Origin of the sequence: Roseateles sp. PN1 (assembly GCF_038419725.1) — a bacterium.
Taxonomy (GTDB): domain Bacteria; phylum Pseudomonadota; class Gammaproteobacteria; order Burkholderiales; family Burkholderiaceae_C; genus Paucibacter_A.
The window spans coordinates 55,065-105,693 of record NZ_JBCARA010000016.1; the positions used below are offsets into that span (position 1 = coordinate 55,065).

Genomic DNA, 50,629 nt, shown 5'->3' on the forward strand with positions numbered 1-50,629 from the left:
GCGAAATGGGAGCGCGACTTCCTCCGCGACATCAAGGCCACATACCGGGCAAAGGCTCGGGAACTGGAGAAGCAGCAATGAGCAAACCTCGCGCGCGCGCGCATTTTGGGAGCTGGACATGAACCACCCAACCACCACCCTCAACCGAACCCGCCGCATTGATTGGGCGCGCATCCTGGCCAACCTGCAGACGGCCGGCATGTCCATGCAGCAGATCGCTGACGCTGTGGAGTGCGGCAAGTCGACGCTCTACGGCTATGCCAGCGAAGACCTGACCGCCGAGCCTGCGTACTGGATCGGGCACTGCTTGGTTGCGCTGTGGGCAACGAAGTGCGGGGCGAGCCTGCAGGACGTGCCAATCAAGAAGGTGCAGCTGAGTGTGAGCGCGATGCTCAAGGACATGGCCTAGACGGGATTCCGACCGGCACTGAGGGGGACATTGCGGGCACTTAACCCGGCCATTGCGCCGGTTGCCCGCAAGCAAGGAGTCCCCAGAATGGCCACGAAGCCCCGCGTCCCCGGCACGCCAGCACAAACCCCGAGCGACGAAGCCCCGGCCATTGCGTCGGTTGTTTGTGCTGACGGCGATCTGCCCAACTCCATCGACATCAACCCGCGCGCGATCCGTGGCCCTGTGCTGACCAAGCAAGGATGGGTCGTGCCGGATGAAGACTGGCAGAAGGCCAACCCGGCCGAGTTCAAGGCCTTGCTGGGCTGATTGCCATGTGCGATCCGGTGAGCCTTGTCGTTGGCGCAGTGGGCGGTGCGTTTGCATCCAAAGCCCTGGCGCCCCGCAGCGCGTCCGCTCCAGCTGCTGCAACTGCAGTTGACCCTGCCGTCGAGCGCGCCCAGGCCGAAGCAGAAGCCGCGCAGAAGGCAAACACGCGCATGGCCAACGATCAGCGCCGCCGCCGTGAGCAAGGATCGCTGGTGTCGCGTGGTGCACCGACCTATGCGCTGGGTGACGGTGTTGACGCCATGAACCCGGGAAGCCCGATTTCTTCCCCGCAAGCTGGCCTGACCTCACGCAGCACAGTGGCCAAGCGCGCATCGCTGGTGAGCCAGGGTGGTCCGATGGGTGGTGGTGGCGGTTCGCAGCGCCTCAGCATGGTGGCCGTGTGATCAACGACCGGACAGCAGCCCAAAAGATCATCGCCCGCTTGGGCGCGATGAAGGCCGAACGCGCGCGCCATGAGTCTGTTTGGCGCTCGTGCTTCGATGTGACCTACCCCGAACGCAGCGAAGGCTTCAACGGCAACCAGATCGACGCCAGCAGCGCCCAGCACAAGAAGGCCGAGCTACTGGATAGCACGGGCACAGATGCCGCGCGTCTACTGACCTCTTCGGTGATGTCTGGCATGACCCCGGCCAATGCTGTGTGGTTCGCCATGGATGTAGGTGACGAGAGCGACGACGAGCGCCGCTGGCTGGATCACGCAGCGGAAGTGATGTGGGAGGCAATCCACTCCAGCAACTATGACGCTGCCAAGTTCGAAGCCCTGCTCGACTCGGTGTGCGCCGGCTGGATGGTGCTCTACATCGACGAGGACAAGGACAGCGGCCGGCTGAACTTTCAGCAGTGGCCGCTGGGTCAGTGCTACATCGCAGCGAGCAAGCCAGGCGGCCGGATCGATACCGTGTACCGCTGCTTCCAACTGACCGCCGAGCAGGCCTACGCCGACTATGGCGATGCGTGCTCTGACAAGATCAAGCAGGACTGCGAGAAGAAGCCCGACGCGCCGCATGAGTTCGTGCATGCCATCTTCCCGCGCACCAAGCACAGCCCGGGCGGCAAGCTGCCAAAGAATCTTCCGGTGGCTTCGATTCACATTGAGGTCAGCACGAAGAACGCGGTGCGTGAGTCGGGCTATCACGAGCAGCCTGTGGTTGTTCCTCGCTGGATGCAGCTGCCGAATAGCCCGTATGCCATCGGCCCGGTGTCGAATGCACTTCCGACGATCCGCCAGCTGAATGAGTTGCTGCGCTTGGAGTCTGTGGCCCTGGCCCGGGCTGCTGCCGGCGTCTATGTGGCTGAGGATGATGGCGTGCTGAACCCGCGCACAGTTCGTATTCGCGGTGGATCTGTCATCGTGGCCAATAAGGTTGACTCCATCAAGGAGCTGCCCACCGGCGCCGACTTCAATGTCACGTTCAGCAAGGCAGAACTGATGCGCGCGGAGATTCGCCGCCTGCTGATGGCCGACCAGTTGCAGCCCAAGGATGGGCCAGCGATGACCGCCACCGAAGTGCATGTGCGCGTGGCGCTGATTCGCCAGCTGCTTGGCCCGCTGTACGGCCGCTTCCAGACCGAAGATCTGGCGCCCACCGTTGACCGCGTGTTCGGCCTGATGTATCGCCGCGGCCGGCCTGAGATTGGCGGCGAGCCTGGCCCTGTGTCGATTGATGACGCGCCCGACTCGCTGGCGAATGAGACTTTCCGCGTGCGCTATCAAAGCCCGCTGGCTCGCGCTCAGAAGCTGGAGGATGTGACCGCCATCGAGCGCTTGACGATGCTGGCCGGCACGATGGCTCAGCAAGGCAAGCCCGAGGTCATGGACTTGATTGACGGTGACGAGTCACTGCGCATTGCGGGCGATGGCCTGGGCGTACCAGCCAAAGCGCTTCGTGATGCCAAGAGCCTGGCTGCCTTCCGTCAACAACGCGCCGAGGCTCAGCAGCAAGAGCAGCAGCAGGCCCAGCAGCAGCAACTTCAAACAATGGCCGCCGATGCGTCTTTCAAGCGCGCGGCAGTGGCTTAGGAGCTAGACCATGACCATGATTGGAAATTTCAACGGGCCGGGCCCGTATGTCGTTGATATTCCATCCCCGGTGTCAGGGGCTTGGAAACGCAGCCGCGCTCTGGTTCGCTTCCAGGGCATCTGTAAGAACGGGACGCCGTTTAACATCACCCCTGCGTCGACGCTCGCCTTTACCCATACGGTGAAGCATGAGGCGCCGGCGCCTTTCCTGGGTGTGCAGTTCCTGGCCGACAACGGCGCCCCGAATGCGCAGACCGTCAACCAGTTGGCGTTTGGCGTCACCGAGACCGCAGCATTCACTGCAACCGGCCTGACCGCCAGTCAGAACATGTCTGCCCCGGTGATTGGTGGCGTGGCATACAACACCACTCTTGTGACCTCAGGGAACCTCGGCTATCGGCAAGTGACATTCGGCGCATCTGCTACCTATGGGCTGCCGGCCGGTAATGCTGCGCGCCAGTACGCGCTGTCTGATGTGCTATCGATTGCCTCGGTGCCACGGGCGGATGGCGGCACGCGGCCTCTCTACTTGATGCGCCAAAAGCCTGACCCGGCTGGCTATAACTTCCTCACGGCCCAGGCAGCGATGCGCACGCCCACTGCTGCAAACCGTGGTCGCATCATGCAGGCAAGCTCCTTCGGTGGTGATGGTATCGCCGTGCCGAGTTCTGCTTTCACGATCGGCACGACCTACACAGACACCTATCCAATTTTCAGTTTCCTGACTCCAGTTCTCTCTGTCTGGGCAGTGGGCGACTCGATCATGCAAGGCAACTCGGTTTCGATCATTGCCGATGGGTACAGCAACTATTCTTCAAGGGCCTGCGCCGATCTTCAGGACGCTACCGGTATCCCGGTGGCTTATGCCAACCTTGGATGCAATAGCCAGAACGCGGCCTATTACTGGGCACAAGCAAAGGCGCTTCTGGCGCTTGGTGTGCCAGCACCCAGCGTGCTCGTCATCGGCCCAGCCTCGACAAATGACGGCAGCAGCGCTCCAACACAAGCCACAGTTGATGCGCAGATTGCTCTTGCGTTCGACGTTCTCGCAGTTGCCAAACAGTACGGCATCCCCCACGTGGTATGGGTGCCCTGGCTGGTCAATGAGAACTTGACTAACGTCTCGACGACTTTTTACGACGACAAACGCAAGTTGGCCAACGGAACGCTGAAGAGCCTCGCGGCAGCACAAGGCGTCAGCTGGGTGGATTTTGCTACCCCGATGGGCGACGGCGCCTCGCCGGAGCGTTGGCTGGCCCCATTTAAGTTCGACGAGTTCCACCCGTCCGAGTTCGCGCATGAATCCCCAATGTCCTCGCTGCTGCTGGCCACGCTGCGCAAGATCGTTGGCGCCTAAATCCAAGCCCCTGCCGACGCCCATCATGACCGACTACAACCCGCCCGACGTTGAAGACCTCGCCCACGGCTGCGTGCAGGAAGCGCTTTCCTTTGGCCTTAGCCATGATGTGATCGCCCGATTCGGGCGTGACATCATGAAGCGCACGGAGGAGGCTATGAAAGCTTACGCAGATCAGTCGGCCCTGGCCGTCTGGTATGGCCCCATGCCCGAGACCAACGGCAAGTCGAACTTCACGGCGATTCTGCATCGCGGCGACCTGGCCGATGGCCACACCATCGCCCGGTCTGAGTATCCCGACCGAGTGCGGTTCTACGCGGACAGCGTGCGCCACCTGATCGGCGAACTGTCGGAGCGCCCTGACGTGCTGGCCTACGACGACAAGCTGCACAGCGGCTACGTCGCACCAAAGCCGGCCGCCAGCGCCTACCGAGTCAAGACGAAGGGCGGCAAGAGCTATCTAGTCGACGGCCCGCCGAGTCAGCAGGACTTGGCCCAGATCGCCGACATGGGCGATACGGTCGAACTACTCGTCAACGCCGTCTAACTTTCCAAGCCCCTGCCGGTACCCATTGAAATGGCAACTCCACAGCAATACCAGCACACCTTCGACCTGACAAACGATGGCCAGGCTGTGCTTGATGACCTGATGCAGATTTTCGGCAATGCGCCATTTGTACCGGGAAAGCCCGACCAGACCGCCTACAACTGCGGCGCGCGGGCAGTGATTGAGCACATCCACGCCATGCTGTCCCAATCCGGCCGACCCTGATTTTTTCTGGCGCGCATTGCATGCTCGGCCCGGCGCGCGCCACTGTGACTTGGCCGGCACAAGGATTGCACAATGTATGTTCGCAAAACTTATCACGACGACCTGGCATCGGATGGCTCTTTGGCTGGCGGCGCTTCGTCCACACCAGCACCAAGCCCTGATGCAAGCGCTGCAGCACCAAGTCCCGCGCCTGCGGACAGTGCATCAGCTGCACCAGCTGCGCAACCTGGCAGCCTCTTGGCTCGCGGCGCCGCAGATGCAGCAGATGGATCTGCTACTGCAGCAGCGCCTGCTGGACCTGCTGACGGAGTTTCAGCCATCCCAGAAAAGTACCTTGTCAAGAACGAAGACGGCACGACGAATTGGGAAGCGTCGGCGCTGAAGCAGGCGCAGGGCTATCAGCACCTGTCCCAGCGGCTTGGATCTGATGCGCCGCCGAAGTCCCCCGAGGAATACGCGCCCGAGCTGCCGGCCGGCGTCACGCTGGATGCGCTCAAGTCTGACCCGATGTATGCCGGCTTTCTGAAGGGCGCGCACTCCAAGGGCATGACCAATGCGCAAGTGGGCTATGTCGTGGCAGAGTTTGCCCAGCGCATGCAGCTGGCCGAGCAGATGCGCAACAGCCCCGAGGTGGGCGAAGCAGAACTGCGCAAGGTGTGGCAGACCGATCAGCAGATGCAGCAGGGCCTGGGCCAGTCCTACCGCGCAGCAAAGACCTTCTCGCAGGATGAAGGCCACATGCAGCGCCTGGATGCCAAGTTCGGTAACGACCCAGATTACATCCAGCTGATGGCCCGCATCGGCAAGGAGTTAGGCGAAGACTCGCCGCCCGGTGGCATCACACCGGTGGAGAGCGAGACGCGCGCGCAGCTGATGGCCAGCCCCGCGTATCTGGACAACAAGCACCCCGAGCACAAGGCGACGGTGGCCAAGGTGCGCATGCTTTACGAAAAGCAGCACGCCGGCCAATAGCAGACGGGATTCCGACGGGTGGGTCAGGCGACATTGCGCGCAGACCCGCCCGGTTTGGCAACCGGATACCGGGTGAATGCCCGGCAGCGCGCAAACGCCAAACGCAGTTGCTGAACCAGCGGCCCGCAAGGACACCCGCGACACAGGCGAGACAGAAACCTAAGAGGTCTCGATATGTCCAGTTCTCCTACCATCACCACTGCGTTTCAGCAGCAGTTCCACGATACCTTCATTCATGCCCTGCAGTCCCGCGAGTCGTTCTTCGGCAAAACGGTCGTCAACCGGGGAATGATTGAAGGCTCCAGCTTTACCGTCAACAACATCGGTTCCAGCGCCATGCGCGAGGTCACCGGCCGCTACCAAGACAAATCGGCTCAAGACATTGCGCACAGCACCCGCATCGCGTACATGGCCGACTATGACGCCGGCCCGTACCCGGTTGACTCTTTCGACCTTCCCAAGCTGGTGGCAGACCCGACGTACAAGTATGTTGAGTTGCTGCAGGCTGCGGCCGAACGTCAGAAGGACATCATCATCTATCGCGCCTTGCTCGATGGCTCGCTGACCCGCTCGGCTGAAGGTGGTTCTGTCACGACCACCACGCTCCCTGCAGGCCAGCAAATTGCTTCCGGTGGCACTGGCTTGTCAAAGGCCAAGGTCATTCAAGCCAAGAGCTTGTTCCGCAAAAACAAGGCAGACGGCCGTTATGAGCCGGGCACGAAGCTCTATATCGCCTACAACAGCGACAGCGTGCGCCAGATCCTGAGCGATACCACGCTGACCAGCGCCGACTACATGGCCTCCAAGTTCTTGGAGCAAGGCGAAGTTGGCAACTGGTGCGGTTTCGAGTGGATTCCATACGAAGAACTCGACTCCCCCGCCGCCAACACTTTGCGCACTGTTGCCTGGTCGTCCACTGCCGTCCACTACGGCACGGGCATTGGTGTCAAGACTGACATCGGCGAAAACAAGTCGAAGCGCGGCAACCCGATGGAGGTCTATGGCGTCATGAGCCTGGGCGCCACGCGACAAGACGAAAAGAAGGTCGTCCAGATCGACTTCGCCACCAACGTCTAAGCCACTGAAAGGAAACCATCATGGCTATTCAATCGACTCAATACGCTGGCGTTGTGGGCGTGCCCCGCGTCAAGGTCCGCCCGGCGGATAACGGTAACTCGGAAAAGACGATTTTCGCCACTACGCCGACGACCTACGCGGCGCAAGCGGTGAACGAAATCTTCGACCTGGGCTTCATCCCGGCCGGCTCGCGCATCATGCCCTTCAGCAAGGTGGAGTGCGCCGCTGGCGCAGCCTCCAGCACGCTGAGCATTGGCTTGCGCTCGGCGGCGACTGGCACGGTGATCAGCGCCACGCAGATCGCCTCGGGCGTGAACTTGACCGCGGCCGGCGTCAAAGATGCCAACAACGGCGCGGGCTTTGCTGGCACCGGCTACGTGACGACCGAAGACGTGATCGCCTACGGCACCTTCACCGGCGCCACCAATACGGCGAACCAGGCCATCTCGGTCTATCTGTCCTACGTCCCCGCAAGCGCCTAAGGCGCAACGTTGGCCAACCCCGGCCAGCACACCCAAGAGGGGGCCGCGTGCCCCCTCTATTTGTTGGAGCCTGACACATGAGCGCAACGCCGGTCTCGATTTGCAGCAATGCCCTGCTGATGTTGGGCGACAACCCGATTGCCTCATTTGCTGAGGACTCGGACAAGGCCCGGCTTGCGTCGAATCTGTGGGACACCGCGCGCGACCATGTGCTGCGCCGCCACCCCTGGAACTGCGCGATCAAGCGGGTGATTCTGTCGCCTGACACGACGGCGCCGGCGTTCGACTTCAAGGCTCAGTTTGAATTGCCGGCCGACTGGCTGCGCACGCTTTCAGTGGGGGAAGAAGGCGAGCGCCCGCGCTACCGCATCGAGGGCCGCAAGGTACTGATGCAGGAAAACGTGTGCAAGCTGCGCTACATCTTCCGCAACGAGAACCCGGCCACCTGGGATTCGATGCTGGTTTGGTGCATGACACGCGTCATGCGGATGCTGTTCGCCTACCCGATCACGCAGAGCACCAGCCTTGAACAGCTGATCGAGCAAGAGGTGGCGCTTCTGCTGCGCGAAGCCCGCGCGGTGGATGGCCAGGAAGATGAGCCTGAAGCCTTCGATGAGTCTCCCTTGCTCGCGGCTCGCTTCGTCGGTAGCAGTGGCTATTCGCCATACCGGGGCGCCTGAGCATGGCACGGATAACGCTCGCACAAACGGCCTTTATCGCTGGTGAGCTGTCGCCGCGTGTGCTGGGCCGCACGGACATGGACCGCTATGCGTTCGGCCTGAAGAAGTGCCGCAACGCGCACCCGGTCATCCATGGCGGATTTAAGCGCCGCGGCGGCACGCTCTACGCAGCGACAGCGGCAACCAGCACGGCATCAGCATCAATCCTTGTGCCATTCGTTCAAGGCCGCGCGCTGTCGTGGATGATCGAATTCAGCAACCTCTCGGCCAAGATCTACAACGCAGACGGCGGCTATTCAGGCATAACCCTAGTCACTCCTTACACCACTGCCATGCTGGCCACGCTCGATTGGGCGCAGTCTGACAGCACGTTGTGGCTGTTTAATCCCCTGGTCACTCCGCAGCGCCTGCAGCGCTTGGGCTCCGGCACCTGGGTGATCAGCCCGGCGCCGTTCTCTCAAGTGCCGTTCTATGAGGTTGGCTTCGTTGCCGCTGGCACTGGCACGCTGTCGGCCTCAACTGTTGGGGCTGGCCGCACGCTGACTGATTCGACGGCTGAGTTTCTGGCCTCTGATGTAGGCCGGGCAGTCACCTTTGACGCCGGCATCGCAGTGATCACCGGCTACACCAGCACGACCGTGGTGACTGTCGAGATTACCCGAGCCTTCCCGAGCGTGACCCTAACCGCAGGCCAGTGGACGGTCGACAGCAGCCCGCAAACGACTTGCACGCCGAGCGCCAAAGACCCAGAGGGCGCGGCTATCACGCTGACCCTAGGCGCCGCAGGATGGCGCGCGGCCAACGTTGGGGCAATCGTCAAGATCAATGGTGGTGTGGTGAAGATCACTGGCTACACCAGCCCAACGGTAGTCGATGCAGTCATCATCAAAGAGCTGTCGGCCATTGTGGCGGCGCCAGCTTTGTCGTGGACGCTTGAGCCGCCAATCTGGTCGGCCGCCTATGGTTACCCCCGCACCGGCACGATTCATCAGCAGCGCTTGATCTGCGCAGGGAATGCAAAGTTTCCCCGCACGGTGTGGGGTTCGGTGCTGGGTGAGCAGCTGAACTTCCAGATGGGAACCCTGGATAGTGACGCTTGTGCGTTCACGATTGACGGCGACGATGCCACCCCCATCACCTACGTGACCTCGGGCCAAGACTTGGTGGTTCTCACCGAGTCGTCTGAATACTCGCTCCGCAGCGGTGTAGAGAAGCCCATCACACCCACCAATGTGCGAATCAAGCCAGAGAGCGGCCACGGCACAGCCCAGGTGCGGCCGGCGCAGCTGAACCGCGAGACGCTGTTTGTGCAGCGGGCAGGGCGCAAGGTGCGCGCTTTCGGCTATCGCTACGACTATGACGCCTACAACAGCCCGGACATCGTGGCGCTGGCCGAGCACATCACAAAGAGCGGCATCACTTCGATGGCCTACGCGCAAGAGCCAGAGCAGATCCTATGGGCCGTTCGCGCCGATGGCCAGTTCATCAGCTGCACCATTGACCGTGACCAGCAGCCCAGCGTGATTGCTTGGGCCTTGCATGACACGGTAGGCATGGTCGACAGCCTGGCCGTGATCCCCAATGGCGACCGCGAGCAGGTTTGGCTGATCGTGCGGCGCCTGGTGAATGGGGCCTATCAGCGCTTTATTGAACGCATGGACGACACCTTCACGCCTCACCTCACCGATGACTCGATCATCTACGGCACGACCGTGGACAGCGGCATGGTGTTTGACAACCCCGCCGGGGCGACAAGCTTCAGCGTTCCTCACCTCGCCGGCCAGGTGGTCGACATCGTGGCGGATGGATCGAAGATGCCGCGCGTGACGGTTGCAGCAGATGGCGCCGTGACGATCCCACGCAGTGGCAAGCGGGTATTGATCGGCCTGCCATTTCCCAGTTACGGCACCCTGCTGACGCCTGAAGTCCAAACCGGGTTCGGCAGCGCCCAGGGTCAACCTGCGCGCACTGGCAAGACCAAGATGCGTTTTCTCGACACCATCGGCGCTGTGATCCAGAACAACCAGGGCAACAAGCAGGTTGTGCCGTTCCGCCAGTTCGGCCCAGGAATTCTTGACCAAGCGCCCATGCCGTTCTCCGGCCTGGTCGACATCTCTTTGCTGGGTTGGGAAACCGGGGATTCTGAGGTCACGGTCTACCAAGAAGACCCGCTGCCGATGCACGTCCTCTCTGTGGTGCGCCAGCACACCATCAACGGGTGACGCGATGCTGACCATTGAACTAGCCACCCCTTCGGCCGTCAACGAGCTGGCATCGTCCATCACGGATGAAGACGCGGCAGAGCTGGCCGCCGCCGGCCGCAGCGTTAGCGAAGCCCTGGCTGATGCTGATCTGCAGGCCTTGCGCTGGCATGGCCGGCTTGTGTGCCTGTTCGGTGCGCAGCCATTCCCAGGCCAGCCGAGTGTCGGCGTGCCTTGGATGCTCTGCACCACGGCTCTTGCTGAAGTGCCGCGGCGCGCCATGGCTGATGTGTCGGCCCGCGTGGTGGGCCAGTGGCACGCGCAATTCAAGCACCTCACCAATCTGATCCACCGCCGCAACTCGCGCGCGCTGCGCTTTGTTCGCTGGCTGGGATTCACCGTCAAGGCAGAACCATGCGGCCCGGGCGGTGAGTTCTATATTTTTGAATGGAGAGCGCATGTGTGAACCAGCAACGATCATGATGGCGACCATGGCCACGGTGCAGGCTGTCGGCTCTATTCAGCAGGGCCAGGCCGCAGATCGCGCCGCCCAGACCAATGCCGCCCAAATGGAATACCAGGCGCTGGTCGAGAGGGATAACGCCCAAGCCACTGCGCAGATGATCCGCCGCGATGGCGAGCGTTCGCGCGGTAGCACTGTGGCGGCTGTGGCCATGTCGGGCGCCAAGATTGGCGAGTGGTCGGCCGGTGATGTGGAGCGGCAGGTTCTTCAAGATACCGAGACCGACGCATTGACTGCGATCTTGAATGGTGAGCGCCAGGCGCGCAGCCTGAATGATTCCGCCTCATCCACCCGGGCCGCCGGCCGTGATGCGCGGCGCGCGGGCTACTTCAACGCCGCCACCTCGCTGCTGTCTGCTGGTGCCCAGGGCATGAAGGCTTCGGGCTGGCGAGCCAATGGCCCAGGCTTCTCCGGCACGCAAGCACCGGCACCAGTCGAAACACGAACTATCCCGAGGGGTTGATATGGCACAAATTCCAATGGGCCAAGGCCGCCGGGTGATGCCGGGCCGCGCACCGATGCAGCAAGCCGCCGGCGCAGAGGCTGGCATGGCGTCGGCTCGCGCGCTGGAGAACTTCGGCCAGGCTGGGACTCAAGTAGCCGCGGGGATGATCGCGCAGCAGACGCAATACAACCTGCAGGAAGCGCACAAGCAAGAGCAACTGGCCGAGGCCGCCAGCCGGCAGAAGGACATGCTGCAGCTGCAGCAGACCGAAGACAAGCTGCGCGATGCGCACGACGAGTTCACCAATGGGATCAAGCAAGGCACCGTCCCCAAGGATCAAGCCGACACGCTTTGGAATGAGCAGTCAGGCAAGATCGTGGCCGACGCTCTGCCGGGCTTTCGTGAGCAGTCCCAAGACTTGGTGCGCCGCAGCCTGGAAGGCATGAATCTGCGCCTTGGCAATGGTGTGCGTAAGGCCAAGGAAGGCAAGGACCGCCAGGACGTGACTGCCGGCATTGGCCAAACCCTGGAGTACCTGCAGCGCCAGTACAAGACCGACCCAGCCAAGGCCCAAGAGCAGGCCATGCAGACGCTGGAGCAGCTTGGCCCCTTCAGCAACTACACGCCCGAGCAGATCGCCAAGCTAGGCCAGTCGTGGAAGGAATCGACCCAATACACAACTAGCTTCGAAGCTGTCAGCGCAGGCAAGACCGACCGCAAGGCCTTGCAAGCAGCCGAGCAAGTGGTGAATGGTCTTCCAGACCTTGATCCACAGAAGAAGGCCCAGCTGCTGGATCGTGCCCAGGCCTACCGCCTGCACCTCGACCAGCAGGATGAGCTGCGCGCCGCGCGTGCCCAGCGTGAGCAAGAGCGGCGGATGAACAATGCCGCGGCTGAGTTCCAAACCTTCCAGGCCTTGGCCGACAAAGGCACAGTGCTTGATCCCGCCTACATCGACCGGGTGACACTGGCCACCGCCGGCACACCGTACCAGGGCGGCATCATTGCCCTGGCCAAGCAGGCCAAGGAATCGGGCGGCATTGCAGCCCAGCCCGTCAACGTGCAGCGCCAATTGCTGACCGAGGTGGATTCCTTGATCGCTCAGAACGGCCGCACGCCTGAACTGGACAAGCGCCGCGACCAGTTGCAAAAGGTGCTCACCGGTGCAGAAAACGATCTGCAACGCGACCCGCTGCGTGCCGGCCTGGAGCGTGGCGTGATCACTGAGCTTCCGCCACTGAACATGCAGGGCGGCATTCACGGCATGGCCCAGCAGCTGGGCGAACGTGTCGTTCAAGCCGACCGGGTGCAAACCTGGGCTGGCCGGCCGGTGTCACCGCTCACGACCGACGAATCACAAACTCTCGGCAAGCTGCTGCAGAGCTTGCCCGTCGACCAGCGCGCGAACGGCATCGCCATGATCGCCGCCACCATGCCCGCCCAGCAGACCCAGGCCCTGGCCGCGCAGATCGACAAGCAAGACCGCTCTCTGGCTATTGCTTTGGCGCTGGGTGGATCGCGTACGACCTTTGACCGGCCGACGTCCGAGCTTGTGTTGAAGGGCGCCCAGGCATTGAAGGACAAGACGATCAAGGAAGAAACCAAGGCGGTTGAAGGCTGGCAAGGCCGCATCAACCTGGCCACCAATGGCTTGTTTATGAACCCCCAGCAAACCGAAATGACAGGCGATGCGGCGCGCTTCATCCTGGCTGGCATGGTGTCTGAAGGCGCCGGCGGGACTGAAGACGATGTGCGCCGCGCGGTGCGGCTGGCTGTTGGCGGCACGCTGGACGAGCGCAACGGCTCGCGCATCGTGCTGCCGGCCGGAGTTGAGCGGAAAGCCTTTGATCAGCGCTTGAAGGCCTACCCTGAAAATGAATTGGCCTCACAGCTGCCAGACGGGAAGGTCTACGTTCGCGGCCAGCCGATGGAGCTGGGCCAGTTCCTCACCACCCTACCAGGCGCGCAGCTGGCCACCGTTGGCCGTGGCCGCTATGTCGTGAAGGCGGGCGGGTCACTGGCGGCAAATGCCAACCAGAAGCCCATCATCATTGAGGTGCCCAATGCTCGATGACCTATTCCAAGCGCAGAACCTCAGCGCGGCGGCTGATCTTGTCGCGCGGCCTATGCCTGTTCCGAAGCCGGCCGGCCCGAGCTTCAGCCTGAGCGCATTTGCCACCGCGGCCCCGCGCGGCGTGGTAGCTGGCGCGGCTCAGTCGGGCGGGTTCTTCTCCGATGTGCTGGGCGCGTTTGGCCAGTCAGCGGCAACGACCTACACCGGCGATCTGCTGGGTGGCATGTCCGACAAGCAGCGCAAGGAGACAGAGCAGGCCAGGCAAACGGTTCTGACCAAAGGACTGGACTTCAGCAGCGAGGCGGGAGACAGCTTCCGCAGCGTGGCCCAAGGCTATGCCCCCGACCCCAGCACGGCGCACCTGGCCGAGCGACTGGTTTTCGACTTCAGCCGCTTTGCTTCCAAGGCCGTCGGCTACACCATTGCCGGCGGCGGCGTGATCGGCCCGGCCCTGACTGGTTTTGATGAGGGCATGCAAGCGGCTAGCGACTTGAAGGCGCAGGGCGTTGACCTAGCCACCCGCACCAAAGCCGGTTCGGTGATTGGCGCCGTGTCTGCGCTGGGTGTTGGCCTACCAATGGCGGGGCAGACGGGCTTGCAGACTGCCGCGCTGGTTGCGGCCGGCGGCCCGGTGTCGTTCATGGGCCAACAAGCCGCGGTTCGCCAGATCCTGCAGGAGGCCGACTATTCCAAGCTGTCCGAGCAGTACGACCCTTTTGACCCGGTGGGCCTGGCGGTTTCGACCCTGGTTCCTGCTGCCTTCGGTGTGCACGGACTGCGCGTGAATAAGGCAGCAGCTGCAGCCAAGGCGGCCGACGATTTCCGCACTGGCCCGGTCCCCAGCGCCGAGAAGCCCACGGCAGCGGCAGCGCGCGAAGTCGGCCGGCCGAGCGAAGAGCATGTTGACGCAGCGCGCACGCTTCTTGCAGTTGAAGAGCGGCAACGGAGCAATCCATTCAAGCCCGACGACATGCGGGCCTATGACGTGCACGAACAAGCGCTTTCCAGAGCCATTGACCAGATGGCCAGCGGCCAGCCTGTGCATGTGGCCGAAGTGATCAATGCGCCTGATCTGACTGCAGCCAATCAGGCACTTGCGCAGATCGATGCCTTGCAGGCCGAGCGCGCAGGCCTGTTGCCAGAGGCCGGCGGCCTGGCGGAACCTGGCGCGATCCGCACCGCGCGGCAAGAGTTGCGGATGATGGAGCAACAGCGCCCGGACACTTCAGAGGCTGGCATCAAGGCCTTGGCCAAGGAAATCCAGATCACCGAAAGCATGAGCTACAAGGCCGCGCTTTCAGAAGCTCGTAAGCAGACGGACACAGCGGTTCAAGAGTTTGAGGCGCGCCAAACCCGCATCAATCAGGCCATCGAAGCCAACGCCAAGGCACAGCAGGCCACGCAAAAAGTGGGCGAGATTGACCGGCGCATCGCAGCGCTGGAACAGCAGCTTGGCCCGGAAGCAAAGCTAGCGCAGTTTGAGCGCACGTTGTCCACCAACATGCGGGCACTGGTTGAGCAAGCCGCGCCGGCGCCGCGCGCTACTACCGAAGGTTCTACTACCGAAGGTGCAAAGACAGATGAAGCGCCACCGGCCATGCGCGCGCCAGCGGAAGCAGCAGCCCCCCGAGGAACCCAAGCCAATGCCCCAGCCGGGGCAGATGGAACCACCGCCGCACCGGCACGACTGGTAGACGATGGCGCGGCCACGCGGGTGGCGCAGATCGAGATTGATCAGCCGAATCTGATGGTGCAGCTCGACGGCATGGATAAGCCGATGCGCCTGGCCGATGTGCTGGCTGCCGTGAAAGCCGAAGCCGATGAGATGAAGCTGGACGGGGACTTGATGCAGGCGGCAGCTGAATGCGCGCTGCTGCAGGGGGTCTAGCCGATGAACTCCATCAAGACCGCAAACCCGGCAAACGTGCTCACGATCAACACCATGGCGCCCATGATGATCCAGTACCACTTCAAAGCGTGCAGCGCGTGCCGCCATGAGCCGGAGCCGCCCCACACCATCAGCGGGACGATCAGCGTCATGACGAAGATCGCCAACGCTGTTTTTACCGCTGTGTAGAGGATTTCCATGCACCCAAATTGCCGAAAGCAACTCTCAGCCGCGCGGATTGCGCAAGGGCGTAATGCTCTCACAGATGCTGCCGCAGCCCAAATCGATGCGCGAATGGCGGCAACGCTTCGCCGACTTGCCAGGAATGATCCCCAATGGCAGGGCTACAGCAAGGACCAGCGCTACATGCTGGCGGCCCAGAGCGCCATGCAGGACTTGCAGGCTGAAGCCGCGCGCAAGATCGCCAATGCCCAGCGCCAGGCGATTAAGACGGCCGAGACAGAGAACCGCCTCACCGACACCCAGGCTCAGCGCGGCAAGGGCCGCAGCGATGCGCTGGTGGAGGACATGAACCGCACGCACTCCTACATCGACGGCATCAAGCGCGACAGCACGCGCCACCTGTTCGACCTGATTGAAGCCGCCGACAGCATGCAAGGTGCCAGCCTTGGCCGAAAGACGTTGATGGTGCTGTTCGATGCACAGAATCCAGTAATGACCCGTGACCTGGCGCTGGAGGTGTTCGCCCAGGGCAAGGGCGGAACCGGAAACGCGGAGGCGCGCGCCGGTGCACAGGCTTGGTTGCAGGTGTCCGAGTCGCTGCGCCAGCGCTTCAACGCAGCCGGCGGCGATGTTGGCCGGCTGGACTATGGCTATCTGCCCCAGGCACATGACCAGATGCGCGTGCTGGCCAAGGGTCAGGAAGAATGGGCGCAGAGTGTCCTTCCTCTGGTTGACCGTACCCGCTACCTGCGCGAAGACGGCAGCCGCATGGCTGACGCCGAAGTGCTGGACATGCTGCGCGGCGCCTGGGAAACCATCAGCAGTGACGGGCAGAACAAGAGCGACCCGGGCGCGTTCAAGGGCACCGGCGCCAAGGCCAACCGTGGCAGCGAGTCGCGCGAGATCCACTTCAAGGACGGAGAGGCATATCTCTCCTACTTGAGCGACTTCGGAACTGGCTCGATGTATGACGCCATGATTGGCCACTTGGGCGGCATGGCGCGCGACATCGGCCTGGTGGAGCGCTACGGCCCAAACCCCAATGCTCAGATGCGCTTGCAGTTCGACCTGGCGCAGCGCGCGGACGGCGGAACGCAGCGTATCTTCGGCAACCACCCTGAGGCTTACTGGTCGCTGATCAGTGGCACCACCGGCACGCCACAGAGCGCCCGCGTGGCGATGATTGGCCAGCACGCCCGCAACATCCAGACCTTCGGCAAGCTGCAGGGCGCGGTGCTTTCCAGCATCACAGACCTTGGCACCTATTTCGTCACGACTGGATTCAACAAGCTGAGCTACTTCGACGCGCTGCGCAACCTGGCCAGCGCCGGTGGCAAGGAGTCGCGCGAGTTCATGGATGCCCACGGCATGATTGCCGAAACGATGATCAGCGACTTGAACCGCTGGGCGGGCGAGAACGTGGCACAGACATGGAGCGGGCGTATCAGCAATGCCACCATGCGCTTGTCGCTGATGAACTTCTGGACGGACACGCTGCGCCGTTCATTCCAGATCACGCACATGGCCGGTGTCGGCCGGCTGGCAAAAACCGATTGGCCGGCGCTGACGCAGTACGACCGCTGGCGCCTGGAATCCAAGGGCATCACGGCTGACGATTGGGGGGTGATCCGCTCCGCCGTTCCCGAGCAGCTGCGCGGCCAGGACATGATCACCCCGGACGGCATCTATGCCACTGGTCATGAGCGGGCCGGCGAGGTGGTGGCCAAGTACATCGGCATGCTGTCGGACGAGTCCGAAATAGCCGTGCTGAATCCTGACCTTGCCACGCGCGCAATCACCACCGGCGGAGGCCAGCAAGCGGGCACCTTGAGCGGCGAGCTGGCCCGCGCGGTGATGCAGTTCAAGAGCTTCCCAATCGCGATGATGTCGCGCCACTGGCGCCGCATGTTGGAGACGCCGCAGGGCATGGAAGGTGCGCCCATGCTGGCTAACCGCTTGGCCTACAGTGGCGCCATGATGGTAAGCCTGACGGCACTTGGTGCAATCGCATTCCAGACCAAGCAGATGGTGAGCGGCAAAGACCCGGTGGACATGACCACTCCAAAGTTCTGGACGCGCGCAGTCGCTCAGGGCGGCGGCCTGGGGTTCATGGGTGACATGCTACTGGCCTACACCACCGAAGACCGCGGCCAACTTGACACGCTGGGCCGGTCTTTGCTTGGCCCGAGCTTTGGCAGCATGGCCGATGTGTGGGAACTGACAAAGGGCAACATTGACGAAACCATCAGGGGGAAGGACCCGCACATTGGCGCCGAGTCCTTCCGCTTCGCCCGCAGCCATCTGCCTGTGGTGAATCTCTGGTACGCCAAGGCCGCGATGGATCACGCCGGCCTGATGGCCTTGCAAGAGAACCTTTCTCCAGGCTATATCTCGCGCATGAAGACCAAGGCGCGCAAGGACTGGCAGCAGGATTACTGGTGGCAACCCGGCACCGGCGGGCCTGATCGCGCACCGAGCTTTGAACAACTTGCGGGGCAATGATGCGACCAGACCAACTCCAACGACTTCAAGACCTGACCGAGCGCCTGGCGGATTCGTTCCTGCTGGAAGCTGACCCTGCAGAGTGGCCGGGAGACGGCATCCCACCGGCCGACATGGATCAGCAACAGCGCGGGGATCGGTACTGGTGTAAGAAGAATGCCATGGCCACCGGCGGCGTGCTGCGCTTCACGCTGGATCTGATCGGCAAGCACAACGCCCCAGGCGATACACCGCCCGAGGATGACTCGGACATGGATAAGCGCATCAAAGAAGCCGAGCGCCGGGCTGCAGCTGCTACAGCGCGCGTGCTGGGCAAGGCCAAGGGCGAGTTCGACAAGCGGGCACATGGCAAAGGCTGACATCAGTCTGCTTGGGTTTGCGTGCGACGAGTACGAGCGGCGCGGCTGGGGCATGCCCGACGTGCATGTGCGCATCTTCGACTGGTTTGAGCGCACAGAGGGCGCCCGTAATCGCGTGCTGATGGTGTTTCGCGGCTGCGGCAAGTCCACCATCCTTGGCGTGCGCAATGCCCACCGATACCGCAAAAACCCACTCCATCAGCTGCTGGTTCAAGGCGCCGACGATGACCTGGCCGATGACATCAGCCGGGACACCATCGCGATCATGCGCGGCAATACCCTGGTGGGTGAAAACGTGCTGATGGAGCCGGCCGGCATTCGGCATTGGTTCACGCATGAGGGCTTCAGCACCAACGCCCGAACGCCTCAATTTCGTGGCCGCGGCATTCTGTCGCGCGTGACCGGCAACCGTGCCGATGAAATCATCAACGACGACACGGAAATGTCCAAGAACGTAGAGAACCCCGAGGCGCGCGCCAAGCTGCGCAAGCGCTTGTCCGAGCAGTCTTTCATTCTGAAGCCCGGCGGCTCTGTGCTTTGGGTAGGCACGCCGCACACGCATGATTCGATCTATGACCAGAAGATCGCGGCCGGCGCCGAGGCCTTGGTGGTTCCGCTGTTCCAGCACCAGACACGCCACAACGCCCAGGACAAGCCGCACCGCTCGCTTGCGTTTTCTGGCGATGTTGGCCCGGATGGTGTGTGGGTCTTTGTCGGCATCGGCCCGCCGGCCCAGCTGCTGGAAGAAGGCAAGGACTACACCGTCAAGGGCCAGCAAGTCTTGCTTAAGACAGAAATCAACGGACTAGTCGACATCTGCGTTGGCAACGCCTGGCCCGAGCGATTCGACCGCAAGGAAATGCTGCAGCGCCGCCGTGACTGCGAGACCCTGAATTATTGGGATCAACAGTACCAGCTTGAAGCCAAGCCACTGAGCGATTCCAGACTGAACCCGGATCGCATGATCCCCTATGACTTGGAGCCGGTATGGAAGACGGCCAACGGGGAAAGCATCATGCTTCTGGGTGGAGTTCGCATCGTGGCGGCCAGCTGCCGATGGGACCCGGCAAGCGGAAAGCTCAAATCCGATGTGTCGGCCGTGGCCGTGGTGCTTCAAGACGAAAGCGGTGTGCGCTACCTGCACCGGATCGCGCGGCTGACTGGTGACGTGGTGGAGTTCGCCGCAGACGGGAAGACGGTCACCGGCGGCCAGGTGCACCAGCTCTGCGACATTGTGGAGGCGCTGCGACTGCCTCGCGTGACCATCGAAACGAACGGGATTGGTAAGTTTTCCCCGGCCATCCTGAAGGGCGCCCTGAAGCAGCGCCGGCTTGTGTGCGGCGTGGCCGAAGAGACCAGCACGGCCAACAAGAACAAACGCATCCTTGAAGCCCTGGAACCTCTACTCACCAGCGGGGAGCAGTTGTGGGCGCATGTGTCCGTGACAGAAGGGCCATTGCCAGCACAGATGCGCGACTGGAACCCCGCAATCAAAGAGCAGCCTGACGATTACCTCGACGCTGCGGGCGGCGCCGTGTCTGAAACACCCGAGCGGATCATGCGTGCCGTGGCCCCGCGTGACGGGATTCCGACCCCTGGCAGCGGGGACAGTTGGCGCCCATCAAGTGGCGTGCATGCGATTGAGCTAGAAACCGGTTTCGTCGACTGAAGGTGCGCGCCAAACCAGAGGCGCGCCCTATGTCTGTCGTTGAAGAAACCCCCATTGCAAGCTCGGTGGCCAACGGCGCCACGTCCGTTTTTCCGTATTCGTTCACGGTCCTCAATGCGGCCGACCTGAAGGTGCAGGGTGAACTGAATGGGGTCAAAACGATCTACACGCTGGGCGTCGATTACACCTTGTCAGGCGTTGGCTCTGGCAGTGGTAGCGTCAACTTCTTGGCGAATCCAGCGGCCGGGACTGTCATCACGCGCTACCGTGACACCGCGCTGATCCGCACGACCGATTACCAAAACAATGGCGATTTGCTGGCCGGTGCACTTAATGGTGACATGGATCGCTTGTGGCTTGTGCTTCAAGAGATTTACGGCGGAGGAAAGGGCGCCCCAACGTCCTTGCGCGTCCCGAATGGTGAGACAGTTCCAGCCCTGGCTGCTGCTGGATCGCGCGCAAATCGAGTTCTGGCATTCGATTCAAGCGGCAACCCGATCACCATCCCTGGCGTTGACTCTGGCAGCGCAGCAGCCCTTGCATTAGATCTGGCTAATGGCGGAAATTCCACCAAGGCTTCTGGCCAAATCGCCTTCAATGGTTCTTTGCCGTACCCAGATGGCTCTCTTGGAGCGGAAGTTCGCCGCAAGGTCTACGCGGCATCTCGCGGAGCCTCTCCGAGCAAAACCGCAGCGCAGAACACCGCAATTTTGCAGCCCCTGTTGGACGCGATGACAGCGGGGGATGCACTTGTTTTCACCAGTGGGGATTGGCCGATCAATACCCTGTACGTCCAGAACGACCGTGTGAGCGTCATTGGCGAGGGTGATGCGACTCTAGTTCTTCAGGGCAACACTGATGGTTTAGTCGTTGGCGTGACTGGATCAATGCTGAGCTTCTGTGATGTCGTTGGCTTGAAATTTGACCGGGCGGCAAAGAGCACAGACGGGGCCGCCGTGAAGATGGTGAATACAGCTTACTCAAGCGTTCGGCGCTGCGGGTTCCGCAACAGCTACAAAGGCATCTGGGTCAAAACGCACAACGACTCGCTGCTGATCGACGGCAATGTTTTCTACGATGGCACCTATTACGGCATCTACGAAAACAACATCAATGAAACGTGGGCCAATGACCTGCGCATTTGCCACAACTACTTTTGGCACGTTGAGTACGCCGCGCTCTTCATGACCGCTGACGGTGTTGGCGTGGCCTCGGTGGGTGACACCTATTTCCACCACAACGTGATTGTGTCGTCGCCATCGAAGGGCGCGCTACAGACAAAACACGCTGTTCGTGTTGAGGGCGCAGGCACCTACAACACCAATGTGCGCGTTGAACAAAACGTCATGGAAGGGCTGCGAAACCAGTTTGTTTGGATGGTTGGGCTAAATCGCTCACCGGTCATTGGCAACTATTTCAGCGGCACCGGGACGAACGATGTCGGCCTGTACTACGGCAGCGGAACCGGCAATAGCCAGATCGGCGGCAACACCTTCATCGGCTTCAATTCGTCCGGTGCGTTCATCTTCAGCACTGGCGGGATTTCATTCTGCAATAACCACTTCACGGCGAACGCCACCCTGGGCGGAGCCACCGCTGAGCTGACGATGCAGAGCGTGCAAGACGTGATGATCGACACCAACTTCTTCAGTTCAGCAAGCTCGAAGTGGTGCATTGATCTTTCTGGCACTACTGACCAGATCATCATCACCAGCAACCGCTTTTCTAAGTCCGGCGCCAATGCGAATTACGCGCTTGATATTCGCCTGAACTTCTTCGGCTCGAATCGTCGGATCCAGTCCAATCTTGGGAACGACGTCACCTCAGGCGCCGGCACATCGTCGCCAGTTGCTGGGTCGGCGTTGCAGTGGTACCAGGGCGACCGGATCGAGAACAAGGCGCCTTCCGAGCTTGGTACATCGCCCAACAAATACACCATTAATGGCTGGATCTGCACGATTCAGGGTGACCCTGGAACGTGGCAGCAGCAGCGCATGTTGACGGGCAACTGATTAACTCTTGGAGGCATCTATGAACACCATTCGACAACGCATCGCCTCGGCCTTGATCACGCTGGGCAAGTGGATTCAGCCGACAACCAACGCCGGCCCGATTGGCGAAGATCCGAAATGATCCTTGGTCTGCTGATCCTGGTGTCAGCCTGCGTGCATGAGTTTGCTTGGCAGATGTTCCCGGCCGGCACCCAGGGCGCGGCGCGGGATGTGACGCAATGGTGGCCGATCCTCTCTCTGTGCTGGGCGGCTCATTGCCTAGCGCGGGATAGGTTCGTCTCTGCTGTCTGCGTGGCGGTCGGCATTATGTCCAGCACGACGGCAGGCTGTTCGGCCTGGTGGTTCGCGGCACGATTCCATATCGTCCCCGGCATGGATGGATGCTCAAAACAATGGGGGGTTCCTATGTTGATGATTTCAGCAGTGGCCGCGCTGGCCGTGTTCTTCTGGTGGCCTCATGCCCAGCGGCGTTGATCCAGTCGTCGGGCTTGCGCAAGTCCTGGCCGTCTTCGTCGGGGCCAGCACTGCCGCGGTCATCGCGCCGCACCTCGTTGTCGTGATCGCTGGGGCAGCGGGGGGCGTGCTTGGCCTCATGTCATGGCGGGCCTGCAGTACCTGGGAGGGCATCCGCTATGTGATGGGAATGTGCGCACTGGCGTGGCTCTTCACAGGCTCGGCGGCTGAGCTGATCACGCTCTATGTCCATGTCGAAGACAAGCGGCTTGTCACCCCGGTGGCGCTGCTGATCGGCTGGGTGGGGCACCGCTGGCCGGCAGTGGGCAAATGGGCGGGAAGGCTGGCTAAGGCGTCGGCAGAGGCAGCACTAAGGGGCGGCAAATCATGATCGGTGACTTGATCCATTACAGCGCGGTCATGTCGATTGCGTGGTCTGTGTTCTGCCGGGCCAGGCGCATGGACGCATCCACCCCGGCGCGGCTCAAGTTGCAACACGGACTTGTGCTCGTCTTGTCGCTGCTGTCGCTGCCGATCTTCGGCCTGCATGAGTTTTCGGGCGAGATGCTGGCCCTGGCCCTCTGCGCCTATCTCTGGATCGACGCGAGGCGCTGGCGCAATGAGGTTCCCATGGGGTGCCCGGTTGAGCTTTCACACGATCAGTTGCACGCAGTGCGAGGGAGGGGGCCGAAGTGATCACGATCGAAAACTACTTCATGGGCCGGCGCGAGCAATACCCCCAGGCGCTGACGGCTGACATTGAGCGTAATGCAAAGCTCACGATCGAGCTGGCCAGCAGGCTTTTGACTCAGGCGCGCAGCTACGGTGTTTCGCTTGACCTCAACTCAAAGACGGGGAGCGTCGTTTCGTCAGGATGGCGCCCGCCAGCGTACAACGCGACAGTTGCCGGCGCCGCTCCGAACTCCAAGCACATGACGGGGCAGGCGATCGACATTTTTGACCCCGACGGTGATCTTGATGATTGGCTGATGACAGGCGAAGGCCAGGCCGCGCTTACTGCGATCGGCCTTTGGATTGAGCACCCGGCCAGCACAAAAGGATGGTCGCACCTTCAAACCGTGCCGCCCCGATCGGGCCGACGAGTGTTCTACCCATGATCCGCGCCTATGTTGCGATCGCACTTTTGGCGGGGTCATTCGGCGCCGGCTGGATTGGCCACATGCGCTGGGCCAATGTTGACCGCCTCAAGACCGAGATTGCCGCCGCAGAAGCGGCGCGAGAAAGCGAGCGAACCGATGCACTCAAGCAAGCCCAAACCCTCAGCGACTACGCGGCGCGGCTCAAGCGGGAAAGCTCTGCCGCTGCTGCTGCTCGCTCTGATCTTGACCGGCTGCGCAACGCACTCGCCACCGGCCCCGAAGCCCCTGCCGATTCCTGCGGCCCTGAGCGAGCCAGAATCCGAGTCCTTAGCGACGTACTCGCAGAGGGTGCAGGATTGGCTGCGGAAGGCCGCGGACACGTTGAGCAACTGAGGGCTGACCGGGCTGCGCTTGTAGGAGAGAGTGGCCGGTGATGAAACTCCGGCTTGCGTGTGTTACGGGTTAGCGCGTCCACCCTGACTTACGCATCATCACTGCGCTTCACTCTCAAGCCTGACCCCTGCAGCCTACGCAGGAATTGAGGGCGCGACCCTTCGCCTTGGCTGGCTCACCTTGGTTTGCATCCCTCGGGGCCTCTTTGGCTAGGTCAGACTTGAAAGCCCCCGTCTTTCCGGGGTGTCACTGGCACGCTAATTTTCTCCAGCCGTCACCGCAGTTTACGATTGCGGCTCGAAGGGCTCCGGCGCTGAACCCGGATCACGGGATAGGTGATTTCGAATAGAAGCGGACTGCCGAAGCTTCCGCATAGGACGTAGCCACCCGCAATATTCCAACCTGGGCGCATCAGCCTGCGCATTCCCCATAGAGGGAATTCTGCCCGCATAAATCCCGCACGACAACGCCCAAGCTATTGTTTTTAGTTATGTTTTGCGTGCCCGTCCTGGGCACCAGCACATTGAGGTTGGGATGAATTGGTTTGAAGGGCCTCTCCGGCCCTTGTTGGGCTGGGCCTGGTGCTCGCCCATGAATCGGTGATGCAAAGCGCCTCTAGCGCCTCTATGACCATTGGGTACGCTTGAATAGCTTGTACGCCCCAAGCAAGGCGGCAGCGAGCTAGGTGAATGCCGCGAGCATGCGCTCCAAAGCGACCATGAATGGTGTTTGCATCAGCGGCAAGGTAGCCACCATGCCGATCAGGCCGATGCTCACAGTCAGCGGGAAGCCGACCGAGAACACGCCGATCTGCGGCGCGACGCGTGAAATCACCCCCAGCACCAAGTTGACGAACATCAGCATGGTGATCAAGGGCAGGGCGATCCACAGCCCCATGCGGAAGATTTCGGCGCCCCAGGTCTGCGGTTGCGTCACGCGCAGAAAGCGAAACGGTTCGTCGCCGATCGGAAAGACGTGGAAGCTTTGAATCAAGGAATTGATCAAGAGCAGGTGGCCATTGATGGCAATGAATAGAAAAGCCACCATGCTGCCAAAAAAGCGTGCCGTGCCTGTGCCTTGGCTCCCAGTGGCAGGGTCGAAGAAGCCGGCGTAGTTCAGGCCCATCTGCAGGCCGATCAACTCACCCGCAAACTCCAGTGCTGCAAACACCAGCCGAACGGCGAAGCCCATGGACAGACCGATCAGCAATTGCTGCCCCAGCAAGAGCAGCAATGTCGGCAGCGAGTCCAGAGGCGTCAGAGGCATGGGCGGCAGCGAGGGCTGGGCCGCCATTGAGATAAAGATGGCCAAGCCAATCCGCGCGCGCATCGGCACATTGCGCTGGCTGAAGATAGGCATGCCCGCGAACAGGGCCATGGTGCGGATGAAGGGCCACAGCAGTGGGTTCAACCACGCCAGCAACTGCGCTTCGGTGAAGGAAATCATCTCAGCCGACGGCTTGCGGAATGGCTTGCAAGGTGCGCTGGATGTACTCCACCAAGGTGTTCACCATCCATGGCCCGGTGATGGCCAAGACCAGCACCGCGGCGATGACCTTGGGCACGAAACTCAGCGTTGCTTCGTTGATCTGCGTGGCGGCCTGGAACACGCTCACCAGCACGCCGACCAGCAGCACGGTGAGCAGAATCGGCGCCGACACCAGCAGCAGGATGTAGAGGCCTTGTTGGCCGTAGGTGAAGACTTGTTGTGCATCCATGGTGCTTCTCTTTGCCTGTGGCGTCTTGTTGTTCGACTGGAGTGGTTCGCTATGGGGTCAGGTCTTGCCTGCGCCTAGGTGACGAAGGAGGCCGCGAGTGATCCCAAGAGCAAATTCCAACCATCGGCCAGTACAAACAGCATCAGCTTGAAGGGCAGGGCCACCAGCACGGGCGACAGCATCATCATGCCCAGGCTCATCAGCACGCTGCTGACGATCATGTCGATGACCAGGAAGGGGATGAAGATCAGGAAGGCGATCTGGAAGGCGCTTTTCAGCTCGCTGGTGACAAAGGCCGGCACCAGCACCTTGAATGGCACGTCTTCGGCCTTGATGCTGCTGTCGAGCTTGGCCAGGCGGGTGAACAGGGCTACGTCGGCCTGCCGGGTCTGCTTGAGCATGAAGTTACGCATCGGCGGCTCGGCGCGCTTGACAGCTTCTTCGAAGCCGATTTGCCCTGCGCTGTACGGTTGCCAAGCATCGGCGTAGACCTTGTCCAGGGTCGGGCTCATCACGAAAAATGTCAGGAACAGGCTCAGGCCCACGATCACCTGATTCGGCGGCGCGGCTTGCGTGCCCAGGGCCTGGCGCATCAGGGACAGTACGATGACGATGCGGGTGAAGCCGGTCATCATCAAGAGCATGGCCGGCAGAAAGCCCAGTGCCGTGAAGAACAGCAGGGTCTGGATCGGCACCGAGTAATTGCTGCCGCCCGAGCCTTGCCCGATCAGCAATGGCAGCGTGGCCGGCGGTGGGTTGCCTGCCGCTTGGCTCCAGGCCGCCGCGGACAATGCCGTAAGCAGTGAGAAGGCCAGCGCCTGCTTCATCCAGCGAGGGTCAAGACGCATCATGATCCCCAGCCTTGGCGGCGCCCTGGCCACGCAAGCGCGCGCCCAGCATCTGCGCAAATGGCACGGCGGCCGCGTTCTCTGTTGCTTCCGCCTGCGGCGCCATCTCGTGCAAGGTGCTGATCTGCTGGGCGGTGACGCCCAGGACAAGCCAACGGCGCTGATCGCCTTGGCCCACCTCGACCGTCAGCAATTTTTGATTAGGGGAGATGGGCAACTGTGCGACAACGCGCATTACGCCTTGCGGGTTCAGGCTGCCACCCATGGGGCTGCGCTTGAGCAGCCACAGGGCAAGAGGGATCAGGCACAGAATGGCCAGAAACCACAGGAAAGGTAGGAAGGGCGAGTTCATGGGTTTGATTGTCACCAGCAGGGCGCTGTGTCAAACCGCACAATAAAGGCCGCAAAGCGGCCTTGACTCCAATCGGGGGTCAGGTCTTGCCTGATGCCAATTTCAGCCCTTGGACAAGCGCCGCATCCGCTCGGAGGGCGTGACGATGTCGGTCAAGCGAATACCGAACTTGTCATTCACCACCACGACCTCGCCTTGGGCGATCAGGTAGCCGTTGACCAGCACGTCCATGGGCTCGCCCGCCAGGGCATCCAACTCAACCACCGAGCCTTGCGCGAGTTGCAGGATGTTCTTGATGGGGATGCGGGTACGGCCTAACTCAACGGTCAACTGGACGGGAATGTCCAGAATCATATTGATGTCGCCACTGGGCATATTGCTGGGCGTGGGCGAGAAGTTGGCGAAGCTGGCCGGCGCCACCTGCTCGGTGGGCGCGCTGACCTCTTCGGCCACATCGTTGGGCTTGGCTTCGGCCAGGGCGGCAGCCCACTCGGCCGCCATTGCGTCTTGTTCTTCGGAGGAGGGGGTATCAGGTGACATTGCGGGCTCCCAGCCAACCCTGGTCGGGGGCGGTCAACATTTGTTCAACTTTGATGGCGTACTTGCCGTTGGTGGTGCCGTAGTGGCAGTCATACACGGGCACGCCGTCGATCTTGGCTTTGATCAGTGACTCGAGATCCAACTCGATGAAGTCACCGGGTTTGAAGGCCAGCAACTGCTCCACCGTGGCGGGTGCGGTGCCTAATTCGGCCACCAACTCGACCTTGGCATCTTGAATCTGGTGCTTGAGCAGATTGACCCAGCGGCGGTCCGGTTCGGTGCTGTCACCCACGGTGGTGGAGTACAGCACATCGCGAATTGGCTCCAGCGTAGCGTAAGGGATGCAGAAGTAGACCGTGCCACTGACTTCGCCGATTTCCAGGGTGAAGGAGGTGGACACCACGATCTCGCTGGGTGTGGCGATATTGGCAAATTGGGGCTGCATCTCCGAGCGCTGGAATTCGAGTTCCAGCGGATAGATGCCCTTCCAGGCCTTGTGATACTCGGCGGTGATCACTTCCACCAAGCGCAGAATCACGCGCTGCTCGGTGGCAGAGAAATCACGACCTTCGATGCGCGCATGGAATTTGCCGATGCCGCCGAACAGCGAATCAATCACCGCGAATACCAGCGTCGGGTCGCAGACGATCAGCCCGGAGCCGCGCAGCGGCTTGACCGAGACGATGTTGAAGTTGGTGGGCACCACGATCTCGCGCAAGAAGGCGCTGTACTTCTGCACCTTGATGCCGCCGATGGCGACTTCCGGGCTCTTGCGGATGAAGTTGAACAGGCCCACACGGATATTGCGGGCGAAGCGTTCGTTGATGATTTCCATCGTGGGCATGCGCCCACGAACAATGCGCTCCTGGCTGGCCAGGTTGTAGTCGCGTATGCCGCCGACCTGCTCCTCCTCGGCGTCGAGCTTTTGGCTCTCACCGGTGATGCCTTGCAGAAGGGCGTCGACTTCGTCTTGTGAAAGTATTTGTTGATTCATGCTGAATCACCGATGCGCGAAGGCTTCAGGCTCACTGGACGATGAAAGTGGAGAACAGCACATTGGTCACCGGGCTTTCGACCTGCTGGCGTTTTTTCTTCTTTTTCTTCTTGACGGTGTCTGGTGGAGGATCTTCTTCATCCTCGTCATCCAACTCGATGCCCATGGGCCGGACCGACTCGCGCTTGATTTCGCGGGCCAGCTTTTCCTTGCCTTCGATGGTCAGCAACTCAACCGAGGACTTGTGGGACAGGAGCATCAGCACATTGCTGCGGATGGCAGGCAGATAGGCTTTGATCTGATCAGCGGTTTTCGCGTCGACGACCTCAAGGGTGACGCCAATTTGGGCGAAGCGGTCCACATCCTTGTCCGACAGATTGACCGTGAACGGATCCAGCGGAACAAACGTGGGCGGCGTGCCAGGCTTGGGTTTGGCGTGGACAGGGGCGGGCTCATGCACTTCTTCCGCGCCTTCCTCGCCGTCGGCGGGGGCCTTTTTCTTCAGCAGGAGAAAGGCAGCACCACCGCCCACCAGCACCAAAACCAGCACGGCCGCGATGATGATGATCAGCTTTTTATTACCCCCACCCTTGGGTGCTTCTGCGGCGGGTGCGGCGGGTGCGGACATGGATGCGAACTCCTGTGATGACGGTGGCGACCCAGCATTGGGCTTGAGGCTGATTATTGAGGCCAGGCGTTTGGCTCAAGCGGCGAAAAGAAGGGCCTCGGCTCGCTTAATCGACCCTGGCCGGCCGCCCGCTCATGCTGCCAGGCTTCAGGCCTGAATTCATGCCCAAACTCAGGCGTATAGATCCAGCACCCCTTGCGTGCTGCGCGGCATTGGCCTTGCGGCGCTCAGGCTGTTGCCATTGTCGACGTTAATCAGGCTGCGATTGCCCATGCGCACGCCACGCGAGGCGCTCGTGCCTTCTTGGCTCTGGCCTTGATTGGCCTGGCCTTGCTGGCTCATCTGCTGCTGGAACACACCGCCGCCGCTGAGGGTCAGGCCGTTTTCACGCAAAGCAGCCGCCAGATCGGGCAGGCCGCGTTCCAACACCTCGCGGGTTTGCGCGTTGTCGGCGTGGAAGGAAACCTGGGCTTGCTGGCCGTCCACCACGATTTGCACCGCGACGGGGCCCATCTCGGCCGGGTTCAGATGCAAATGCGCTTCTTGCACGCCTTGCGAGGCCAGCACGCTCAGGCGCGCTGCCATCTCGGGCGCAAAAGCTGCGCTGTACAGGGGCTGGGGCAGGCTGATCTGGCTGGCGCTTGCAGCGCTGCCGCCTTGGTTCAGCGGCGCCACATCGGCGCCGGTGCCCGAGGCGACCGCAGGGCCGGCTTGGCTGAGTGCAGCCAGCACATCGGCGCTGGCTGCTTCAGCCTTGGCCGGTGTAGCGGCTGTCAGACCCGTGCTTGCAGCCTGGTTGGCGGCTTGCATTTGGCCGGCAAAGCTGGGCTCAGCATTGGCTGCGCTTGAGGAAGCTGTTGCTGCCGCTTGGCTTTTGGCCTGCTCGGCGCTCAGTTCCTGGCGGCCCAGCGCGGCCTGGGCCGAGCGCTTGCCGCCTAGGCCCGCCATGGCTTGGCCGTTGGCGGGGTCGGTGCTGGCTGTTGTGTCTTCGGTGGTCTCGGTGCCGGTGTTGTCGGCCGCATTCTGGCCACCAAGCAGTTTGGCCGTGCGTGGGTCAGCCGCGGCGATCTGGCTGGCATTGGGCTCAGCCTGCGCTGTGCTGGACGCCTGGCTGGTGGCGGATTCGGACTGCTCGCTGGCAGCGGCCTTGGCCTTGGTGTTCTTCAGTTGACCCGACGCATCTACACCGTCAGCCGTGGCCTCGGCCTGCGCCGTGGCTTTGCCGGATACGGTGGCTCCATCAGGCTTGGCGCCGGCTTGGGCCACGCCTCGGCCGGCTTTGTCGGCCGAAGCGTTGCTGCGCTTGAGGGCTTGGCTGCGGCTTTCTTGTTGTTGCTGGGCAGCGCTGCGTTCCAAGCTGTCGCGCTCTTGCGCTTGGCTGTTTTCGCGGTTGGCGGTGCTCAAGCGTTCTTGATCGCGGCGGGCGCTGTCCATCACCGGGGTTGTGGTCACCGGCGGTGGGGTCGGTGCCGGGGGCGTTGCCGGCACAAACTTGCTCAGCATGAGCGAGAAATTGCCGCTGGCACCTTCGGGCTGGCTGCTGGGCTTGGCGCCGGGATTGCTGACCCGGGCCGAGTCGCTGCGGGAGAGGTTGTTGACGAAGCTGCTCATGCTGCGGACCTCAAGCGCTCAGGCGCACAAAAGGGTTGTAGGCCGACTGCAGGGTGCGGGCGGCTTGTTCATCGCAAGCTTTTTGCTCCTGGCGCTGCACGGCGCGCATCTTTTCCTGCTGGCGGCGCTCAATCAGCTTGCTGATGGCAGCCACGCGCATATCGGTCTCGCGCAGCTTTTCGCGGGCGGCGGCTTGGCGCTGGTCGGCGTACTGGGTGATATTGCCCTGGCTGCTGATGGCTTCGTCCAGGCGGCCACCGAAGCTTTGGTAGCAAGCCACGATGTCCATGGTGCCGTGCGAGGCGAACTGCTGGGTCCAGCGCTGTTGGTAGTCGCTGCGGTACTGGTTCAGCTCGCCATGCTGGTTGCGGGCCTGGGTGGCGCGCTTTTCTGCTTCTTGAAAGATGCGCAGGGCTTCGTCGCGTTCGCTCTCGGCGCGCTCCAGCAAGATGGTGAGGACCTGCAGATTGCTTGAACTCATGGTGCTAACTCCGCAAAAGAGAGGCAAGGGGCCGCGGCGGCTGAGTCTTGCTTCTCGGGTTTATCGACAGATCTCAGGCGTCCTTAACTACGCTTGTGAGTTGTCGGACGCTGTCGGCCAAGGAGGCCGGGCTGTGCATGTCTTGCTGCAATAGCCGGTTGATATCGGGGTGGCTGCGCACGGCCAGATCCAGTTCGAAGTCATTGCCGGGTACATAAGCACCCAGCTGAATCAGATCGCGCGCTTTGTTGTATTTAGCGAGCAGTTGACGGCAGCGGCGGGCTGCCTCGATGTGCGGTTGCGGGGCCACGTTGGTCATCACCCGGCTGATCGAGCGTTCGATGTCGATGGCGGGGTAATGGCCGGCCTCGGCGAGTTCGCGGCTCAAAACGATGTGGCCGTCCAAAATACCGCGCGCGGCGTCGGCGATCGGGTCTTGTTGGTCGTCGCCCTCGCTCAGCACGGTATAGAAGGCGGTGATGGAGCCTTCGCCGGGCAGGCCGTTGCCGCTGCGTTCCACCAACTGGGGCAGTTTGGCAAAGCAGCTGGGCGGATAGCCTTTGGTGGCCGGCGGCTCGCCAATGGCCAGGGCGATCTCGCGCTGCGCCATGGCGTAGCGGGTGAGCGAGTCCATCAGCAGCAGCACATGCTGGCCACGGTCGCGGAAGTTTTCGGCAATGGCGGTGGCGTAGTGGGCGCCTTGCATGCGCACCAGCGGCGGCGCGTCAGCGGGCGCGGCCACCACGACCGAGCGGTGCAGGCCTTCATTGCCCAGGATGTCTTCGATGAATTCCTTCACTTCGCGGCCGCGCTCGCCGATCAGGCCGACCACGATCACATCCGCCTGCGTGAAGCGGGCCATCATGCCCAGCAGCACCGATTTACCGACGCCGGTGCCGGCAAACAGGCCCAGGCGCTGGCCGCGGCCGACGGTGAGCATGCTGTTGATGGCGCGCACGCCGGTGTCCAGCGGCGTGCGCACCGGGTCGCGGTCCATCGCATTGATGGGGCGGCGCACCATGGGTTCGGCATGCACATCGTGCAGGGGGCCGCGGCGGTCCAGGGGATGGCCGTGCGAATCCACCACCCGACCCAGCAGGCCTTCGCCCATGGGCAGATGCAGGCCGCGGTCTTCGCCGCGGCGCCAAGGGTGCAGGGGCTTGCCCAGTTGCGGGGCGATCAGGGGCAGGGCGCGTGGCAGCACCATGGCGCCGCTGGACAGGCCTTGAATCTCATCGGTCGGCATCAGATAGGCGCGGTCGCCCGAGAATCCCACCACCTCGGCGTTCACCGGGCGCAAGCCGCGCTGGGGGTTGGCGCCTGAGCTGGGCATTTGAATTTCGCAGACCGAACCCACCGGCACTTTCACGCCAGTCGCTTCCAACACCAGGCCGGCCACTCGCACCAGCTTGCCTTGTGATTCCAGCGGCACCGGGTTGCCGGCAAAGGCTTGCATGTCTTGCAAATACTGCTGCCAGCGGCCCGGGCGGGTGCTGTAGCGCTCAGGACCCGGTTCGGCATCGGCTTGGCCGGTGCTCAGGTCCGCGAGGTCGAGGTCTTGAAAGCCGCTCATGGCGCCAGCTCCGCATCATCCAAAGGGGCGGCGGGCGCAGCGCCGGCGCGGCGGTCTTCCCACAGCGAGGCTTGACCCATGGCGGCGGCAGCTTGTTGCCAGCGGGTGGCCAGCGTGGCGTCAACGCTGCTGATGTCTGAATCCACTTTGCAGCCGCCGCGTGCCACATCGGGGTCGGGCAGCACTTGCGCTTCGCGGGCACGCATTTCTTCGCCGGCACCGTCGATCACCAGCGGATAGTCCGCCGGGTTGACGCGCACCCGCACATGCTTGGCCGAGAGCTGCAAAGCTTCCACCGCGTCATGCGCGACCTTGGCGATGTGCTCGGGGCGCTGGGTGATTTCGCTGCGCACCACTTGGCGTGCCAGCTCCACCGCGCAGCGTGCCAGGGCTTGCGCCATCTCGCCTTCCAGGGCCAGAAAGTCGGCGTCGAAGTTCTTCACCAGTGCGCCGATTTGACCGGCCATTTGCTTGGCGAAGCTTTGTTTGAAGGCGTCCAGCGCGGCCATGCCATCGCGGTAGCCGTCTTGGTAGCCGGCTTGGCGGGCTTCGTGCAGCAGCTCGGAAACATCCGGCTCGGGCGGCGCGGCGGGCTCGGGTGGCGTGCTCGGGGTGGGCGCCGGGGCGCTGACCGAGGGGCGCTTTTCGTTCATCGCGCCATGCAGGGCGTCGGGGTTCCAGGCGGCAAAGCCATGCAACTCCTCACGCGGAATGAAGCGGCTGTAGCTGCTGCTGCGCGGGGCATTGCCTTCGCGCTGCGGCGGCGGCACTTGGCGGGGGGGCGTTCTGGCGGCACTCATGGGATTCAGCGCTTGGGCATTCGGTCAATGGATCAAACGAATTGGTCGTCGCCGCCACCGGCCAGGACGATGGTGCCTTCGTCCACCAGGCGGCGCACGATCTTGAGCATTTCCTTCTGCTCGGACTCCACTTCGGAGAGGCGCACTGGGCCGCGCGACTCGAGGTCTTCGCGCAGCGTTTCGGCAGCGCGGGAGGACATATTGCGCAGCACCTTCTCGCGCAGCTCGGCGCTGGCACCCTTGAGGGCGACGATGAGCGACTCGCTCTGCACTTCCTTGAGCACGGCTTGGATGCCCTTGTCGTCGACCTTCTCCAGATCGTCGAAGGTGAACATGTTGTCCATGATCTTCTGGGCCAGGTCGGCATCGGCTTCGCGGATGTAGTCCAGCACCGAGGCTTCCACGCTGGAGCCCAACATATTGATGATCTCGGCCGCGGTCTTGACGCCACCCAAATTGGACTTCTTCATGCGCTCGCCACCAGCCAGCACCTGGCTCAAGACTTCGTTGAGGTCCTTCAAGGCCAGGGGCTGAATGCCGTCCAGCGTGGCGATGCGCACCAGCACTTCGTTGCGCTGGCGCTCGGTGAAGACGCGCAGCACCGAGCTGGTTTGGTCATAGTCCAGGTGGGCCAGGATGGCGGCGATGATTTGCGGGTGTTCGTTGCGCAACAATTCGGCCACCGAGGTGGCGTCCATCCACTTCAGGCTTTCGATGCTGGAGACATCGCTGCCTTGCAAAATGCGGTCCAGCAGCAAATTGGCCTTGTCGTCGCCCAGGGCCTTGCGCAGCACCGAGCGCACATACTCATCGGTGTCGCTGACCAGGGTGCTTTGGGTGGCCGCCACGGCGTCGAAGCGGGTCAGCACCTGCTCGACCTTTTCGCGCGCCACCACCTTGAGCTTGGCAATCGTCTCGCCCAGGGCTTGCACTTCCTTGGGCTGCAAATGCTTGAAGACCTCGGAAGCTTCTTCCTCGCCGAGTGACATCAGCAAGATGGCAGCGTCTTCTACTCCGGATTCGTCCATGATGGTGCTGGTCTCTTGGTGCGTTCAGTGAGGGCGTGCTCAGGCGGCTTCGCCGGTCATCCAGCTGCGCATGATGTTGGCCACGGCAATCGGGTTCTCGCGAGCCAGGGCTCGGGCACGCTCCAGCTTGTCGTTGGAGACCGGGGCCTCCAGGGCGGGCAAGCCGTTGGCGCCCAACACGGCGGGCAGTTGGTTTTCGTCGTCGACGATGGCGTTGAGTTCTTGCGGGCCTTCGCCTTCCTTGGCTGCGGCCGGCTCCACCGGCGGAGGGTAGGCGGCACGGATGGCCGGGCGCACCATGCCGAACACAGCAATCAGCGCCACCAAGACCAGGGCCAGCGGCACGGCCGCAGCGCGAACCATGTCCAGCACCAGCGGCTGCTTCCACAGCGGCAGGTCGGTGGCGTCTTGCTTGTCGTTCATGAAGGGAGCGCTGATGATCTTCAGCGAGTCACCACGCTCCTGGCTGAAACCCATGGTTTCCTTGACCAGGGCGGTCAGCTTGTCCAGCTCTTCTTGCGGCACGGGAATGGTGTTGACCTTGCCCTTGGGGTCGGTGCTGGAGCGGTGGTTCACCACCACGGCGGCGTTCAGGCGACGCACCTGGCCGGTGGCGTTGCGCACCACGCGCACAGTCTTGTCGAGTTCGAAATTGGTGACCGCCTCGCGACGCGAGCTGCTGGTGGCGCTGCCGCCGGCCACTTGCAGCGGGGCCGAGGCGCCGGTGATGGGCGCGGTGGCCGGCACAGGCGGCTGGTTGGTGGCCGCACCCGGCACGCCGGTGGGCAGGGCGGGCGTGCCGTTGGTGGATTCGTTGGTTTGCGAGCTGCGCACTGCGGCGCTGGCGTTCTGGCCCTGGTTGGGCTTGAACTCCTCGGCGGTGGATTCCACTTGCGAGAAGTCCACATCGGCGGTGACGGTGGCGCGCAGGTTCTCGCGGCCAACCACCGGCTCCAGCAACTCGTAGATGCGCTTGTTGATATTGGCTTCGATCTGCTGCTTGTACTGCAGCTGCTGGCTGTCGAGGCCATTGCCGTTGTCGCTGGTGTTGGACAGCAGGGCGCCGGTTTGGTCCAGCACGCTGACGGCCTTGGGCGCCAGTTCAGGCACGCTGGCCGACACCAGGTGCACGATGCCCGCAATCTGGGCGCGATCCAGGGTGCGGCCGCCGCGCAGGGTCAGCATCACCGAGGCGCTGGGCTTTTGCTGTTCGCGGAAAAAACCGTTTTGCTGCGGCATGGCCAGGTGCACGCGCGCATCGGCCACATCGGCCAGGGCGGTGATGGTGCGGGTCAGCTCGCCTTCCAGGCCGCGCTGGAAGTTCAGCCGTTCATTGAATTGGGTCTGGCCGATGGAGCTTTTGTCCATCAGCTCGAAGCCGACGGTGCTGCCCTTGGGCAGGCCGGCCGAGGCCAGCTTCATGCGCACATCGTAGACCTGGCTGGCTGGCACCAAGATCGTGCCGCCGGGATCGTTGCGGTAGGGCACGCCCAGGGTGGTCAGCTGGGCGATGACGGCGCCGCCGTCCTTATCAGACAAGCCGGTGAACACCGGCCGGAAGTCACCCTGATTGCTCCACAAGGTCATGGCCAGCACGGCGCCGGCCAGCACGGCCAGGCCGGCGGCCATCATCACCTTGCTGCGTGTGGGCATGGCCACCAGGCGGGCGCCAAAGCTCTGCTCGCCGGGGGTGACGGCAAGGGGCAGGGCAGTGACGTTGGGGCTGATCGCGTTGTCCATGAGCTGAGCGGAAATGCTTGCGGTGAAGGGCGGCGGTTTGTGCCGTGGCTTGAATCGGGTGTGAGCTAATTCACGGCCGCACGGGAAAGTGCAGGAATGAGTGAATTATTCGGATTTGCACCCTTAAGAAAGCTGGGAACAAGCCGAGGAAGGGCGCTTATCTCCGTTCTTCAGGCGAGGCCGCCGCGCCCTAGACTTCTTCCCATCGCCACTCCTGCGTCCCGCAGTTGCTGGTGGGATGGAGTCACCATGGACCTGAAGCTCAAACCGTTCGATTTCGCGCAAGCCGCCTCCCGGGCAGGCTTGGCCGTGAACGGTCAGCCCCTGGCCAAGCCCAAGGCAGTGGATGGCGCCAGCTTCGGGGATGCGATGGCCCAGGCCATGAAGGGCGTCAGCCAGGCGCAGACCCAGGCCTCACGCCTGCAGCGCGAGGTCCAGCTGGACAACCCGACGGTGAGCCTGGAAGAAACCATGGTCGCCATGCAGAAGGCGCAGATCGGCTTCCAAGCCACCTTGCAGGTGCGCAACCGCTTGGTCTCCGCCTACAGCGAAATCATGAATATGCAGGTGTGATGGCGCTTGTCGCTGTCAGACTTTTCCTGCCAATCGCGCGCTAAGGTCTGGGCAGATTGGCGGCCACGCGGTGGCGAAACAGCGCCGCTCGTTCGGCGTCAGCCGCCAGCGTGATGCTGCTTTCGCACTGCGCCAGCCAATCCCAGAAGGCCGATTCGCTTTGAACCGCCCGCATCTGCTCACGCAGCCTGCCGTCTTGTCCGACCAGCATGCGGCTGGCCAACTCCAGCGCAAAAAGCTTGGCCGCTGCCAGCATACGGGCGCGGCGGTCTTGCTCAGCGACACGCTCGCGCTGCTGGGCCAGCTCGTTCGCATTCGGGCTGCTGATCAAACCTTGGGCTTCCAGCTGCCTCAGCACGGCTTCGTCCAGCCCAAGGCTGCGCGCCAAGCTCAACAACTCAGACTCGCTGCGCTGGCCGTCGACCGTGATCAGCAGCATGCGCTGGGCGCGCGTCAATATCGGCTGAGCTACTGGGGAACCGTTCTGGCCGGGCTGCTGACTCAGGTAGGCGCGGGCGGCGGCGGTTTTCTGGGGGCGGTCTTGAGGCTGCATAGCGCCGCAGTCTGGCGCGCCGGGGTTTAGCCTTGATGACGGAGGCGTGGAGGTGGGTGGGGGAGTGGGCGCCAAGCGTGAATACTTGGCATGCCAGGGGTTTTGTACATCGCGGCCGCTGCTGGCATGGCAATCACGGCTGTCAACACTGGCGCTAGGGGCAGGCCACCCCGCCCGGTGCGTCACGCCCGCAAACTTGCGGTCGGCCCAAGGGGTTCAATTGCACACGCAGGTTCTGGCCGCGCTCGGTGCGAAAAGCCGCCGCGCCGGTTTGCGCCACCTGGCCCAGGCCGGGGCTGAAGGCGGAGTCCTGCGCGATGTCCAGCAGCACACGCGGATATTCTTTGCTGTCCATCTGGGCGATATTGCAGCGGGCTCCCGGCGTGTTGCCGCTGCAATCGCAGGGCTGGTTCCGGCTGACGCCCCAGCACCATTTTTTGCCAGCGCGGTAGCTGATGTGAATGAGCTGGTTCTCACTAACGCTTAATTCACGCGCATGTCGCATGTCCAGGGCGAGCAACTCGGCCACCTGCTGGAGCTGGCGGCGCTGCAGCATATGCTGGTAGCTGGGTATGGCTGCCGCCAGCAAGATGCAGGTGATGGCGATCACGGTCACCGCTTCCAGCAGCGTGAAGCCACGGCTGACTTTTGAGTGACCGTGGCGAAGACCGTTCACGCTGCAGCGGGGCGCTTGCTGAGCAAACGGCCGAGTTTTTGCATTTGGTCGACAAAGCGCTGCAAGCTGCGCTGAGCGTCGGCATCAATGCGCTCAAACACCAGGCCCAGATGCAGGCCACCGTCGGGGTCGGCGCGGCTGTTTTGCACCCGCAGGCTGGCCTCGAAGCGGGTGTCGCGGTCCAGCTCGATCTGTGCCGAAGCAATGGGCGTGCCGATCGCCGGCGGCGCTTGATCCTCTGGCCACAGCAGGGCCAGTCCGCCCAGGCTGAGGTCGAGGATGCGCAGGCGCAGTTGCTGCTCGGGTGCTTGTGGGTCGGGCAGGCGGGCTTGCGGCGTGCGGGTATTGGGGCGCACACGGAAGGCCTGGCGGCGCTGAAAGCGGTACATCGTGCCGGGCAATGGCGCGCGCAGCACGGTGCCATTGCTGATCTGCGGGCTGTTCAGCAGCATCAGGCCGTCGAGCTCGAACTGCAGTTTGATCTGATCCAGATAAGCCACGGCCGTGACCTCGTCGGCGCTCAGCAATGCCTGCAACTGCGGGTCCTGGCGATGCGCATCAAAGCCCAGCGAGGCCTCGCTCGCATTCACCGCGCTCAAGCAGCTTTGCACGCAAGCGCCATTGGCGCCATGCAGGCTGATGCGGATCTGCTCGCGCTGCAGCCCCTGCAGCAGTTGGAGGATTTCGGCCGGGGTCTGAATGCGGAAATCGCCCGCGGCGTCCTGATCGGGCGCGGCGAGCGATGGCGGGGAGGTGGTTTGGCTTGTCATCAAAGGTCTACAAGATGGCGCTGCGGCCGTGCCCTAGTGGGCGGCCGCAGTGCATTCTGGCCGATCAGTGCAGAGTTTTGCTTTTTCCCGTCATCACGCGGTCCAGATCATCCAGCCAGGGTTCGGCCAGGTGGCGGATCTCAGCGTCGTTGACCAAGATGCGCTGCATGATGCGCGTCTTCAGCTTGGCTTCATCGGGGGCCAATTGCTTGGCCGAGGCCGCATGCTTGAGCTGCGAGATCAGCAGCACGCAAGCGCCTTCGAGTTTGACCACCTCATCCCAATTGCCGCAACGGGCGGCGCTCAACATGTCGGCGCTGGCTTGTTCAATGGCTTCGTAGTAGCTCAAGAGTTGAGTATTCATCGCTAGATCCGCTAGAGACTTTGGGTGTTGATTGGGTGTTGCCTTGGATTGCTTCATCATCAGGCTGCGCGTTGCAGTTCGTTATTGCTGCCAATGGCCGTCCAGGCTTCACGCACCGGGCTGAGGATGCGCTGGCATTCCTCAATCGCTGCGGCGTCGCTGTGCAGGTTGGCACGGGTCAGGCGCATGCACAGATAGGCATACAGATCGTTCAAATCTTTGGCCAGGGGGCCGGAGTCGAGGTTCAGCCCAGCCTTCAGGCCTTCATCCAGAATGCGCACAGCACGGGTCAGGGCGCGATTCTTGAGTTCGTTATTGCCGTTCTGGACTGCGCCGCGGGCTTGGGTCATGGCATCGAACAAGCCGTCAAACAGCATGCTGATGAGTCGGTGCGGGCTGGCACCGTGCACGTCGGTCTCCAGTCCCACTTTGCTGTACATCGACGCCCTTTGGGTGCGCGATGCGAAAGGGGATGAGGTGCTACCGTACATATTTGCGTCCCAAGTTGTGCTGTGTTGAATAGTTTTCGACCCCTCGCCGGCAAACTTGAGTTGCTCGAATTGATCTTTTTTAGTCTGAACTAGGCTTTATTCATGCTCAAGTTCACACTTGGCCGTGGAAATGAAAAACGCCCTGCGAGCCAGCGGCTGCGCAGGGCGTTGAGTGGCTTTTTGCCTGGCCGGACTCAGCCTTATTTGTTGCCGAACTGCTGCGTGACGTAGCTTTGCAGTCCGCTCAGGCTGGCCATGCTCTTGTCCAGCGAGGTGTAGCTGTTGCGCATGCGTTTTTCGACCAGAGCAAGCCGCAAGTTGATGGCGTCTTGATCCTTGCCGTTGCGGTTGATGGAGTCGCGCAAACCGGTTTGCTTGGAGTTCAGCGACCCGTCGAAGCTCAGCACTTTGTCAGTCAGGTCGCGGATCTTTTGTGTCAAGCCGTTGTTGCTGGCGTCGGCACTGTCGAGGCCGGAGAAGAGCTTTTTCAGATCACCCATCTTGCCCAGGGCGCTGTCGAGCTTGGCCGTGGTGATCTTGATCGTGCCATCGGCTTGTGGGTCCAGTCCGATGTCGGCGAACCGGGTCAAGCTGCCGCCCAAGGTGCTGGAACTGCTGACCAAGCTGCGCAGTTGACCCTGCAGGCCGATGGCGGTGCTGTCACCTTGCAGCGGTCCTGCGGTGGCGGCCGTGGTGCCTGACTTGGGGACGAACTTGGTCTGTTCCTTCATGAAGGTGGCCAAGGCGTTGTAGGCGGTGGTGAAGTCGGTGATTGCCTTCTTGATCGCCTCTTTGTCCGGCCCCACGGTCAGATTGACTTCGCTGGCCGCGCCGGTCGCATCCAGCGTCACTTTGGCGAAGTTGACGGTCAGGCCGTCAATCACATTGGCCACCGAGTTGGTCTCAGATACCACGGCAATGCCGTTGATGGTGCCCATCGCACTTTTGGCGCTTTGCGCCAAGGTCGCGGTGTTGACGCTATTGCTGGGGTCATAGGCCAGGGCGGACAGGCCTGCGCCGCCACCCGGCCCGGGCGCGGTTTCATTGGCGGAAACGCGAAAACCATTGCTGGCGCCGGTGCTGGCTGAGCGCAGCACCAGGCGTGCGCCCTGGCTGTCCGTCACCACCGAAGCCACGACACCGGCGCCGGAGGAATTGATCTTGTCGCGGGCGGCGGTGAGGCTGTCTTCGCCGGCACCGATATTGATCGTGACCGCCGACTTGCCTGCCGTAGGGGTGAAGGTGGCGTTGTTGGCGGTCCAGGCGCCGAGCTCGATGGTCAGCGAGCCTTGCCCGACCGTGGTGGCATTGGCCGGGTAGGCTGTGCTGCTGATGGTTTGCGCACTGGCCAGCTGAGTCACCTTGACGGCATAGTTGCCGGCCACCGAGCTTTGGCTGGTGGCCGCTGTGACGGCGGTGGCGTCCGAGGAGGTCGATAAATTGGCGCCCCAGATGTCCGGGTTGTTCAGCTTGGTGGCCGCGTCCTTCAGGGTGCTGATATTGCTTTGCAACTTGCCGTAGGACGAGAGCTTGGCCTGTAGCGCGGTGGCGCGCGTTTGCAAATTGACGACCGGCTGGCGTTCGATCGACATCAGCTTGGAGACGATGGTCTCAACGTCGAGCCCGCTGCCAATGCCGGTGGATGTGATGGTGGCCATTTTTCTCTCCTTTGCCTGCGCGCCGCTGCCCTTGCTTGGGCGGGTGGGTACTGCATGCTTACGGCCTATCGGCCATTGCGCAAAAAACTAAAGGCGGTTCAGGCTTGATGCCTAACCGCCTCTGAGCGTCAACCCAAGTTGACGCTAATGAGTTGCTGCGCCATCAACCCTTGAGCAGGGACAGAACTTGCTGCGGCATTTGGTTGGCCTGGGCCACCATGGCGTTACCGGCTTGCTGCAAGATTTGCGTGCGGCTCAGATTCGAGGTTTCCGCCGCGTAGTCCGCATCCATGATGCGGCTGCGGGCAGCGCTCTGGTTTTCCACCGAGACCTGCAGATTGGCGATCACCGCTTCGAAGCGATTCTGCGAAGCGCCCAAAGTTGCGCGCTGGCTGCTGATGGTGTTGATGGCGGCGTCAATGGCGTCGATCGCGACCTTCAGCGTCGCGGTGGTGTCGACATTCGAGATGGTCGTGCCAGTGACGGTGACCACGGTGGGGTCTTGCGTCATGTCGGTGGTTGTTACCGTGATGATGTCTTCCGCACCGGTATTGGGGCCGACCTGGAAGTCTTGCGGCACGGCCGCATCGGCGCCCAAGATCTTCTTGCCGTTAAAGGTGGTGCCGCCCAGCACGCGGGTGATTTCCGCTGCCAGCTCGGTGTATTCCTTGCCGATCGAATCCAGATCGGAGGTGGTGTTGGTGGCGTTACGCGCTTGCACCGCCAGTTCACGCATGCGCTGCAAGGTGTCGCCAACTTTGGACAAGGCACCTTCAGCCGTTTGCGCCAGCGAAATGCCGTCGTTGGCATTGCGCACGGCCACATTCATGCCGCGTACCTGTGAGTTCATGCGTTCGGCGATGGCCAGGCCGGCGGCATCGTCTTTGGCCGAATTCACCCGCATGCCGGACGAGAGCCGCTGCATGGACACGGACAGCGAGCCCTGCGACATATTCAGATTGCGCTGCGCATTCAGCGAGGCAATATTGGTGTTAATGGTCTGCGGCATTTGAGCACTCCTACAAAATCCGGTGATTCCGGCGGGGCCGGGGTGATCTGCCTGCTTTGCTCACAAGAGATGTGGCGGGCAACTCAGCCCGGTCAATCCAAGCAATCGCCCCTTTGTTTGGGCAGCCCACTCGGTCCGGACCTCAGGCTTCAATCACTTTCAACCCGATGAGCAAATTCTCTGAGTGCTTGAGCGATTCAAAAGGCCAATAAAGGGCCAAAACAACGGCCATAAAAAAACTCCGACCCTGGGGTGAACCAGAGGTCGGAGTCGCGTGATTCGGTGAGGGTCAGGTCTTGCCTGACTCAGTGGACTTGCCGCTTTGGCTTAGCCTCGCAGCAGGGACAGCACTTGCTGCGGCAGCTGATTGGCCTGCGAGATCATGGCGTTACCGGCCTGCTGCAGAATCTGCGCGCGGCTCAGGTTGGCGGTTTCAGAGGCGTAGTCGGCATCCAGGATGCGGCTGCGGGAGGCGGTCTGGTTCTCCACCGACACCTGCAGGTTCGAGATCACCGCGTCAAAGCGATTCTGCGAGGCGCCCAAAGTGGCGCGCTGGCCGCTGACGGTGGTGATGGCCGTATCGATATTGTCGATGACGGTCTTCAGCGTGGCGGCGGTGTCGACGTTGCTGATCGAGGCGCCGGTGACGGCGGTGATCGAGGCGTCACCGGTCAGGTCAGTGGTAGCCACGTCAACGATGTCGTTGTCCGTCGTGTTGGCGCCAATCTGGAAGGTCTGCGTACCTGCAGCGCCGGCCAGGATGGCCTTGCCGTTGAAGGTGGTGCCGCCCAGAACGCGGTTGATTTCCGCGCCCAACTCGGTGAATTCCTTGCCGATGGAGTCCAGGTCGGTGGTGGTATTGGTGGCATTGCGAGCCTGCACACCCAGTTCACGCATGCGCTGCAGTGCGTCACTGACCTTGCTCAGCGCGCCTTCAGCGGTTTGCGCCAGCGAGATGCCGTCATTGGCATTGCGGATGGCCACGTTCATACCGCGCACCTGGCTGGTCATGCGGTCAGCAATGGCCAGGCCGGCGGCGTCGTCCTTGGAGGAGTTGACGCGCATGCCGGACGACAGGCGTTGCATGGAAACGGCGAGGGAACCTTGTGATGTGGACTGATTGCGTTGGGCATTCAGGGACATCAGGTTGGTGTTGATGACTTGGCTCATGTTCAATCCTTTGGTGTGTACTAAGACTTGCCGGAAATCCGGGCTTCACGGTCGATAAAAGGCCGCCCATAACAGGTGGCTTTTGCCAGCAAATGTCGGGCTTGCGCCTGGCCTTTGCACCGTCCGCGTCCTGCTCTTTGGAGAGCCGGCTGACCGGACCACGTAGTCCATCTAATTCCTCGGACCCGTTGAATTGCTTATCGACGACACCAGTGATTGACTTAAATCCTTTTTTCAAAAAACGCCACTTGTCAAGGGACTTGCGGCGTCTTTTTCATGAGCTGTTGGAGTGAGAAATATCGCTGAGCTGCTGGAGGTGATGGCTGGAGTGAGTCGGTATTCGCGACTCACTCCGCGCCGTCATCAGCGCAGCAGGGTCAGGACTTGCTGCGGCAGCTGATTGGCCTGCGCGATCATCGCGTTACCTGCTTGTTGCAGGATCTGCGAGCGGCTCAGGTTGGCGGTTTCCGAGGCGTAGTCCGCGTCCAGAATCCGGCTGCGCGCGGCGCTTTGGTTTTCCACCGAGATCATCAAATTGGATGTCACGGCGTCAAAGCGGTTTTGCGAAGCACCCAGGGTGGCGCGCTGGCCGCTGACTGTGGTGATGGCGGTATCAATGTTGTCGATGACGGTCTTCAGCGTGGCGGCGGTATCGGTATTGCTGATCGATGCGCCGGTGACGGCGGTGATCGTGGCGTCAGCGGTCAGATCGGTCGTGGCCACGTCGACGATGTCGTTGTCCGTCGTGTTGGCGCCAATCTGGAAGGTTTGTGTACCGGCGGCGCCGGCCAGGATGGCCTTGCCGTTGAAGGTGGTGCCGCCCAGCACGCGGGTGATTTCCTGACCCAACTGGGTAAATTCCTTACCGATGGAGTCCAAGTCGGTGGTGGTATTGGTGGCATTGCGTGCTTGCACGCCCAGTTCACGCATACGTTGCAGGGAATCGCTGACCTTGCTCAGCGCGCCTTCAGCGGTTTGCGCCAGCGAGATGCCGTCGTTGGCATTGCGGATCGCCACATTCATGCCGCGCACTTGGCTGGTCATGCGGTCGGCAATCGCCAGGCCGGCGGCGTCATCTTTGGCGGAATTGACACGCATGCCGGAAGACAGGCGCTGCATAGCGGTGGCCAGTGTGCCTTGCGAGGTCGAGGTGTTGCGCTGTGCGTTGAGCGACAACTGATTGGTGTTAATGATTGCGGGCATGATTCACTCCTGTTTCAGCTACAAAGTTTTTCCGGCAGAGCGCCGACGTGTTGCGAACACCTTGAGAGGGCATCCGTTACGCGGAGTCTTGTTCTCATGAACAAGCCCCCCGCCTCGCCCGGCTTAGTCAACTGATGCAGCTTTGACCCCCTGTGAAGGGAGGACCTAGTTGCGGCCTTCTTACCGGACCACGTGTCCGTTTCCGAACCCGTTGAAATGGGTATCGGACAGCCGCCAAATAAACTTTAGGGCTGTTTGTCAATAGGCTTGATCTGTTGAAAAGCGGGGGTGGCTCGGCTTTGTTTCATCGATTGGCCGATTTGGGGTCGGCGTCCACCCTTGAGGGCGGCGAAGAAGGCAGGGCGCTGCACTTTGCTTGTGGCTGAATGGAGTGGCTGGTTCTTGCTCTTGACCTTTGCTTGATGTGTGTGGCCTGTCGCGATAACGCGATGGCGCATTCAGTGTTTGAAGAGTCTGCTTTGTTGCTGAAACAAGGAGCCTGTGTTTGCAGGAGTGGCGCAAGCCGCAGGCTCTGATTTGTTTTCGGTGCGTGGCGCGCCGAGCAGGCTTGGAGAAGCGGCTGCTAGTCCGGCCTTTTCTCACGAATGACCCGATGCCCGCGCACTAAAGTTCGTTGCACTGAAGTCGAGCGGTAGGTGCTTTTTATTGCATTGCCGCCTAGCCATCAGAGTCACTCACGCATCTGTGTAGGTCACCCGATCAGTCAGGGCCTTTGCAGAGCAAAAGCTGTAGAAACTCTTGGAGATCCCTATGCATGCCATGACGCAAGCCAAGTCGCAATCCGCAACGCTGCCTGCTCAGCTGCAGGCGATCCATACCGACTCCTCGGAGCCCACGATCAGCGTGGAGGCCGCATTGCTGCTGGCTCAAGCGCGCAATATGGCTTTTGCCGAAGCCGCGCAAGGTCGCTTGGGTGAGGGCCTGAACTTGTTGCAAATCGCCCTGGAGCATGAGCCGATGGCGCATGACTTGCTCAGCGATATGGCCGCACTGCTGCTGAGCGCTGGCGAGTTGGCCCATGCCCAAGCCGCAGCCGAGCGTGCGCTGGCCTTGCAGCCTAATCATGGTGCAAGCCTGTACTCCTTGGCCTTCGCGCTGTCTGGCCAGGGTCAGGTCTTGCGTGCACGCGAAGTGCTGCAGCGCTTGCTCACGGGCGAAGCCCTGCAAAACTTGCAGAAGGAATCTCCTGACTTGCTGCCGGTGGCGCAAACAGAAATGAAGCGCCTGAGCGCGCTGACCGGTGGCGCAGCGACCGCTGCCGACTGATAGCTCCCAATCAGCCTGCTCGGGCTGATCTGGCAGCTTGCCCGCTTGCTCGACTGCTATATCGACTGCCCTAGTTAGAGCGTCCCGGCCGGACTATGCGGCGCCTGACTCAGGCGGCCTCGGCGTCCCAGCCAAGCCTAGCCATTCCACTGACCTTTTTACACCCGCCCCGAGAGATCGGCCGGCGGGCCTAGGCGTTTGCCTGTAGGAAGTTCACTGACAAGCAGGTGCGGGAAAAATGGACTTCAGGAACGGAAGTGCGCCGATGTTGTGAGTTTGTTCCGAGCTTCACAATCTGTTTCAGCTTGATACGAAATCAACACAACAGTTTTGCCCCCGGAGCCCAGCATCATGAACGCAGACCAAATCCTCGCCGAGATCCGTGAAGCCAATCTGAACTACCTGATGCTGGCGCAAAGCCTGATCCGCCAGGACCCCGAGCAAGCGCTCTATCGTCTGGGTATCTCCGAAGACACCGCCACCCTGATCAGCACGCTGAGCCCCGCTCAGCTGATGAAGATTGCCTCGGGCAATACCTTGCTGTGCCGCTTCCGCATGGATGACGATCTGGTCTGGGGTCTGCTGACCAGCCACGGCAAGTCGGCCGCCAACGACGGCATCAGCCGCCTACACGCTTCCATCCTGATGGCCGGCCGCCATCAAGAAGCCGCCTGATCACCGCACCTAACAAGACCTGACGAGACGACACCATCATGCGCAACAAAAGCATCCTCACCGAAGCCCGCCAGATCGAACGTGCGGTCACCTTGATCAACCTGGGTGCGCGCTTGCAAGTGTTGGAGTCGGAAACCGATATGTCTTACGAGCGCCTGTTGCGCTTGTACAAGGAAGTCTCGGGCAAGAGCCCCAGCAAGGGCCAGCTGCCGTTCTCGACCGACTGGTTCATGACCTGGCAGCCCAATATTCATGCTTCGCTGTTTTTGAATGTGCATGAGTACCTGAACAAGGTCTCGGAGTTGGATGAGATTGATGCGGTCATCAAGGCCTATCAGCTCTATCAAGAGCAGACCCAAGCCCAAGGCCTGGAAGCCATGCTGTCGGTGACGCGCGCTTGGCGCCTGGTGAAGTTCATCGACAACGGCATGTTGACGATGACCAAGTGCAGCACCTGCGGCGGTCAATTCGTGACGCATCCGCATGAAATCGCACGCCACTATGTCTGCGGCATGTGCAACCCACCGGCCCGCGCTGGCAAGGGCCGCGCGCAGGGCGCGATTCAGATGCACTGAGGCTTTGAGCTTGCCGCGCTCGGGGTCAGCTGACTTTGGGTGCTAGCTCGGCCGGTAGTTCGGCAGGCAATGCGGCCGGCGCCAAGCCGGCTTCGGCACGTTCCCACATGCGCAGCAGCAAGCTTTCCAACTCACGCGCGAAGCGTGGGGCGTCGAACAGGGCTTGTCGCCCGCTCAGCACGCGTCCGCGCACTTCGAGTAGCTTTTCGGGCTGCTCGCCCAAGGCGCAGGCTCGGTCGATGTAGTCTTGCTCGCTACCGCATACCAACTCATCCAGGCCGGCCGCAACCAAGATGCTGGCCGCCACGCTCTGCGTGAAACACTCGCCGCGCAAGGTCAGCACGGGTAGGCCTGCAGCCAAGGCATCGCTGGTGGTGGTGTGGCCATTGCAGGGCCAGCTGTCCAGCGCCAGGTCGGCGGTTGCCAAGCGCTGCAGATGCTCATGCATGGGCAGGCGAGGCGCAAAGACGAGGCGCTCGGGGGTAATTCCACGGGTCAACGCTTCACGCTGCAGCTGTGCATCAAGTGCTGCCCCGCCGCTGAGTTGCCACAAGACAGCACCCGGCAAGCGCCGAAGAATGCTCATCCAGGCGTCGAACAGGGCCGGAGTGACTTTGTAAATTGGGTGGGCGCTGAGCAGTACCAAAGCATGCTCAGGCAAGCCCAGTGCCGCGCGGCTTGGCAAAGCGGAGGCGCCGACTCGCAGGCGCTGGCTGTCATTGGGCTGATAGCAGCGTGGCAGTTGCGCAATCTGTTCGCTGTAGGCGCTAGCCTGGTCCAGCGGGGTGACATGCGGGTCGCCGATGATGTAGTCGATGAAGTCGGCGCCGCTGCTGCCCGGAAAGCCCAGCCAGGCCACTTGCACCGGCGCGGGCCGATAGGCCAGGGCAGCAAAGCGGCTTTGGGCCGTGTGGCCCTTCAGGTCGATGATGATGTCGATCTGTTCGGCGCGTATGCGTTGGGCGATCGCGGCTAGGCTCAGGCCGGCCACGTCGATGAAGCGCTCGCAGGCTTGGCGCAGCCGCTGTCGCATGGCGGAGCCATCGTCCGGCCCGTGAGAAAACAAGAACACTTCAAAGCGCTGGCGGTCGCGTGCCTCCAACACCTCAACCAGCAGAGCGGCCGTGGCGTGGTCGTGAAAGTCCGCCGACAAATAGCCAATGCGCAAGCGCCGACCCGCCGCCAAAGGCTTGGCTTGGCGAGGCGGTAGCGGGCGGATGCCGCGTGTCAGGTAGCGGCTGCTGAGTCGGGCCACCTTGAGTAAATCCGCGGGCTGATGCGGCAGGCCGATCAACGTAAAAGGCACGCCGAATTCATCGGCCGCATCGGCAGGCTTGGCGCGGATGGCATGCAGCAGGCTTTGTTGATTGGCCTCGAAGTCTTGCCAGCGCAGGGCTTGTTGGTCGCCGTGCGCCAAATAGGCCTGGGCCATCACGCTATTGGGCTGCAAGGCGGCCACGGCGCGAAAGCATTCCGCCGCTTCTTGCGGCATTTGCAGGTCTTGAAATGCAAAGGCGAGTTGCAAAAAGGCTTGCTCATCGTCGGCGCGCAGGGCCAGTGCTTGCATCAATGCGCCGACTGCTTCTTGCGCTTGGCCGCTGCGCCGCAAGGCTTCGCCCAGGAGGCGATGGAAGGGGTTGGACTGGCCGGCGAGTGGATCTCGACAGTCGCGCAGCAACTGGGCGCATTCGGTATAGCGTTCCTGTTGCATGGCTGCCTGGGCCAGGCGCAGGCTGCTCGCCAAGTCAGGGGCGCTGCTGCCTCGCGCTGCTGCCGGTTTTGCGGCCTTGCTGACTTTCATGCTCAGGCGCTGGCCTCGGCGTCGCTTGCATCGACTTGGGCTGCGGCCGGGCCCGCCATGGCCAGCAAGGACATGCGGTTGAAGAACCACATGCCTTGCAAGTCCCAGCTGGTGTACTTGCGCAGCACATTGGCCAGGGTGTAGGGCGTGTACCAGCAGTTGTGGTCGGGGTGGACCACTTCGACAAAGGTCTGCGCGCCGCTGCTGTAGTCAAAGTGCTGGCGGAAGCAGCTGAAGGCATCGGGCACGGTGATCACATATTGCGCGGCACCCAATGATTGCAGATGCTGCAAAAAGCCCTGCACATCGGGCACATGCTCCATCACCTCGGGCACCAGCACCAAGTCGTAATGGTCTTTGGGCACATCGTCCCAGCTGCTGAACAGGCGGCCTTTCAAATGTGGCTGCAGTTGCTCGAAGGCCTCGATATTGATGTCGAAGCCATCCAGCTCGCAAATGCCGTCGAGCTGCAAATGCAGGGATTGCTTTAGATTGGTGATGGGCCAATCCACGCAGCCCACATGCAGCACGCGTTTACCGGCGCACATGGGTTGGAACACATCCAGGCGGGAGCGGCCGCGCAGCTCTTCGCTGACGGCAACTTTCTGCACGAAGTAGGGCGCGTGGGCCAGCTCCAGGGTGGAGACGGGCAAGCCGGGCGTTTGGGGCAGGGCGCTCATGCTCAGGCGACCTTTCGCTTGTAAAGCTCGTTGTAATTGTTCAGGGTGCTGCCCCAGGCTTGGTCGGCGAACACCAGGCCGCCGCCGGTGTATGCGGCGCCGGTGAAATGGCGCGGAATGAAGAAGTGACTGGGCCAGATGGTCAGGTCGGCGTATTGGTGCATGCGGTGGCATTCGGTCAGGAAGAGCGGGCCGACGCTTTGCCAGGCCATGCGGTCGTCAACACGCGGCTGGTTCTGTAGGTCCAGAATCATCTGGCCGAAGAAGGGGTTCTCAGGTTTGGAGGCCACATAGCCTGCTGCGATCAGGCCCGGCCGCACCAATTCGTTCTCCCAGCAGGCGCAGGCCTCGCCTTCGAACAGCCAGGGTTCGAGCGGCCGCTGGCAGATGCTGTCGGCATCGACCACAAAGCCGCCCTCGTGATAAAGAATCTCCCAGCGCATCAGGTCGGCCACGCCATTGAGTTCGCGCTTGGCCATATCACGCATATGTTTGGAGTTGATCCAGCCATAGCTGCCCAGTTCTTCATTGCCCCAGACGCGCACCTGCCAGTCGGGATTGTGCTGGCGCCAGGTGTCGATGCAGTTGTCGGGGCGCTTACTCTCGTCGCCAACCCAGATCACGTGAATGGTGCGGGGAATCATGGGCATGCCTTGCCTTTGGATGGTGTTGCCTCCGAATGTAGGCCTGCAGCCTTGCCGGCCAAGTCTGGAAAAGAGCGGGCTTTGCCTTACAAACAAAGATCAAGGGCAAATGGCCAGCTTGGGACCCCTTTCGAGGCCTGTTTCTCCTATGACAGCCCCGATTTTTCTCGATCGAATGAACTGGCTGATTGCTTGGCACTTGTTGCGGGTTTGTAGGAAAAAACCTGACAAGCCCCAGGGAAGAAAGGGGACTTCAGTGACGGAAAAGCGCCGATGTTGGGAGTTTG

56 protein-coding genes (1 of these 56 running past the window's edge) are annotated in these 50,629 nt (G+C 62.0%); 30 read left to right on the forward strand and 26 right to left on the reverse strand.

Features of this window, described 5'->3' with window-relative positions:
- From AABB87_RS20595 to AABB87_RS20675, 17 genes are all read left to right on the forward strand, one after another.
- On the forward strand, nucleotides 1-81 hold the 3' portion of the coding sequence (locus AABB87_RS20595) for a recombination protein NinG (RefSeq protein ID WP_341973181.1). Its footprint begins 498 nt before the window's first position; 81 of the gene's 579 nt are visible here — the last part of the coding sequence; its start codon lies beyond the left edge, outside the window; the stop codon is at nucleotides 79-81.
- A gap of 37 nt (nucleotides 82-118) precedes the next feature.
- Nucleotides 119-409, forward strand: a complete 291-nt coding sequence (locus AABB87_RS20600; protein ID WP_341973183.1) for a hypothetical protein — start codon at nucleotides 119-121, stop codon at nucleotides 407-409.
- An 87-nt stretch (nucleotides 410-496) separates the two neighbouring features.
- Nucleotides 497-718, forward strand: a complete 222-nt coding sequence (locus AABB87_RS20605) for a hypothetical protein (protein ID WP_341973184.1) — start codon at nucleotides 497-499, stop codon at nucleotides 716-718.
- 170 nt (nucleotides 719-888) lie between these two features.
- Nucleotides 889-1,122, forward strand: a complete 234-nt coding sequence (locus AABB87_RS20610; protein ID WP_341973185.1) for a hypothetical protein — start codon at nucleotides 889-891, stop codon at nucleotides 1,120-1,122.
- Complete coding sequence (locus AABB87_RS20615) at nucleotides 1,119-2,759, forward strand: portal protein (RefSeq protein ID WP_341973186.1); 1,641 nt, start codon at nucleotides 1,119-1,121, stop codon at nucleotides 2,757-2,759. The genes AABB87_RS20610 and AABB87_RS20615 overlap by 4 nt, the downstream gene beginning before the upstream one ends.
- A gap of 10 nt (nucleotides 2,760-2,769) precedes the next feature.
- Entirely contained in the window at nucleotides 2,770-4,116 is a 1,347-nt protein-coding gene (locus tag AABB87_RS20620; protein ID WP_341973187.1) for an SGNH/GDSL hydrolase family protein, read from the forward strand.
- 25 nt (nucleotides 4,117-4,141) lie between these two features.
- On the forward strand, nucleotides 4,142-4,663 hold the full coding sequence (locus tag AABB87_RS20625) for a hypothetical protein (protein ID WP_341973188.1): 522 nt from the start codon (nucleotides 4,142-4,144) through the stop codon (nucleotides 4,661-4,663).
- 30 nt (nucleotides 4,664-4,693) lie between these two features.
- Complete coding sequence (locus AABB87_RS20630; protein WP_341973189.1) at nucleotides 4,694-4,888, forward strand: Bbp19 family protein; 195 nt, start codon at nucleotides 4,694-4,696, stop codon at nucleotides 4,886-4,888.
- A 72-nt stretch (nucleotides 4,889-4,960) separates the two neighbouring features.
- A complete protein-coding gene (locus tag AABB87_RS20635) occupies nucleotides 4,961-5,860 on the forward strand; it encodes a hypothetical protein (RefSeq protein ID WP_341973190.1) in 900 nt (299 codons plus the stop codon).
- Between the two features lie 174 nt (nucleotides 5,861-6,034).
- Nucleotides 6,035-6,937 carry a phage capsid protein gene (locus AABB87_RS20640; protein WP_341973191.1) on the forward strand — a complete coding sequence of 301 codons (903 nt, stop codon included), beginning with the start codon at nucleotides 6,035-6,037 and terminating at the stop codon, nucleotides 6,935-6,937.
- A gap of 20 nt (nucleotides 6,938-6,957) precedes the next feature.
- Entirely contained in the window at nucleotides 6,958-7,419 is a 462-nt protein-coding gene (locus AABB87_RS20645) for a hypothetical protein (protein ID WP_341973192.1), read from the forward strand.
- 77 nt (nucleotides 7,420-7,496) lie between these two features.
- Nucleotides 7,497-8,099: a hypothetical protein gene (locus tag AABB87_RS20650; protein WP_341973193.1), complete on the forward strand. Its 603-nt coding sequence runs from the start codon at nucleotides 7,497-7,499 to the stop codon at nucleotides 8,097-8,099.
- Between the two features lie 2 nt (nucleotides 8,100-8,101).
- The gene (locus AABB87_RS20655; protein WP_341973194.1) at nucleotides 8,102-10,321 is read left to right on the forward strand and encodes a hypothetical protein; all 2,220 of its coding nucleotides are present in this window, start codon (nucleotides 8,102-8,104) and stop codon (nucleotides 10,319-10,321) included.
- A gap of 4 nt (nucleotides 10,322-10,325) precedes the next feature.
- Nucleotides 10,326-10,766, forward strand: a complete 441-nt coding sequence (locus AABB87_RS20660; RefSeq protein WP_341973195.1) for a hypothetical protein — start codon at nucleotides 10,326-10,328, stop codon at nucleotides 10,764-10,766.
- On the forward strand, nucleotides 10,759-11,286 hold the full coding sequence (locus AABB87_RS20665) for a hypothetical protein (protein ID WP_341973196.1): 528 nt from the start codon (nucleotides 10,759-10,761) through the stop codon (nucleotides 11,284-11,286). Before AABB87_RS20660 ends, AABB87_RS20665 begins: the two co-directional genes overlap by 8 nt.
- Nucleotide 11,287: 1 nt before the next feature.
- Nucleotides 11,288-13,342, forward strand: coding sequence for a DUF4402 domain-containing protein (locus tag AABB87_RS20670; RefSeq protein WP_341973197.1), 2,055 nt, complete (start codon nucleotides 11,288-11,290; stop codon nucleotides 13,340-13,342).
- Between the two features lie 52 nt (nucleotides 13,343-13,394).
- The gene (locus AABB87_RS20675) at nucleotides 13,395-15,230 is read left to right on the forward strand and encodes a hypothetical protein (RefSeq protein WP_341973198.1); all 1,836 of its coding nucleotides are present in this window, start codon (nucleotides 13,395-13,397) and stop codon (nucleotides 15,228-15,230) included.
- Here the strand turns inward: AABB87_RS20675 and AABB87_RS20680 are convergent.
- Nucleotides 15,227-15,430, reverse strand: a complete 204-nt coding sequence (locus AABB87_RS20680; RefSeq protein WP_341973199.1) for a hypothetical protein — start codon at nucleotides 15,428-15,430, stop codon at nucleotides 15,227-15,229. The two genes, AABB87_RS20675 and AABB87_RS20680, sit on opposite strands and share 4 nt — an antisense overlap.
- Before the next feature lie 94 nt (nucleotides 15,431-15,524).
- Between AABB87_RS20680 and AABB87_RS20685 the strand changes: the two genes are divergently transcribed.
- The 9 genes from AABB87_RS20685 (at nucleotide 15,525) to AABB87_RS20725 (ending at nucleotide 23,942) form a co-directional block, all read left to right on the forward strand.
- Nucleotides 15,525-17,915, forward strand: a complete 2,391-nt coding sequence (locus AABB87_RS20685) for a hypothetical protein (protein ID WP_341973200.1) — start codon at nucleotides 15,525-15,527, stop codon at nucleotides 17,913-17,915.
- Complete coding sequence (locus AABB87_RS20690; RefSeq protein ID WP_341973201.1) at nucleotides 17,912-18,274, forward strand: hypothetical protein; 363 nt, start codon at nucleotides 17,912-17,914, stop codon at nucleotides 18,272-18,274. Before AABB87_RS20685 ends, AABB87_RS20690 begins: the two co-directional genes overlap by 4 nt.
- Complete coding sequence (gene terL, locus AABB87_RS20695; RefSeq protein WP_341973202.1) at nucleotides 18,261-19,943, forward strand: phage terminase large subunit; 1,683 nt, start codon at nucleotides 18,261-18,263, stop codon at nucleotides 19,941-19,943. Before AABB87_RS20690 ends, terL begins: the two co-directional genes overlap by 14 nt.
- A 29-nt stretch (nucleotides 19,944-19,972) precedes the next feature.
- Nucleotides 19,973-21,955, forward strand: coding sequence for a right-handed parallel beta-helix repeat-containing protein (locus AABB87_RS20700; RefSeq protein ID WP_341973203.1), 1,983 nt, complete (start codon nucleotides 19,973-19,975; stop codon nucleotides 21,953-21,955).
- 117 nt (nucleotides 21,956-22,072) lie between these two features.
- Nucleotides 22,073-22,429 carry a hypothetical protein gene (locus tag AABB87_RS20705; RefSeq protein WP_341973204.1) on the forward strand — a complete coding sequence of 119 codons (357 nt, stop codon included), beginning with the start codon at nucleotides 22,073-22,075 and terminating at the stop codon, nucleotides 22,427-22,429.
- Nucleotides 22,413-22,799, forward strand: a complete 387-nt coding sequence (locus AABB87_RS20710; RefSeq protein ID WP_341973205.1) for a hypothetical protein — start codon at nucleotides 22,413-22,415, stop codon at nucleotides 22,797-22,799. The genes AABB87_RS20705 and AABB87_RS20710 overlap by 17 nt, the downstream gene beginning before the upstream one ends.
- Nucleotides 22,800-22,867: 68 nt before the next feature.
- The gene (locus tag AABB87_RS20715; RefSeq protein ID WP_341973206.1) at nucleotides 22,868-23,104 is read left to right on the forward strand and encodes a hypothetical protein; all 237 of its coding nucleotides are present in this window, start codon (nucleotides 22,868-22,870) and stop codon (nucleotides 23,102-23,104) included.
- Nucleotides 23,101-23,526 (forward strand): D-Ala-D-Ala carboxypeptidase family metallohydrolase, encoded by a 426-nt coding sequence (locus AABB87_RS20720; RefSeq protein ID WP_341973207.1) that lies wholly within the window; start codon nucleotides 23,101-23,103, stop codon nucleotides 23,524-23,526. Before AABB87_RS20715 ends, AABB87_RS20720 begins: the two co-directional genes overlap by 4 nt.
- Nucleotides 23,523-23,942 (forward strand): hypothetical protein, encoded by a 420-nt coding sequence (locus AABB87_RS20725; protein WP_341973208.1) that lies wholly within the window; start codon nucleotides 23,523-23,525, stop codon nucleotides 23,940-23,942. The genes AABB87_RS20720 and AABB87_RS20725 overlap by 4 nt, the downstream gene beginning before the upstream one ends.
- 640 nt (nucleotides 23,943-24,582) lie before the next feature.
- Here the strand turns inward: AABB87_RS20725 and fliR are convergent.
- From fliR to fliF, 13 genes are all read right to left on the reverse strand, one after another.
- Nucleotides 24,583-25,347, reverse strand: coding sequence for a flagellar biosynthetic protein FliR (gene fliR / locus AABB87_RS20730; protein ID WP_058719062.1), 765 nt, complete (start codon nucleotides 25,345-25,347; stop codon nucleotides 24,583-24,585).
- A 1-nt stretch (nucleotide 25,348) separates the two neighbouring features.
- Nucleotides 25,349-25,618: a flagellar biosynthesis protein FliQ gene (fliQ, locus tag AABB87_RS20735; RefSeq protein WP_341973210.1), complete on the reverse strand. Its 270-nt coding sequence runs from the start codon at nucleotides 25,616-25,618 to the stop codon at nucleotides 25,349-25,351.
- A 74-nt stretch (nucleotides 25,619-25,692) separates the two neighbouring features.
- Nucleotides 25,693-26,466, reverse strand: coding sequence for a flagellar type III secretion system pore protein FliP (fliP, locus tag AABB87_RS20740; RefSeq protein WP_341973232.1), 774 nt, complete (start codon nucleotides 26,464-26,466; stop codon nucleotides 25,693-25,695).
- Nucleotides 26,456-26,818: a flagellar biosynthetic protein FliO gene (fliO, locus tag AABB87_RS20745; protein WP_341973211.1), complete on the reverse strand. Its 363-nt coding sequence runs from the start codon at nucleotides 26,816-26,818 to the stop codon at nucleotides 26,456-26,458. Before fliO ends, fliP begins: the two co-directional genes overlap by 11 nt.
- A 102-nt stretch (nucleotides 26,819-26,920) precedes the next feature.
- Nucleotides 26,921-27,358: a flagellar motor switch protein FliN gene (fliN, locus tag AABB87_RS20750; protein ID WP_341973212.1), complete on the reverse strand. Its 438-nt coding sequence runs from the start codon at nucleotides 27,356-27,358 to the stop codon at nucleotides 26,921-26,923.
- Nucleotides 27,348-28,352 carry a flagellar motor switch protein FliM gene (gene fliM / locus AABB87_RS20755; protein WP_058719066.1) on the reverse strand — a complete coding sequence of 335 codons (1,005 nt, stop codon included), beginning with the start codon at nucleotides 28,350-28,352 and terminating at the stop codon, nucleotides 27,348-27,350. Before fliM ends, fliN begins: the two co-directional genes overlap by 11 nt.
- A gap of 31 nt (nucleotides 28,353-28,383) precedes the next feature.
- Nucleotides 28,384-28,980 (reverse strand): flagellar basal body-associated FliL family protein, encoded by a 597-nt coding sequence (locus AABB87_RS20760; RefSeq protein ID WP_341973213.1) that lies wholly within the window; start codon nucleotides 28,978-28,980, stop codon nucleotides 28,384-28,386.
- Nucleotides 28,981-29,151: 171 nt separating this feature from the next.
- Nucleotides 29,152-30,591: a flagellar hook-length control protein FliK gene (locus tag AABB87_RS20765; protein WP_341973214.1), complete on the reverse strand. Its 1,440-nt coding sequence runs from the start codon at nucleotides 30,589-30,591 to the stop codon at nucleotides 29,152-29,154.
- A 10-nt stretch (nucleotides 30,592-30,601) separates the two neighbouring features.
- Complete coding sequence (gene fliJ / locus AABB87_RS20770) at nucleotides 30,602-31,072, reverse strand: flagellar export protein FliJ (RefSeq protein ID WP_341973215.1); 471 nt, start codon at nucleotides 31,070-31,072, stop codon at nucleotides 30,602-30,604.
- A 73-nt stretch (nucleotides 31,073-31,145) separates the two neighbouring features.
- Complete coding sequence (gene fliI / locus AABB87_RS20775; protein ID WP_341973233.1) at nucleotides 31,146-32,528, reverse strand: flagellar protein export ATPase FliI; 1,383 nt, start codon at nucleotides 32,526-32,528, stop codon at nucleotides 31,146-31,148.
- Between the two features lie 113 nt (nucleotides 32,529-32,641).
- A complete protein-coding gene (locus AABB87_RS20780; protein WP_341973216.1) occupies nucleotides 32,642-33,445 on the reverse strand; it encodes a FliH/SctL family protein in 804 nt (267 codons plus the stop codon).
- Between the two features lie 32 nt (nucleotides 33,446-33,477).
- Nucleotides 33,478-34,473: a flagellar motor switch protein FliG gene (gene fliG / locus AABB87_RS20785; RefSeq protein ID WP_058719070.1), complete on the reverse strand. Its 996-nt coding sequence runs from the start codon at nucleotides 34,471-34,473 to the stop codon at nucleotides 33,478-33,480.
- 39 nt (nucleotides 34,474-34,512) lie between these two features.
- Entirely contained in the window at nucleotides 34,513-36,213 is a 1,701-nt protein-coding gene (fliF, locus tag AABB87_RS20790) for a flagellar basal-body MS-ring/collar protein FliF (protein WP_341973217.1), read from the reverse strand.
- Between the two features lie 249 nt (nucleotides 36,214-36,462).
- On the opposite strand from fliF, the gene fliE reads away from it, so the two are divergent.
- Nucleotides 36,463-36,786 carry a flagellar hook-basal body complex protein FliE gene (gene fliE, locus AABB87_RS20795; RefSeq protein WP_341973219.1) on the forward strand — a complete coding sequence of 108 codons (324 nt, stop codon included), beginning with the start codon at nucleotides 36,463-36,465 and terminating at the stop codon, nucleotides 36,784-36,786.
- A gap of 40 nt (nucleotides 36,787-36,826) precedes the next feature.
- On the opposite strand, the gene AABB87_RS20800 is transcribed toward fliE, so the two are convergent.
- The 9 genes from AABB87_RS20800 to AABB87_RS20840 all read right to left on the reverse strand — a co-directional run bounded on the left by AABB87_RS20800 (nucleotide 36,827) and on the right by AABB87_RS20840 (nucleotide 44,680).
- Nucleotides 36,827-37,339, reverse strand: a complete 513-nt coding sequence (locus AABB87_RS20800; RefSeq protein WP_341973220.1) for a hypothetical protein — start codon at nucleotides 37,337-37,339, stop codon at nucleotides 36,827-36,829.
- 154 nt (nucleotides 37,340-37,493) lie between these two features.
- Nucleotides 37,494-38,015 (reverse strand): type II secretion system protein, encoded by a 522-nt coding sequence (locus AABB87_RS20805; RefSeq protein ID WP_341973221.1) that lies wholly within the window; start codon nucleotides 38,013-38,015, stop codon nucleotides 37,494-37,496.
- Entirely contained in the window at nucleotides 38,012-38,785 is a 774-nt protein-coding gene (locus AABB87_RS20810; protein ID WP_341973222.1) for a flagellar brake protein, read from the reverse strand. Before AABB87_RS20810 ends, AABB87_RS20805 begins: the two co-directional genes overlap by 4 nt.
- Before the next feature lie 64 nt (nucleotides 38,786-38,849).
- A complete protein-coding gene (locus AABB87_RS20815) occupies nucleotides 38,850-39,149 on the reverse strand; it encodes a flagellar protein FliT (protein ID WP_058719076.1) in 300 nt (99 codons plus the stop codon).
- A gap of 59 nt (nucleotides 39,150-39,208) precedes the next feature.
- Nucleotides 39,209-39,589, reverse strand: coding sequence for a flagellar export chaperone FliS (gene fliS, locus AABB87_RS20820; RefSeq protein ID WP_231741520.1), 381 nt, complete (start codon nucleotides 39,587-39,589; stop codon nucleotides 39,209-39,211).
- Between the two features lie 251 nt (nucleotides 39,590-39,840).
- Entirely contained in the window at nucleotides 39,841-41,298 is a 1,458-nt protein-coding gene (gene fliD / locus AABB87_RS20825; RefSeq protein ID WP_341973224.1) for a flagellar filament capping protein FliD, read from the reverse strand.
- 163 nt (nucleotides 41,299-41,461) lie between these two features.
- Nucleotides 41,462-42,307, reverse strand: a complete 846-nt coding sequence (locus AABB87_RS20830) for a flagellin N-terminal helical domain-containing protein (RefSeq protein WP_058719079.1) — start codon at nucleotides 42,305-42,307, stop codon at nucleotides 41,462-41,464.
- Nucleotides 42,308-42,634: 327 nt separating this feature from the next.
- Nucleotides 42,635-43,477: a flagellin N-terminal helical domain-containing protein gene (locus AABB87_RS20835; RefSeq protein WP_341973225.1), complete on the reverse strand. Its 843-nt coding sequence runs from the start codon at nucleotides 43,475-43,477 to the stop codon at nucleotides 42,635-42,637.
- 363 nt (nucleotides 43,478-43,840) lie between these two features.
- Complete coding sequence (locus AABB87_RS20840) at nucleotides 43,841-44,680, reverse strand: flagellin N-terminal helical domain-containing protein (RefSeq protein WP_341973226.1); 840 nt, start codon at nucleotides 44,678-44,680, stop codon at nucleotides 43,841-43,843.
- A 771-nt stretch (nucleotides 44,681-45,451) separates the two neighbouring features.
- Here AABB87_RS20840 and AABB87_RS20845 point away from each other — a divergent pair.
- From AABB87_RS20845 to flhC, 3 genes are all read left to right on the forward strand, one after another.
- A complete protein-coding gene (locus AABB87_RS20845) occupies nucleotides 45,452-45,967 on the forward strand; it encodes a tetratricopeptide repeat protein (RefSeq protein ID WP_341973227.1) in 516 nt (171 codons plus the stop codon).
- A gap of 351 nt (nucleotides 45,968-46,318) precedes the next feature.
- Nucleotides 46,319-46,642: a flagellar transcriptional regulator FlhD gene (flhD, locus tag AABB87_RS20850; RefSeq protein ID WP_058722085.1), complete on the forward strand. Its 324-nt coding sequence runs from the start codon at nucleotides 46,319-46,321 to the stop codon at nucleotides 46,640-46,642.
- A gap of 38 nt (nucleotides 46,643-46,680) precedes the next feature.
- The gene (flhC, locus tag AABB87_RS20855) at nucleotides 46,681-47,217 is read left to right on the forward strand and encodes a flagellar transcriptional regulator FlhC (protein WP_058719084.1); all 537 of its coding nucleotides are present in this window, start codon (nucleotides 46,681-46,683) and stop codon (nucleotides 47,215-47,217) included.
- Between the two features lie 25 nt (nucleotides 47,218-47,242).
- On the opposite strand, the gene AABB87_RS20860 is transcribed toward flhC, so the two are convergent.
- From AABB87_RS20860 to AABB87_RS20870, 3 genes are read right to left on the reverse strand one after another with little or no spacing between them, the layout of a single operon-like run.
- Entirely contained in the window at nucleotides 47,243-49,018 is a 1,776-nt protein-coding gene (locus tag AABB87_RS20860) for an O-linked N-acetylglucosamine transferase, SPINDLY family protein (protein ID WP_341973229.1), read from the reverse strand.
- A gap of 2 nt (nucleotides 49,019-49,020) precedes the next feature.
- Nucleotides 49,021-49,698: a methyltransferase domain-containing protein gene (locus AABB87_RS20865; protein WP_341973230.1), complete on the reverse strand. Its 678-nt coding sequence runs from the start codon at nucleotides 49,696-49,698 to the stop codon at nucleotides 49,021-49,023.
- A 2-nt stretch (nucleotides 49,699-49,700) separates the two neighbouring features.
- Complete coding sequence (locus AABB87_RS20870; protein ID WP_341973231.1) at nucleotides 49,701-50,348, reverse strand: glycosyltransferase family 32 protein; 648 nt, start codon at nucleotides 50,346-50,348, stop codon at nucleotides 49,701-49,703.
- Nucleotides 50,349-50,629: the final 281 nt, after the last annotated feature.

What these genes read in the sequence shown, in the direction of transcription:
- AABB87_RS20840 (WP_341973226.1), bottom strand. Translation starts at nt 44,680, where the DNA reads ATGCCCGCAATCATTAACACCAATCAGTTGTCGCTCAACGCACAGCGC.
- AABB87_RS20685 (WP_341973200.1), top strand. Translation starts at nt 15,525, where the DNA reads ATGGCGGCAACGCTTCGCCGACTTGCCAGGAATGATCCCCAATGGCAG.
- AABB87_RS20600 (WP_341973183.1), top strand. Translation starts at nt 119, where the DNA reads ATGAACCACCCAACCACCACCCTCAACCGAACCCGCCGCATTGATTGG.
- flhC (WP_058719084.1), top strand. Translation starts at nt 46,681, where the DNA reads ATGCGCAACAAAAGCATCCTCACCGAAGCCCGCCAGATCGAACGTGCG.
- AABB87_RS20610 (WP_341973185.1), top strand. Translation starts at nt 889, where the DNA reads ATGGCCAACGATCAGCGCCGCCGCCGTGAGCAAGGATCGCTGGTGTCG.
- AABB87_RS20670 (WP_341973197.1), top strand. Translation starts at nt 11,288, where the DNA reads ATGGCACAAATTCCAATGGGCCAAGGCCGCCGGGTGATGCCGGGCCGC.
- AABB87_RS20640 (WP_341973191.1), top strand. Translation starts at nt 6,035, where the DNA reads ATGTCCAGTTCTCCTACCATCACCACTGCGTTTCAGCAGCAGTTCCAC.
- AABB87_RS20680 (WP_341973199.1), bottom strand. Translation starts at nt 15,430, where the DNA reads ATGGAAATCCTCTACACAGCGGTAAAAACAGCGTTGGCGATCTTCGTC.
- AABB87_RS20760 (WP_341973213.1), bottom strand. Translation starts at nt 28,980, where the DNA reads ATGTCCGCACCCGCCGCACCCGCCGCAGAAGCACCCAAGGGTGGGGGT.
- fliF (WP_341973217.1), bottom strand. Translation starts at nt 36,213, where the DNA reads ATGGACAACGCGATCAGCCCCAACGTCACTGCCCTGCCCCTTGCCGTC.
- AABB87_RS20630 (WP_341973189.1), top strand. Translation starts at nt 4,694, where the DNA reads ATGGCAACTCCACAGCAATACCAGCACACCTTCGACCTGACAAACGAT.
- fliJ (WP_341973215.1), bottom strand. Translation starts at nt 31,072, where the DNA reads ATGAGTTCAAGCAATCTGCAGGTCCTCACCATCTTGCTGGAGCGCGCC.
- AABB87_RS20835 (WP_341973225.1), bottom strand. Translation starts at nt 43,477, where the DNA reads ATGAGCCAAGTCATCAACACCAACCTGATGTCCCTGAATGCCCAACGC.
- AABB87_RS20710 (WP_341973205.1), top strand. Translation starts at nt 22,413, where the DNA reads ATGCCCAGCGGCGTTGATCCAGTCGTCGGGCTTGCGCAAGTCCTGGCC.
- AABB87_RS20715 (WP_341973206.1), top strand. Translation starts at nt 22,868, where the DNA reads ATGGACGCATCCACCCCGGCGCGGCTCAAGTTGCAACACGGACTTGTG.
- fliS (WP_231741520.1), bottom strand. Translation starts at nt 39,589, where the DNA reads ATGTACAGCAAAGTGGGACTGGAGACCGACGTGCACGGTGCCAGCCCG.
- AABB87_RS20660 (WP_341973195.1), top strand. Translation starts at nt 10,326, where the DNA reads ATGCTGACCATTGAACTAGCCACCCCTTCGGCCGTCAACGAGCTGGCA.
- AABB87_RS20870 (WP_341973231.1), bottom strand. Translation starts at nt 50,348, where the DNA reads ATGCCCATGATTCCCCGCACCATTCACGTGATCTGGGTTGGCGACGAG.
- terL (WP_341973202.1), top strand. Translation starts at nt 18,261, where the DNA reads ATGGCAAAGGCTGACATCAGTCTGCTTGGGTTTGCGTGCGACGAGTAC.
- fliI (WP_341973233.1), bottom strand. Translation starts at nt 32,528, where the DNA reads ATGCAAGCCTTTGCCGGCAACCCGGTGCCGCTGGAATCACAAGGCAAG.
- AABB87_RS20780 (WP_341973216.1), bottom strand. Translation starts at nt 33,445, where the DNA reads ATGAGTGCCGCCAGAACGCCCCCCCGCCAAGTGCCGCCGCCGCAGCGC.
- AABB87_RS20690 (WP_341973201.1), top strand. Translation starts at nt 17,912, where the DNA reads ATGATGCGACCAGACCAACTCCAACGACTTCAAGACCTGACCGAGCGC.
- AABB87_RS20765 (WP_341973214.1), bottom strand. Translation starts at nt 30,591, where the DNA reads ATGAGCAGCTTCGTCAACAACCTCTCCCGCAGCGACTCGGCCCGGGTC.
- AABB87_RS20845 (WP_341973227.1), top strand. Translation starts at nt 45,452, where the DNA reads ATGCATGCCATGACGCAAGCCAAGTCGCAATCCGCAACGCTGCCTGCT.
- fliO (WP_341973211.1), bottom strand. Translation starts at nt 26,818, where the DNA reads ATGAACTCGCCCTTCCTACCTTTCCTGTGGTTTCTGGCCATTCTGTGC.
- AABB87_RS20620 (WP_341973187.1), top strand. Translation starts at nt 2,770, where the DNA reads ATGACCATGATTGGAAATTTCAACGGGCCGGGCCCGTATGTCGTTGAT.
- AABB87_RS20665 (WP_341973196.1), top strand. Translation starts at nt 10,759, where the DNA reads ATGTGTGAACCAGCAACGATCATGATGGCGACCATGGCCACGGTGCAG.
- AABB87_RS20725 (WP_341973208.1), top strand. Translation starts at nt 23,523, where the DNA reads ATGATCCGCGCCTATGTTGCGATCGCACTTTTGGCGGGGTCATTCGGC.
- AABB87_RS20815 (WP_058719076.1), bottom strand. Translation starts at nt 39,149, where the DNA reads ATGAATACTCAACTCTTGAGCTACTACGAAGCCATTGAACAAGCCAGC.
- AABB87_RS20675 (WP_341973198.1), top strand. Translation starts at nt 13,395, where the DNA reads ATGCCTGTTCCGAAGCCGGCCGGCCCGAGCTTCAGCCTGAGCGCATTT.
- fliG (WP_058719070.1), bottom strand. Translation starts at nt 34,473, where the DNA reads ATGGACGAATCCGGAGTAGAAGACGCTGCCATCTTGCTGATGTCACTC.
- AABB87_RS20605 (WP_341973184.1), top strand. Translation starts at nt 497, where the DNA reads ATGGCCACGAAGCCCCGCGTCCCCGGCACGCCAGCACAAACCCCGAGC.
- fliD (WP_341973224.1), bottom strand. Translation starts at nt 41,298, where the DNA reads ATGGCCACCATCACATCCACCGGCATTGGCAGCGGGCTCGACGTTGAG.
- AABB87_RS20800 (WP_341973220.1), bottom strand. Translation starts at nt 37,339, where the DNA reads ATGCAGCCTCAAGACCGCCCCCAGAAAACCGCCGCCGCCCGCGCCTAC.
- AABB87_RS20810 (WP_341973222.1), bottom strand. Translation starts at nt 38,785, where the DNA reads ATGACAAGCCAAACCACCTCCCCGCCATCGCTCGCCGCGCCCGATCAG.
- AABB87_RS20830 (WP_058719079.1), bottom strand. Translation starts at nt 42,307, where the DNA reads ATGCCGCAGACCATTAACACCAATATTGCCTCGCTGAATGCGCAGCGC.
- AABB87_RS20645 (WP_341973192.1), top strand. Translation starts at nt 6,958, where the DNA reads ATGGCTATTCAATCGACTCAATACGCTGGCGTTGTGGGCGTGCCCCGC.
- AABB87_RS20625 (WP_341973188.1), top strand. Translation starts at nt 4,142, where the DNA reads ATGACCGACTACAACCCGCCCGACGTTGAAGACCTCGCCCACGGCTGC.
- fliN (WP_341973212.1), bottom strand. Translation starts at nt 27,358, where the DNA reads ATGTCACCTGATACCCCCTCCTCCGAAGAACAAGACGCAATGGCGGCC.
- AABB87_RS20705 (WP_341973204.1), top strand. Translation starts at nt 22,073, where the DNA reads ATGATCCTTGGTCTGCTGATCCTGGTGTCAGCCTGCGTGCATGAGTTT.
- fliE (WP_341973219.1), top strand. Translation starts at nt 36,463, where the DNA reads ATGGACCTGAAGCTCAAACCGTTCGATTTCGCGCAAGCCGCCTCCCGG.
- AABB87_RS20865 (WP_341973230.1), bottom strand. Translation starts at nt 49,698, where the DNA reads ATGAGCGCCCTGCCCCAAACGCCCGGCTTGCCCGTCTCCACCCTGGAG.
- AABB87_RS20860 (WP_341973229.1), bottom strand. Translation starts at nt 49,018, where the DNA reads ATGAAAGTCAGCAAGGCCGCAAAACCGGCAGCAGCGCGAGGCAGCAGC.
- fliP (WP_341973232.1), bottom strand. Translation starts at nt 26,466, where the DNA reads ATGCGTCTTGACCCTCGCTGGATGAAGCAGGCGCTGGCCTTCTCACTG.
- fliQ (WP_341973210.1), bottom strand. Translation starts at nt 25,618, where the DNA reads ATGGATGCACAACAAGTCTTCACCTACGGCCAACAAGGCCTCTACATC.
- flhD (WP_058722085.1), top strand. Translation starts at nt 46,319, where the DNA reads ATGAACGCAGACCAAATCCTCGCCGAGATCCGTGAAGCCAATCTGAAC.
- AABB87_RS20650 (WP_341973193.1), top strand. Translation starts at nt 7,497, where the DNA reads ATGAGCGCAACGCCGGTCTCGATTTGCAGCAATGCCCTGCTGATGTTG.
- AABB87_RS20635 (WP_341973190.1), top strand. Translation starts at nt 4,961, where the DNA reads ATGTATGTTCGCAAAACTTATCACGACGACCTGGCATCGGATGGCTCT.
- AABB87_RS20655 (WP_341973194.1), top strand. Translation starts at nt 8,102, where the DNA reads ATGGCACGGATAACGCTCGCACAAACGGCCTTTATCGCTGGTGAGCTG.
- fliR (WP_058719062.1), bottom strand. Translation starts at nt 25,347, where the DNA reads ATGATTTCCTTCACCGAAGCGCAGTTGCTGGCGTGGTTGAACCCACTG.
- fliM (WP_058719066.1), bottom strand. Translation starts at nt 28,352, where the DNA reads ATGAATCAACAAATACTTTCACAAGACGAAGTCGACGCCCTTCTGCAA.
- AABB87_RS20700 (WP_341973203.1), top strand. Translation starts at nt 19,973, where the DNA reads ATGTCTGTCGTTGAAGAAACCCCCATTGCAAGCTCGGTGGCCAACGGC.